This window comes from Mycobacterium colombiense (genome assembly GCF_003284975.1).
In the GTDB taxonomy this organism is placed as follows: domain Bacteria; phylum Actinomycetota; class Actinomycetes; order Mycobacteriales; family Mycobacteriaceae; genus Mycobacterium; species Mycobacterium europaeum_A.
Window position 1 is genome coordinate 1 of the sequence record NZ_QMEU01000001.1, and the last position, 55283, is coordinate 55283.

Here is a 55283-nt window from a genome sequence, read left to right on the forward strand (position 1 = left end):
CCGTCGAGCATCCCGTGATCGTGCTGGCCACCGGGGCGGTCGAGGTGCCGCCCGCGACGGATGCGCCCGCCGCCTTCTCGCCGGAGACCCGGCTGGCCACCGAGGTCGGCATCGCCGCCGCCGATTGCCTGGCCCAAGCGGTGCTGGGTGGCGTGCTGGCCGCCGAATCGATCGCCGGCATACCGAGCTATCGCGACGTGCTGCCGGGCGCTTTCGGTCGATGAGAGGCGACCGCCCGCGGCGCCGGTAGCCTTGACGATGCTGGAAACACGCTGGAAGGGCAGCCATGGGTAAGAGGACTCCCACCGGACGCCGCGGCGCGCCTGCAGCCCAGCCGAAGAAGCGGTCCACCGCGACGGCCGGCGCCGCCACCATCCTCACCTTCGTGGTGCTGCTCTACCTCGTCGAGCTGATCGACCAGCTGACCCGCCATTCGCTGGACGCCAACGGCATCCGCCCACTGGAGGCCGACGGCCTGTGGGGCATCGTCTTCGCCCCGGTGTTGCACGCGAGCTGGCAGCACCTGATGGCCAACACCGTGCCGCTGCTGGTCCTGGGATTCCTGATGACGCTGGCCGGCCTGGCCCGATTCGTCTGGGCGACCGCCATCGTGTGGATCCTGGGTGGCTTCGGCACCTGGCTCATTGGCAACGTCGGCAGCGGCTGCGGCCCCACCGACCACATCGGCGCCTCCGGCTTGATCTTCGGCTGGCTGGCCTTCTTATTGGTGTTCGGGATCTTCGTGCGCCGGATGCGCGACATCATCGTCGGGCTGGTCGTCATGTTCGCCTACGGCGGCGTTCTGCTCGGGGCCATGCCGGTGCTCGGCAGATGCGGGGGCGTGTCGTGGCAAGGCCACCTGTGCGGAGCGATCGCCGGTGTCCTGGCCGCCTATTGGTTGTCCGCCCCGGAACGTAAGGGCCGGACGGCCGGGAAAGCCGGCACCACCGTGCCGCGGCCCAAGACATGAGCTCGGCACTGGCACCCATCGGCGTCTTCGACTCCGGTGTCGGGGGACTCACCGTCGCGCGGGCGATCATCGACCAGCTGCCGGACGAAGACATCGTCTACGTCGGCGACACCGGCCACGGTCCGTACGGGTCGCTGACCATCCCCGAGGTCCGCGCGCACGCGTTGGCCATCGGGGACGACCTCGTCGGCCGCGGCGTCAAGGCGTTGGTCATCGCCTGCAACACGGCGTCGGCCGCGTGCCTGCGCGACGCCCGCGAACGCTACGACGTTCCCGTCGTCGAGGTGATCCTGCCCGCGGTGCGCCGCGCGGTCGCCACCACCCGCAACGGGCGCATCGGGGTCATCGGCACCCAGGCCACCATCAGCTCGCACGCCTATCAGGACGCGTTCGCCGCCGCCCGTGACACCGAGATCACCGCCGTCGCGTGCCCGCGCTTCGTCGACTTCGTGGAGCGCGGCGTGACCAGCGGCCGTCAGGTGCTCGGCTTGGCCGAGGGCTATCTGGAGCCGCTACAGCGCGCGCAGGTCGACACGCTGGTGCTCGGCTGCACGCACTATCCACTGCTGTCCGGGCTCATCCAATTGGCGATGGGTGACAACGTGACGCTGGTCTCCAGCGCCGAGGAGACGGCCAAGCAAGTGCTGCGCGTGCTGACCGAACGGGACCTGCTTCGCCCGCACGACGCAGCGCCCGCGACGCGGGTCTTCGAAGCCACCGGCGACCCCGAGGCATTCACCGCTTTGGCGGCGCGCTTCCTCGGTCCGGCCGTCACCGGCGTCCAGCCCGTTGCGCAGGTGCACATTGATTGACCTGCGGACGAGATTCTCGTCACACCAATGCGGCCATGTTTTCGTCACGGTCCTATCGGGCATGGCACAGTAGTGTCCGTGCGAATAACCGTGCTCGGCTGCTCGGGCAGCGTGGTGGGTCCGGACTCGCCCGCGTCGGGTTATCTGCTCCGGGCGCCGGACACTCCGCCGTTGGTCATCGACTTCGGCGGGGGCGTTCTCGGCGCGCTGCAGCGCTATGCCGATCCCGGTTCAGTGCACGTGTTGTTGTCCCATTTGCACGCCGACCATTGTCTGGATTTGCCCGGCCTTTTCGTGTGGCGGCGCTATCACCCGACGCGTCCGCTCGGCAAGGCGTTGCTCTACGGCCCGGGCGACACGTGGTCGCGGCTGGGCGCGGCGTCGTCACCCTATGGCGGTGAGATCGACGACTGCTCCGACATTTTCGACGTTCGCCATTGGGTCGACGGCGAGCCGGTGACCATCGGGGCGCTGACGGTGACGCCGCGGGTGGTGGCGCATCCGACGGAGTCCTACGGACTGAAGATCACCGACCCCTCCGGCGCCTCCTTTGTGTACAGCGGTGACACCGGCAGCTGCGATCAGCTTGTCGAGCTGGCTCGCGGCGCCGACGTTTTTCTGTGCGAGGCGTCGTGGACGCACGCGCCGGACCGGCCGCCCGCGCTGCACCTGTCGGGCACCGAGGCCGGCCGGGCCGCGGCCGAGGCCGGCGTTCACGAACTGCTGCTGACGCACATCCCACCGTGGACCTCGCGCGAGGATGTGATCAGTGAGGCCAAGGCCGAGTTCGACGGTCCCGTGCACGCGGTGGTCTGCGGCGAGACGTTCGATATCCGCCGTTCCGAGAGGGTCTGAGTCGGCGCGTTCGGGCTGGCTTAGGCTTGCCGGGTGACGAGACGAGAAGACGGCCGCCTTGACGACGAGCTTCGGTCCGTGGTCATCACCCGCGGTTTCACCGACCACCCCGCCGGTTCGGTATTGATCGAATTCGGCCACACCAAGGTCATGTGCACGGCGAGCGTGACCGAGGGCGTGCCGCGGTGGCGCAAGGGGTCAGGCCTGGGTTGGCTGACCGCCGAATACGCGATGTTGCCGTCGGCCACCCACACCCGCTCAGACCGCGAGGCGGTGAAGGGCCGCCTGTCCGGACGCACCCAGGAGATCAGCCGGCTGATCGGGCGGTCGCTGCGCGCCTGCATCGACCTGGCGGCGCTCGGCGAGAACACCATCGCCGTCGACTGCGACGTCCTGCAGGCCGACGGCGGCACCCGCACCGCGGCAATCACGGGCGCCTTCGTGGCGTTGTCCGACGCGGTGACCTATCTGGCCGCGGCGGGGAAGCTGTCGGACCCGCGGCCGCTGTCCTGCGCGATCGCGGCGGTCAGCGTCGGCGTCGTCGACGGCCGGATCCGCGTCGACCTGCCCTACGAGGAGGACTCCCGCGCCGAGGTCGACATGAACGTCGTCGCCACCGACACCGGGACCCTGGTGGAAGTTCAGGGGACCGGCGAGGGCGCGACCTTCCCGCGGTCGACGCTGGACAAGTTGCTCGACGTCGCGCTGGCCGCCTGCGACAAGCTGTTCGCCGCGCAGCGCGAGGCGCTGGCGCTGCCGTACCCCGGCGTGCTCCCCGAGGGGGCGCCGACGCCGAAGGCGTTCGGCAGCTGACGCCTGGTGGTCGTCAGCCTGCTCTTCGCCTAACCGCCCGTCGGTTTACCACCGCGGCCACGACGAGGCCCCTTGCGGTACGTCATGACTCGTCCTTGTGCAGCTCGAATATCGGGATGGTGCGGGTGGTTTTCGACTGGTAGTTCGCGAACGCGAACGCGGGTACGGCCGCGTTGATCTTGGGGATGATCGCCTGACGTTCGGACGAGTCGAGCTCGCGCGCGATGACGTCGAACGAGTCGGTGGCGACTTCAACCCGCGCCCGAGGGTCGGCCCGCAGGTTGTGCACCCACCCCGGGTTGACGTCGGCGCCACCATATCCCGCGACGATCAGCAGTCTGCCGTCGATACGGAAAGCCACCAGCGGCGCGACGCGCGGCTCACCGGACTTCGCGCCCGTCGTAGTGAGCAGCAACAGCTCGTTGCCCTCGAATCGCCCGCCGACCTTGCCGGCATTGGCGCGAAATTCGTCGGTGATGTTCCCATTGAGCGCCTTGAGCGTCTCATTGTCGGGTTTTCGGCTCATTACGGACGAAGCTGCTTCGTCGCCCTGTCTATTCCTTGCGGGGCGAGTCGCGTTGTACGCCGTGCCGGCATGGCGTACGTGCATTCCCGTCGCCAACCCATATCTCCGAGTCCGTAAGGTGGCGGGGTGCATCGGCAACGGCCCAGACGCGCGTTTAGGAATAGCTGGTGACCCGCCTGCTGGTCGCCAGCCGCAATCCCAAGAAGCTGGCCGAGTTGCGCCGGGTGCTCGACGCCGCCGGCCTGACCGGGTTGACGCTGGTGTCGCTCGACGACGTGGCGCCGTTCGACGAGGCGCCGGAGACGGGCGCGATGTTCGAGGACAACGCGTTGGCCAAGGCGCGGGATGCCTTCACCGCGAGCGGGTTGGCAAGCGTGGCTGACGATTCCGGGCTGGAGGTCGCCGCCTTGAATGGCATGCCCGGTGTGCTGTCGGCGCGGTGGTCCGGTCGGCACGGCGATGACGCGGGCAACACCGCGTTGCTGTTGGCGCAACTGCGCGACGTGCCCGACGGACGGCGCGGTGCGGCGTTCGTGTCGGCCTGCGCGCTCGTCTCGGCCGCCGGTGAGGTCGTCGTCCGCGGCGAGTGGCCCGGCAGCATCGCTCGCGAACCGCGCGGCGACGGCGGCTTCGGCTATGACCCGGTGTTCATTCCCGACGGACACGACCGCACCGCCGCAGAGCTGAGCCCGGCGGAGAAGGACGCCGTTTCACATCGCGGGCGGGCGCTGCGGTTGCTGTTGCCGGCGCTGGAAACGCTGGCCCGGTCCGGCGGCTAGGGCGCCGCCCTCGGGGCCGCGGGGCCTACAGCCCGAAACGAGCTTTGACGTCCCTGCTTTGAAAGTGCTCGACGATGATGCCGAGCAGCGGGATGGTCCCGGACAGCAGCACGCCCACCGTCTTGCCGAGCGGCCAGCGCACCTTGACCGCCAGATTGAACGCGGTCAGCACGTAGATGAAGTACACCCAGCCATGGACCACTTCGATCCACCGGATCTCGTGGCCGAAGGCGAGGTGCGAGACGATCTCGTAGCACAGCGCGATCAGCCACAATCCGGTCGTCCACGCCATGATCCGGTAGCCGAGCAGCGCGGTGCGGATCTTGTCGACGGGCACTGCGGGCACTGATGTTCCGGGCGTCTCCGGCGTGGTCATGCGGTTGTCCTCTTCTGCTTTTCGGCGTCGTGCGCGGCGAGCTCGGCCAGGTAGATGTTGTACTCCCGCAGCGCGGGATCGTCGGGCGCCTGCGGGACGGGCTTGGGCCGCTCGGGCAGCAGCCCGGCGGGGATCTCGGTCATCGCGTCGGGACCGCGCGGCTGCGGTGGCTCCTCTTCATAGCGAACGAATTTGCGGTACGCGTACACGCAGAATCCCGCGAACAGCGGCCACTGCAACGCATAGCCGAGGTTCTGAAAGGAGCCGGACACGGAATTGAACCTGGTCCACTGCCACCAGCCCAGCGCCAGGCAGCCGCACGCCGCGACGATCACCAGCGCGACGAGCGCGGGCCTGCGACGATGCGTAGTGGACACCCCTTGACCGTACCGCTCACGATTTGGGCCCGACGAATTCGTCGAGCCCGTGCCGACGGCTCGGCGCCGTCGCAAGCGATACGATCGGCAAGCCGCGGGCGTGGCGAAATTGGCAGACGCGATGGTTTTAGGTGCCATTGCTCGAAAGAGCTTGAGGGTTCGAGTCCCTCCGCCCGCACTGGTATCAGTGCAGTTCAGAGGCTGTTTTTAGACCTCTAATCGGTCGTCGTGGACACCATATGGACACACTTCACAAGACGCACCTCGGCGACAGCTAATAGCCGCTCAGCCAGGTTTCGCCTCGCCGCGCTTCTGGTCTCCGTACCGGGTGTGCAACGTCGCGGCCACCGCATCCAGATCGGTATCGAACAAATCGCTGTACACCCGCAGCGTGACGCTGGGGTCTTTGTGCCCGAGCATCCGCGCCAGCGCCAGCACGTTCACACCCGCTGAGACGGCCAGGGACGCGCAGGTGTGCCGTAGGTCGTGCGGTGTCACCGATTGCACGCCGGCGGCCCGCACAGCCCTCGTAAACCAGCCGTTAGAGCTTTTGGGGCGCGGCAGGTACCGACCGTCCGATGTCGAGAACACCAAATCACCGGAAGCTTTACCGGCGCACTGCACCGACAATTCGTTGAGCACGAATTCGGGCACCGGCACCGAGCGATCCTCGCGGCCCTTTGTGGGTCCGACGACATGTTGCACGCCGATCTGCACCGCGTTCTCTGACACTGAGATTCGCCGACGCAAGAATTGAACGTCACGGACTCGCAACCCGATTGCCTCACCCCAACGGAGCCCGCAGTAGGCCAGCGTTAATACCAGCGCCCGGTACTCGTCGGATTCGTCGGCCAACCGCGCTACGTCCTCTCCGCTCAAATACACCCGGCGCTTGCCCGACTTGCGGGGCAGGTTGTCGATGCCCTTCACCGGATTCGCCGCTAAGCGTTTGCCTTTCACCGCATCCGCCAGGATGCCCGAGAGCACGCCCGTTGCCCGAATCACTGTTGTCGCACCAGAACCTTTGCCGGTCATGCTGGTGATCCACGCTTCTACGCCAAGCACGTCGATGTCAGCCACGGCGACCGTTCCCCAACGTGGTTTGACGTGCACCCGGTACGCGGTCTCCAGTGTTCGGTAATAACTGCGCGCGGTCGATTGCCTTTTGCGGGCCAGCCAGTCGGAAGACAGCTCGTCCACGGTGACCTTGCCGAGCGCTGGCGCGATATAGTCACCGGTAAGCTTTTTAACCTCAACGTCATTGGCGAAAATCTGTGCGTCACGTTTGGTGGTGAATCCGCGTTTGCGCGTGGTCCGGTTGCCGGGAGTGCGGTAACGGACGGCGTAAAGTGTTGCTCCACAGCTAGTTTGGTATTTCTCAATCGTTGCCATCGATAAAGCCTTTCTCCCTGGCCGCTGCGATGTAGCGCAGCGCTTGACGCTCTTTGACCTGGAAAGCCCCCCTGACCGCTGCAACCCGTTCACCGGCTGGCGCGGACTGGTGCGTCTCGGCGACCTTGCGCAATAAGTCCGGCGTGAGCCTGCGCCGGGATGTGGCCCGATCAACGGCTTTCCGCGCGTCCGCGCCGGTTAACTCGTAGTCGTCGCCATCGGCGGTGAATCCGCCTACACCGGCAACGGAGTACACCTCGTGTCGAATCTGATCGAGTTTGATTGCCGCTAAGTCTTTTTGGCGGATGAACCCCTCAGCGGTGCGCAGGTTCATGCTTACGGCACCAGGTCGCCCGTCATGGACCTCGAACACAATCTCGCAGGTGCCATCGATGTAGGTCAATCGCTGGTAGGTGAAGCCGTCGCCCATCGAGACCGGGTGATCGTCGGTGATTTCGACGCTTCCGCCGCTGGGTAGGGGGAAGCGCGAACCCTTGATTTTGATTTCTTTCCAAGCCATCTGTTCTGGTCCCTCCGAGGTGCCATCAGAAATTGCCTAAGACATCTGTCCGAAGCTAAGCGCAGGTGTCACTATTTGTCAACAGACGTCGTGAAGTAGCAGACGCTAGAGAACAGACCAGGAGAACCAAATCATGAGACGAGAACGCCTGCGAGGCAGTGTCGATGACGAACTGCTAACGCCGGAAGAAACTGCCGAAAAGCTCCGCACTAATCCGATGGCGCTGGCACAGATGCGATACCGAGGCACCGGCCCCAAATTCATCAAGCGAGGCGGGAAACGCGGTGGCCGCGTGCTCTACCGCCGATCAGACATCGATGCCTACCTCGACGGTCAGACCTGCGAGCGCACCGGGGCATGACCATCATTTACCGCACTAAACCGCACTCCCTGCCTTGCGGCACGTAACCCGTTGGGCTGCACCATCTGCGGTGCGACACCGGTCAAAGCGCGCGGATGGTGCAACGGCCAACTGAGTCGCTATTACCGACACGGTTCACCGTTCGGCAAAATACAGGTCAACCGCCAACCGGAATGCATTGCACCGCAATGCACTAAGAAGCCCAACGCGCACGGCCTGTGCAGATCGCACTACATGCGTTGGGCGCGCAGCGGTGATGCCCAGATCGATAAGCCCCTGCGGCGGTACCGAAAACGCTTGATTAACAACTAGATACAACGAAGCCCCGGCAAATATCTGGTTTCGCTACCCACTTGCCGAGGCCTCGTCCTGAAAGGAGTGATGTTGAGTGTAGCAGACGAATCAGAGTCGGATGACTCAGTGCCGGTTGATGAATGGGAACTATACAAGCCTTCTGACCCAGCCCTCAAAGGCACCGACAAAGCACCACTGCCGTGGATGTTCGAGCCGGTGCCCGGTTGCGACGACTGGGACGAGAAAGGCCAAGACGAAGCTGTCAGCGACGGAATCACACTCTACGACTGGCCAGACATTCCAGCCGTGCGTAACACAACCGCGCTGCACGCGCCCGATGGAACACCGTAAAGGCCGAGCGTCAACGCTGGCGGCGGGTGATCGTCGGCAACGGATATGCGAACACCGCACTGGAAGATGAGAGCGCCATCCTGGCGCGGACCAAACCAGGTGGCCGAAACTACCGACTCAACCTGTCGGCGTTCAACCTAGGGCAGCTCGTCGGTGCTGGGATGCTCGATCAACGCGAGGTCGAAGACGCGCTAATCCAAGCCTGCAAGATCAACCGTCATTACCAGGACGACGGTGAATCGATGGTGCTCGGCAGCATCAAATCAGGGCTCGAAGCTGGTAAAGCCAAGCCCCGCACCATCAAGCGGAGGCTGAAATGACCGAATCCGACGCCGAATTCCCCGAAGACGAACCGACAACCTGGGAGCCGGTAGACCTTGGGCCGTACCTCGACGGCGAAATCGCCAAACCCACCCCATCGCTGGGCATGAGCCGATCCGATGGCGTGCAGCTCCTCTACCCAGGCCGTGAGCATGCTGTGTTGGGTGACACCGAATCCGGTAAAACGTGGTTCGCGCTCAACTGCGCGGTTGCCGAAATCATGCGCGGCGAAAACGTCGTTTACATCCACTACGAAGAACCCGACGCCACATCAACGGTTGAACGGCTCAGACTCATCGGGCTGCATCCCGATCAGATCAAAGCTCAGCTCCACTTCATCGCACCGCAAAGAGCACTGCAGAAACTCTGGCTAGAGCCGCTGATCGCGGCACGGCCAGCCTTGGTGATCCACGACGGCGTCAACCAAGCAATGCTGCTGCAAAGCAGCCAGATCAACGCTGAGGCCACGTTCACCTTCCGCCGGACACTGGTCGTACCGTTCACCGCCGCCGGTGCGGCGACGCTGGCATGTGACCACCTGCCCATGGTCAAAGACGAGTCCAGAGTCAACGCCTACGGCGATGTCCACAAAGGCAACGCACTCGACGGGGTACGAATCGCCCTGGAGAATGAACAGCCATTCGGGCGTGGCATGCGCGGGGTGTCCTGGGTCTACGTCACCAAGGACCGACCCGGCTATCTGCGCTCGCACGGTCGGGCCACCAAAATCGCGCAGAAGACCTTCATGGGGACGCTGGTGGTCGACGACTCCGAGACCGCCATGCCAAGGCCGGACATCGCGTTCTATGCGCCCAAAGACGACGCCAACGGCACGGACTCTGAAAGCCTGTCTGCCGTGATCGCCACCGGATTTGCGCTCGCAGATTTGATCTGGAACCTGATACACGCTCAACCCGACCACACGATCGGATCAGTGCGGAAACTGCAAGCGGCACTGCGTGATTCAGGAGAACAGCACCGCGACGCGAAAGTTGCCGAAGAACTTGATGATCTGGTTTACGCCGGTCGGCTGGTTGAAGTGGCGGGATTGCGCGGGGCGAAAGGCTACAGAACTACTGCGGCCCATGCCAAGGACGAATTTGATGACTGTGCTTAGAGATTCAAGCTGCACCAGCGAAAGTGGTGTTGCAGTGCTTCCGACGAGTGCGTCCGGACGTTTACGACGTCTACGGACGCATTCGATCGTAATAGCCCTGTCAAGCAACTACCAAACGTGTCGTGGCTATGAGTGCCGCCGACTGCAGCGGCAGCAGTGGGCAGCAGTGGGCAGCAGTGGGCAGCAGTCAGATTCAAGTCCTGAGTCACGCCGACTCAACCGGATTGAGAGAGGACACAGCATCAATGGCTAGATGGCTATGGGGCGCGAAATGACTGACGCCCTCAACGTCTCGAATGCCCACGTCGCTTTCGTGCGCGGGATGCCACGACTACGCGCCAACTGCGTAGGCAAAGCCGAACTGTTTGACGCGGCGATCACCGACCAAGAAGCTGCACGCGAAGCGGCTCAGGTTTGTTACCACTGCCTGGACCGGACGGTATGTGCGGACTGGCTGGTCTCGCTGCCCCGTGCGGACCGGCCTCAGGGGATATGCGGCGGCCTGGTGGTCGACAAAGCGCCAGCGCCACCAAAGACCGCTACGAGAATTCGATGGGATGCGCCAGGCAAAGCGCACCGGCTCAAACCAACACCCAGGCAGCCGGACAGCGAACCTGAAGAGACGGTCGAGGTGGACGCACCGTTGACGGTTCCTGCGTTCCTAGCGCCGTCAGAGCCGTCGAAACCGACCAAGGGTGAGCAACCACCCCAGCGGCGAAAATCGCGGGCTCAGAGGGCAGCGCAGGTCGCCAACGCCGAGCGGCGGAGGGCGCGCTACCGAGCTGCAAAGGCCGCCAGGACGGCGGCATCATGACCGACGTCGGGCGGCACGACCAACAATGGTTGACTCTCAAACGGCAATTCAGGTTCGTGTGTCAGACCGTCAACGCACCGTGCCACCTTTGCCTGCTGCGCGGTGACACCGAACATGCAGCCATCGACTACTCGGCCCCGCCGAGCGACCCGCACAGTTTCAGCGTTGACCACGCTCTACCGTGGAAGACGCATCCTCATCTCAGACTGGCGCGTTCAAACCTGCGCGCCAGTCATGCGCGATGTAACAAACAGCGCCGCGACGACCCGCTGCCTGAGCGCCCGCAAGTGTGGGTAAAGCCCGATTGGTGAGACCAATGCAACGTTCTGCGCCACAGACCATTCCAACTGCGATTAAAACGCGTCAAAGGCAACTCTGTCGGCAGCCATGGCGCGGCGTCTATACGTTCGTGACCAGTTCCCTTTCCGCACCAGTTCCCATTTCACAGACTGAAGAGGGGCTGCGGTTTTTTAGACACGGTCACCATCCCGCCTGTTTGGCATGGAAAATTTCCGCTGGATTCGTCAATCATAGGGCGGCGCAGGCGATTCCAGCAGCAAAACATCCCCATAGCCCGCCAGTCTGCTATTGAAGTCGGTTGAAGCACAGGCGAATTCAGACCAGAGGCGTGGATACGCAGGAGACCGCCAAATTTCGCGGTACGATATTCCCCATGCGTACTCACGGCACCGACTCGTGTTATCGAGGTGGATGCCGTTGTGATGCTTGCAAGAACGCTCATGCCGTCGCGGCACGTAAAACGCGAGCGAAGAACCCAGACATCCGTGCACGTCGCCGATCAACGAAGGCCAAAAGCGCTACTCACAATGTAGTGCCGCTCCATGTGGGGAAAGCTGCCACCCAACAGCCCGATCCCGCAACGCAAATCGGCGGGGTCGCGATGGGTGCGGTTGAGTCGGCTGTCCGCGCGCAGTGCCAGTCTGCGCCACGAGCGGAGCAGATGCCGGGGATTGTTGCTGCCGCAATCAGGCTGGCTCAACTGCTCGATCATCCTGACCATGGGGCCGGGGCCGCGAACAACGCTTCGAAGCTGGACGCGCTGCTGACGCGTCTGGAAGCGCCGAAGAAAAAGAGCGCTCATCGACTGGCAGCGGTCAAGGCAATGTCGGGTGGTGGTCACCCGGCGCAACGGAAGGCGGCGCAATGATTGTCACGCGTGCTGATCTGCAGCTCACTGCGGAGCTGTGTCACCGGATCATGGACGACCCGGTAACGGATGAGCCGACCCGCGAGCTGGCACGGCGCGTGAATGACAGGGTGGGTTGGTCACTCTGTTATGACGTCTTCTTGACCGATGGCGAAGTCCCCTGTGAGACGTGGGGCATGGTGTGGCCGCAGTTTTACGAGGTCGAGGTCGAGAACTTCATCGACCAACTGCCAGACCGGGCCAAGCAGCCGACCCTACTTCTGATGGCGCGCAAGGCCGCGAAGTTGGTCGATACACACGGATACTCACCAGCTTACCGGCTGGACACCTTGAAATCGCTAGAGGCGATCACCGACACGCTGCGAAGGCTGGCGTTCGAGCACGAAGAGGTGACAACGTGATTGACCCGACTGCCGCACTGGACTTCGCAACGAAACATCATGTTGTCGCGCAACGGATCTTGCGTGATTGCGACGATGCCGATCTGAGCCAGCTCGCCTTCGACCTTCTCAACTTGTATGCGGTCGTCGCGAAGCGGTTACACAGCGAAATTGGTTGGGTCACTATAGTTTCGGCGCTGCACGACGTCCGCGAATATGCCAACGACCCTAATGACCGGCACGCCGGTGCGCTGATTTTGGCACACAGCATGGCGGCGGACGCGCGAGGCGTTGACGCGGATTTACGCGAAATCGGAATGGAAGAACTTGCCAAGCGTTTTACCGTCATTAATGCAACTGATCGGACGCTTGCGACCATAACCGCGATCCCCATTGTCTGGCAACGACTTCTACCGGTGCTCACCACGCCTGCCGGTATCGATCTGCTGGAACGGTTTTCAATCGAACTGCAACGCGACGAAAGTTGAAATCCCTATGTCCATTACCGAATACGCTGGCCCGAGCCGTGACGAGCTTGCCGCGTACAACGATTTAGCGAACAAATCCGGCCGAAGCCTGCAGGCCATCGTGAGATTATTCGAGGAGAACCGCACTCGCGAGCTGTTCGATGACGACGGCAAGCTGATTCGGCTTAACGGCATACCTGGCGAGCTGGCCCTGCGCCTTATGCAACTTGAAGAGATGAGAAGGTGAGTCAATTGACTCAACACCGTTGGGCTGCTAATGGTTTCGGATGGATCGACGCGCCTGGCTCTACAGGAGATGATGATGAGATGAGAATGAAGCCGGGCCCAGTTGAGGTTCGAATGAAGGTCACAATCGCGGGTCAAGTCTATGGACGCAACGATGTTCATCGCGGCGACGTTATCGAAGTGCCGACGCGCGACGAAGCGGAGCGGTTGTATCAAGCGGGCCTCGCCCAACCTACGAATCTGAAAAAGCTAAGCAATCCATATATCCCGGTATAGAGAGACTCCCCGCCGCGCGGAGTGGTCCAACCGCATCTGCTGCCAGGTGCGGCCAGCTTTGACGGGTCCGTTTCGACCCGCCTTAGCGGGCTGCCGCGCGGCGGGGTCTTCAATTCTAGTGCAGTACACTGTGTTTGCCTGGCGCCCCGTTTTCACTCGGAGGGACGCGGTGCAGACGGGCACCGAGACCGCTCGCGGTCCATTTCCCACCGCGAGCGGTCACGGGCTAGATGACTCGATTGCCAACGTCCATAGGAATCGCAGTCACGGGAACCAGGGGTTTAAGAAATGCATCCTCAGCGGAACAGGCGCGCGTTCAGCACTTAGGCGGCATGACCTCACCACGGGCCTGCATGTCGGCAACGACATCCGCGACGAGCTGCCGGATACCGTCGAGCGCTGCCGGAGCGTCAGCGTCCAGATGCGACAGCGGCGGAAACTCGATCGCGGTGCCGACGTATTCGCGATCTTCGGACGACCATCGAACCTGGTAGGTGAATGCGTCGTGCACGAAAGTCAGCCTAGCTCGTCTTGCGTACCGCCAGCGCTGTCAACGCCAGGACGGTGGGCACCAGGACGATGCGGCCCACCACCATCGCTAGAGCGGCGATCAGTGCCAACTCCCCGAACCAAGCCAACGTCAAGAACACGACGGCCAACCCGACGATCCAAATCGCACCCTTCTGGCTGTTCGTCATCGTGCACCACCTCCATCAGGTACAACGGCAGGGGATGCCGGGTTCATGCCGCGTTGGCTGGCCGATGAGTTGGCAGACCTTCCGCCAGGTGTTGGTTCATGCCCCCATGCGACAGGCGTCGGGCCGGGACGATTTCGTCAGTGCAGCGTGTCAGGGCACAGATCGTGTTGTGCCGCGTCAACGATTTTCACGTTTGCCCATTGACCAGATTGAAATAGAAAAATCCGTCACGTTGGGCCTGCTGTATCGGCATGCCCCCACGCAGGTTGACGCAAGCATGATATCCCGCAGCGAGTTTCGCGTCGGGGACCATCATTACATTTTGTGTATCGTTCAAAAACGCTTGATCATCGGCATGCGCGAGAGGCGCTGCCATTAAAGCGATTACCGGTGCTGCCAGCAGTAGCGTACGTCTCACGATCATGGCTCAGTCAGTCTCCTTTTTGGGTGTCTATCTTCACGCTCCGCATACGGACTTGCGCGCAGCGGCCGCGTCACAGAACGGAAGCTGATCACCCAACACATGCCCTTCGCCCCCCGCCCCGACATGGGGGTCGCCGTTGATCGAGACGGTTAGTACTCGACCTGCTGCGGTGTAACCAGGAGGGCCGCCAAGGTACTTGTAATCGCTCGCATTCACCACATCAACTTCTACAGGCACGGCGACAGGGACCACACGGGTATCCGAGCTGTCCTTGACGTAGCCGAAGAACTTGCCGCTGCCGTCAGGAGTGCCGTCTGCGTTGCCGTCGTAGCCAGTTAAGCCGATGTGGATGGTGGCGGAGGGCATCTGGAAAGCAGCGCACGCTGGGCATGCTGGCTCATCGGGTATCACCAGCTCGACAGCCCCGTCAGCGGAAACGGTCAGCCCCCGCTCGTGTCCTGTCCATTTGCCCACCAGCGAGGCGTAGGGGCTAGCCGAGGCCACGGGTGCCGGTGGTGGCGCGGCAGGCATAGTTGTAGCCACAGGCGGTGACGCAATCGGCTGCGGCCGAGCGCTATTTGTAGTGTGCCTGCCGAAAAACGTTGATATCAATAGGATCAGCGCAGCCGCTATGGCGACAACAAGCACACTGAGACTGGCCCAAACGAGTCGACCATGCCGGTTAGTCGGCGCATCGTCGGTGTCGTCATCGACCGACCAAGCCAGCTCTGGCTCGTCGCGCGGCGAAGGCGGAACCTGCGTCGTCTCAGCATCGGCGCCGTGCTCTGATGCGGCGGTGTCGTCGGTGCTCATATCGGGCTGTTGACTAGCGCGCATTGCACAATCGCGCCCGCAACAGGTTGACTAAACCCGTTACCTTCCAGCCGGTTGACCTGGCTTTGGGGAGAGGCCCCGTTCTGGTGGACATTCTGGTCAATGCTGCGACCAAGCGCGACGTACCCATCAGGGGGTGTCACTGCGCCGAGATGATCAAGATGCATCGTCACACAGGTCACATAGCCTGTCGTGTCAGCGCGTGCGACGTCGGCCCCTATCAACTGCGCAGCGGCGGTCACCGCTGCCGCGATGAGCGTTCCGATACGGACAAACATGTTCCTAGCCCGATCCGCCCGTGGCGCGCCCCTGCGTGTAATAACCGCCGCTTTGCTGCGCTGGCGTGCTCGGCTGGCTTCCGGCCTGTCGGCAGGTGGGGTCGTCGTGGTTAAGGCAGTACTTGATCGCGGCGCACTCATCGTCGCTGAACAGCGAGAAAGTTCCGCACATCGGGAACTGGGGCCAGTTGCCCGGCGCCGGAGCCGCCGCTTGCGCCGCCGGTGCAGCCAGCACTGCCATCGCCCCCCGGCGAGCGCCAATAGCGCACGCGTCAGAAGCTTCTCCATGTCAATGTCCTTGCCTCTCAGAGTGTTTGAAGAGTTCGTCATCTCACCACACGACTACATCTGCATCGTTACCCCCGACGCACTCAACCGCATCCACTTTCAGGCCGTTGGTGAAGTTCGCGTTAGACGGGAAGCATGTCCTTTCGTAGTCCTGATCGGTGACGGGGCTATAAGCGATGACTACGTTCCCCGGCTGGGTGAAATAAGCCCGGCGCACATTGTCCGCAAATGGACATGATGTCACCGGCGACGCTATGCCATCGCGGCCTGACGGACACTCTATAAACATCCCATCTGCATGTGCCAAAGTCGGCATCAGGATCGAGATCGCCAGCGCGGCGATTGGTCCCAGCAACACCGCCAACGCTGGCTTGATCACCATTTCCCGTGACCTTCTACGTCAAGTGCGTTTGAACACCGTCGTGACCGTGGCATGTGCCGCCGGAGTAGGGGTGTTCACTGCACGAATAAGAGCCATCCCGACAGATTGCGGTCGGGTTTGGGCACGGTGATGAACCCTTTCTCGGAGATGGCACGCAGTCGCCGGAAGCGGCGGTGTAATACCCTGGCGGGCAATCGTTTTGCGCGACCGCTGCGGGTGCGGGACCGATCGTGGCCGCCGCAGCGGCCAGCGCCACCAAACTGGCACGGAATAGCATCTGCGCCCACTCCTTTTGAATTTAAATGTTGGGTTGACGAAGCTGCCCGGCAAAACGGCAGCATAAGCGACCGATGCATTGGACCGTACGTGATTGACAAAATTAACCAACTTGAGTGCTCAGACGGGTCGACCCGTGACGTCAGCCAGGCGGTGCCAAAAGATCGAAGACGTTTGCCGGTCAATTCGGTCCACAGTCGGAGTCCGTGTAATACGCTCTGCGACCGTGAATCGAAAAACTGCCCAATTTGCCGCTTCCGTATTCGCGGTCGTGCTGACCGTCGCTGCCTGCGGCAGCAACACGGCGAGTCCGCCTTCCACGGTTACGGTGACGAAGTCAGCTTCCAGCGTGCCGTCATGGACCGCCAGCGCCCCGCCCTCGGCAGGCGCGCCGTCAACCACGACCCCGGTTGCGTCGGGCCCGATCACTATCCCGGACCTGACAGGGCAAAATGCGAAGATTGCCGAGAACAAGCTAAAGGCGCTCGGATTAACCAACGTTGAACTTGCTTCAGCGACGTCGAAGTATCAAAACGTGTTCGTGCCAGCGAATTGGACGGTTGTCAGTATCGAGCCAGCCCCCGGTACGACGGTCGACGCTGGCGACACCGTGGTGCTCAAAGTGACCAAGCCGTAATCTTAGCCACCATCCCGATACCGACATATGAGTACTACCAACATCATTCGCCTGGTTCAGACGGTCTTGGGGACCGCCGTCGCCGCCTTCGCTATATCGGTCGTAGTAGCGGGCCACTGGTGGACGACCCCTCCACCACCGCCACCGTCGGTCAACGTTCCCTTGGTGAAGGGAGAGGTCGTCGGCCTGCTTCGCGATCAATTCAATACCGGCGACGCGTTCAAGCAGTACGGAATCACGGTGGCCGACGACTTGACGCTGATCAACACTGACCTCAATAAGTACGACGGGTTGGTAACCGTGCATACGCGCAAGGGCACCCAAAAGTACTTGGAGCTCACCGTGTGGGCTGACCCCACCGGGGCGATGTTTTACCAGATGAACCCAGGGTCGGCGTCAACCCTGATCGAAACGGCCAGTAAGGAGGAGAGGGGCCAGTAGCGAAGGCTGGTGGCGGGAAGAGTGCAAATCGCTACGAGCGCACGCCCTGCTCCGGCCAGCTCGGCGCGCACCCGGTCCAGCGCGGCCACCACGGCAGGGTCACGGGGTCGCAGCCCTCGTCACGGATCGCGGCGCGTTCAATCTCGTCCATGCCGGGCTTAGACTCGCAAGATGCGGTCTTGGTGCCGGCGTCTCTACGGGTTAAGTGTCGGCGCTACTGGATGATTAGTCGTCGTTGGCGGTGGATCAGTTAAGGAGACCGCGTGCCCGAATACGATTTTCGCACGCTTTCACCTATGGATTTTGAACTCCTAATCAGAGATCTTCTACGGGAAAAGCTCGGGATCGAGCTGAAAGCATTCGCACACGGCCCCGATGGAGGGGTCGATTTGCGATCAATGGACAACGGCGAGCGTACCGTCGTTCAGTGTAAACACTACAGTTCTTCCACTTTCAGCCAGCTAAAAAGTGCTGCAAAAGAAGAAAAAACCAAGATGGACAAGGTCCGTCCGGATAACTACTATTTTGTGACCTCGCAGAATTTAAGTTACACACAGCAACAGACTCTCGTTCAGGAACTGACACCGCATCTGGCCGACGTAGATAACATCTTCGCGATGCTGGATGTGAACAAGCTTTTAGATCAATTTCCGAACGTGGAGCGCGATCATTTTAAATTATGGATGGCTTCAGCTAGCATCATCCGTCAAATCGTACTGAGCGGCATATGGCAGCGTAGCGAAGCGCTTATGGAGGAAATCCAGGATCGCGTCCGCCTATATGTTAAAACCCCGAGCTTCACGAATGCTAATCTTATGCTGTCAAGCAGGAATGTATGTGTGATTACAGGAGCGCCGGGAGTTGGAAAAAGCATGCTTGCCGACATGTTGGCGCTATCGTATTGGCAAGACGGCTGGCAAATAGTCGAACTTGGTTCTCACGAGATCTCTAAAGCCTGGGATGCTTGGGAGTCCGACGCTCGGCAATTTTTCTACTTCGATGATGTTTTCGGTCAAACTGACATCCGGGAGCGGCTTAGTAATGATAATGGAATTACCGTCGCCCGACTGATAAACCGGGTGGGGTTGGATAAAAACAAGAAGCTGGTCATCACTACACGTACCCATGTTCTGAACGAAGCGGAAGTTCGTGATGAGCCAGTAGCGCGCGCGGGGTTACATGCACGAGAATGTGTCGTGGAGGTGACCGAATACGGAGCCGTCCATCGTGCCCGAGTTTTGTACAACCACCTCTATTTCAGTGCTTTGCCGCGCGATACCATCAAGCAGTTCGCTAATAGCAATTTCTATCGGCGCATCATAAATCATCCTAACTTCACACCTCGGCTGATCGAGCTAACGATAAGACAGCAGGGTCATGCAGGCTCCGCGCATGAACTGTTAGGACGCATGCTCCATGCGCTGGACCATCCGATTGACTTGTGGGGACCTAGCTTTACTGAAGCATTGACAGAAGTCGCCAGAACCATCCTGTTGCATCTCGTCAGTTTTCCACCTGTCGGCGCTGACCTCTACTCACTCCAAAGTGCCTCTATTCGCAACGCAACACCAGTGGAATATCAACAAGCACTTGATCAATTGAAAGGCAGTTGGATTAATGTAGTTGCAACGGGGTCAGGAAATGGTTCACTAGTCAGCTTCCATAATCCTAGCTGCAGAGATTTTGTACTGTCTTTCATTGACTCTTATCCGGCGTATGCGCTTCAAATCTTGCAGAATTCGACTGACACTCTACAGCTCGCCCGATTTTTACGTTACGGAACCACGATAGGGCGCGGTTCAGAAATAAAGTATCCCGGTTTAAAATCAGCCATAACGAAAGATGCGGCTACGATAGCCCAGATTGTCATTAATTCCTGGGAGGCTGATTCCGAAAAGATTACTCCTTTTGCGGCTGAGGTGCTTGATACTTTCCGAACCAGTAGCGACGAGTATGGATTCGGCTTACACGATTGGGTGCTCGCGCAAATATTAAAGCTTTCACACCGTATTGGCGATGAACCTGCGAGTGCTCACTCCGCGGCCGAGGGGTTGGCGTGTGCGTTAATGGAGGCTGGTTGGTTGCCTTCGGCACCAGAGGAATTCGCGAGCTGTAAGTATTTATTCTTCGAGTGGTGCGAAACTGTGGGGCCGCCCGAAGACTGGGACGGTGTGTTTGGATTTCTTGAATGGTTATTAGAAGCGGGCGACGTCCCATTCACTCCGGCAGAGGAATCGCGCCTCCATGAAGTATTCAAGGAATGGCTCCGCTCCGAATTTGATAACATCCTGTTCAATGCCGAAAATGGCGAGGACGCTCGATCCTGGGTTGACGATCTAAAGAAAGCCGAAGAAACTCATTTCGGTGGCGGCTCATTTGACGAAATCTTTGCTAAGTTTGAACAGGAAATTGTCGAGAAATATGAGGCTTATGAGCCTACCGCAGAAGAAATAGAGGACATGCGCGCCGCGGCCGCAATAGAGTCATCGACGACGTCGGTCGTATCTCTCGAATTAGGTGATGAGACAGCAGACGACGAAGACGAACAGTTCTTAGGCTTTGAACCGCCCGCATACATGACCGAAGATTCGCAGATACGCTCCCTATTCAACCAGCTGGGCTAAGTCGCCGCAGAGGCTGTCGACCGCGAGTGAACGCCGAGCCGCCCCGCGCGGGGGCCCCGCGATCGCGCTGCCGGAAGTCGGTTAGCGCGCCGTGCGTGGCTAAGGGCGGGCACGCGCGCGGGGGCACGGTACGCCAACAGGGTCAGCAAACAGGCCCGTGGACACCATATGGACACAAATTTCCCACAGTTACAGATAACTGGCGTTAAGTGGCATAGCTCGTTTACGCAGCTAGACGGCTGTTTGAGCGTCTGACCTGCATAGCTGTGGAGGGTTCGAGCGGGCGCAGCACTTTCGGCGTCACCTGCTGGTCCCGGTGACTGCTTGTGCCCAGGACCCGACCTGTGGTCATTCGCCCGGCCACGATGGGCGCTAGGCGAGGCCGCTGACCGGATTTAAAGCTTTAGGACGGTGGGGGCGGCACGACCGGTCGGCACACATTGGCTCCCGGATCCCACCAATTGCCGGGACCGCAATCCTGAGGTGGCGGTGCGCCTAACGGCTGGCAGGCGTTGGCTCCGGGGTTCCACCAGTTGCCCGGACCGCAATCTGGGGGTGGCGGTGGCCCTAAGGGCTGGCAGGCGTTGGCTCCGGGGTTCCACCAGTTACCCGGACCGCAGTCTGGGGGTTGAGCAAAGCTCGTTCCTGGCGACACGCCTGCCACGTACGCCATCGGCGCTATCGCCATCATGACGACGCCTGCCACCCGGCGAATAAGTATGCTCATCGAAGGACCTCCCATCAGCAAACCGGCAGGTCTAGAGATTGACATTCGTCCTGGGTCTTAAACTGCCGACGCAGATCCCTCGGCCCGCACCGGTCGACGCCCCGAGACGAAATCTTTCAGCTTTATAGGCATCAAACCCGTTGTGCGGAGTACCTGGAATTCACGGGACACAAGGGAGGCGCCATGCCCGCCGAAACCGAGCCGCCGTGGCCCGCGAACGCGCCGCCCGCGCGGGGCTGTCCGCGGCGCAGAGCTTCGAGGCATCCGCGGATCAAGCATGAGCGGGTCGCGGAGATCCAACATCAAACCCTCGAGAAACCCTCGAGCAGGGCGCCTCGCACGACGACCTGCATCGCCAGTCCGCAATGAAGCACCGCCAAGCGGCCGAAGAGGACCGCAGGCTCGCCGAGTTGAAGCGCAAGGAATCCGAAGCGGACCTGGCGCAGGACGTCGGCCCGTAACCGGTCACTCCGCCACGAAGCGAGCGCGTACCTCCGGGGCCGGCAGCGGGCAAGTGTCGTATTTGCCGCCGACGCGATAGCGGGTCGCGGCGAACCTGTCGTAGAGCCCGTCGAGCAGCGGAGCCGGGAGGATGCGGGCGATCGTGAACGCCCGCCACGGTCCGCCGAGGTAGTCCGCCACGCGCAGGACGGCCCTGGATCGGACGGCCACCCGTTCCGAGGGCCGGCCGGGGTCGTCGACGAAAACCACCGAATCGATGTTTCCGATCTCGGGATGCCGCTCGATGATCGCTTTGCCGAAAACGCTGTCCAGGGCCGCAAAGCGCAGGGGGCCGGTGGGATCGAAACGCAGGATCGTGCGCACCGACCGGTTGCACACCCCGCACACTCCGTCGTACAGCAGCACCGGCGCCGCTGATTCACAGCTCATGTTTTCCAAGCTACCGACGGCTGCAGACGAAGGTCGGGACCCAGGTTTGACCTATGGTAAGGCAACCCTTACTTTGTACGTACCAAGTCGTGACCGGCTGGCGGTGATCCGCGACAGGGTGCCGGCCACGCGGGTTGTGGCAGGTGTCGAACTCGAAGGGTTGCGGCCGCTAACGGCCGCATCGATCCGTGGCCTCATGGCGGTGTTCCCGCCGGGTCGTCAGATCGGCGAGGCCGTCGCGGCGCGGGGCGCCGCGAGAAAGGACCGCTCATGGCACGCGGATTCTCCGGTGTGATGCTGCGCAGCTTCGGCGCACGCGACCACACCGCCACGGTGATCGAAACCGTCCGGATCGCACCCCACTTCGTGCGGGTGCGCATGGCGTCGCCGACCCTGTTCGAGGACGTGGATGCCGAACCGGCCGCGTGGCTGCGGTTCTGGTTTCCGGACCCGGACGGATCGAAAACGGAATTCCAGCGCGCGTACACGATCTCGGAGGCCGACGTCCCCGCCGGACGCTTCGCGGTCGACATCGTGCTGCACGATCCCGCCGGCCCCGCATCGCAATGGGCGCGCACCGTGCAGCCCGGCGCCACCATCGCGGTCATGGCGCTGATGGGCTCGTCGCGATTCGACAGGCCCGACGAGCAGCCGGCCGGATATCTGCTGATCGGTGACTCGGCATCCATCCCGGGAATGAACGGCATCATCGGGGTCGTCCCCGACGACGTCCCGATCGAGATGTACCTCGAACAGCACGACGACAACGACCCGCTGATCCCGATCGCCCAGCACCCTCGGCTGCGACTGCACTGGGTGGCCCGCCAGGACGAGAAGTCGCTGGCCGCGGCCATCGAGAACCGGGATTGGTCCAACTGGTACGCGTGGGCGACGCCGGAGGCCACGACGCTCAAGCAGGTGCGAACCCGGCTGCGCGACGAGTTCGGCTTTCCCAAGTCCGAGGTGCACGCCCAGGCGTACTGGAGCGCCGGACGCGCGATGGGCACCCGGCGCGGTGACGAACCGGCGGCATCGGACAGCGTCGCACCCGCCGTCTCCGCGGAAGACGTTGCGGCGCAGTTGGAATCGGCTCCGCAGGTGTCCGACGCCCCACCCACCCCGGCGGCCCGGGGGAACTGGCGGGCCCAGGGCGCGGGCCGCCTGCTCGCGCCGTTGCGCTCCGCGCTGATCCTCTCGGGCGTATTGCAGGCGGTGATCACGCTGGTGCAACTGGCGCCGTTCGTATTGCTCGTGGAGCTGGCCCGGCTGCTCGTCTCGGGCGCGCCCGCCGCCCGACTGTGGGATATCGGCATCGCGGCGGTGTCGCTGCTGGGTTTGGGGGCGTTGCTGGGTGCCGCCCTCACGCTGTGGTTGCACGTCGTCGACGCGCGGTTCGCCCGTGATCTGCGAACGCGGCTGTTGCACAAGATGTCTCGGCTGCCCCTGGGGTGGTTCACCGCGCGCGGGTCGGGGTCGATCAAGCAGCTGCTGACCGACGACACGCTGTCCCTGCACTATCTGGTCACCCACGCCATCGGCGATGCGGTGGCCGCGGCCGTCGCGCCGGTCGCGGTGTTGGTCTACCTGTTCGCCGTCGACTGGCGGGTGGCGCTGGTGTTGTTCTTGCCGGTCCTGGTGTACCTGGTGCTGACATCGTCGCTGACGATCCAATCGGGCCCGCGCATCCCGCAGTCGCAGCGCTGGGCGGAGACGATGAGCAGCGAGGCCGGCGCATACCTGGAGGGCCAGCCGGTGATCCGCGTCTTCGGTGGCGCCGCGGCCTCCAGCTTCCGGCGCCGCCTGGACGAATACGTCGGTTTCCTGGTCGCCTGGCAGCGCCCGCTGGCCGGCAAGAAGACGTTCATGGACCTGGTCACCCGTCCCTCGACGTTCCTGTGGCTCATCGCGGTCACCGGCACGTTGCTGGTGGTCGCCGGCCGGATGAATCCGGTGAACCTGTTGCCGTTCTTGTTGCTGGGCACCACATTCGGGGCGCGGCTGCTCGGCATCGCCTACGGCCTGGGCGGCATCCGCGCCGGCATGCTGGCCGCCCGGCGCCTGCAGAACACCCTCGACGAGGCTGACCTCGCCGTGCACGACGACCACGAGACCCACGGGGATCCGGCGTCGACGGTGGTGTTCGACCACGTCGGCTTCGGCTACCGGCCCGACGTCCCGGTCATCCACGACGTCTCGCTGACGTTGCGGCCCGGGACGGTCACCGCGCTGGTCGGGTCCTCCGGGTCCGGCAAGTCGACCCTGGCCGCCCTGCTGGCCCGGTTCCACGACGTCGGGCGGGGTGCGATACGGGTTGGGGGACAAGATATTCGGTCGATGACCGCCGACCAGTTGTACGCCCAGGTCGGATTCGTGCTGCAGGAAACGCAATTGGTGCACGGGACCGTCGCGGAGAACATCGCGCTGGCCGTCCCCGACGCCACCGCGGCGCAAGTCGAACAGGCCGCGCGCGACGCGCAGATCCACGAGCGCATCATGCGGCTGCCGGACGGCTACGACACCATGCTGGGTGCCGCCAGCGGTCTGTCGGGCGGTGAGCGTCAACGGCTCACGATCGCCCGCGCGATCCTGGCCGACACCCCGGTGCTGATCCTCGACGAGGCCACCGCGTTTGCCGACCCGGAATCGGAATACCTTGTGCAGCAAGCGCTCAACCGGCTGACGCGGGATCGCACCGTGCTGGTGATCGCGCATCGATTGCACACCATCACCCGGGCCCACCAGATCGTCGTGCTCGACCACGGCCGCATCGTCGAACGCGGCACGCACGACGAGCTGCTCAACGCCGACGGCCGGTACCGACGGCTCTGGGAGGGCGGTCGCCGCGACCAGGTAACTGCGGGCACGACTGGCGAGGGGGCGCGATGATCCGCACGTGGCTGAGCCTGGTCCCGGCGGACCGCCGCAACCGGGTCACCACCTACACGGTGCTGGCACTGCTCTCCGTGCTGGTGCGCGCGGTGGCCACCGTGCTGCTGGTCCCCCTGGTCGGGGCGTTGTTCGGCGACGCCCCGCAGCGCGCGTTGGTCTGGCTGGCCTGGCTGACCGCGGCCACCGTGGCCGGCTGGGTCATCGACACCGCCACCGCGCGTATCGGTTTCAACCTGGGCTTCGCCGTGCTGGATCACAGCCAGCACGACGTCGCGGATCGGCTGCCCGGCGTGCGGCTGGATTGGTTCACCGCCGAGCACACCGCGACCGCACGGCAGGCGATCGCCGCCACCGGGCCCGAGCTGGTCGGCCTCGTCGTCAACCTGCTCACGCCGCTGATCTCCGCCGTCCTGCTGCCCGCGGCCATCGCGGTGGTCCTGCTGCCGGTCTCCTGGCAACTGGGGGCCGCCGCGCTGGGGGGCCTGCCGCTGCTGTTGGGCGCGCTGTGGGCATCGGCCCGTTTGGCGCGGCGCGCGGACTCTGCGGCGGCCGAGGCCAACACCGCGCTCACCGAGCGGATCATCGAGTTCGCCCGGACCCAACAGGCGTTGCGGGCCGCACGTCGTGTCGAGCCGGCACGCAGCCTGGTCGGCGATGCGCTGGCGGCACAACACGGCGCCACCATGCGGCTGCTCTCGATGCAGGTCCCGGGCCAGCTGCTGTTCAGCCTCGCCAGCCAGCTCGCGCTGATCCTGCTGGCCGGGGCGACCACTGTGCTGACCGTGCATGGAACGCTCACGGTGGCCGAGGCCATCGCGCTGATCGTCGTCATAGTGCGCTACCTCGAGCCGTTCACCACCATCAGCGAGCTGGCGCCGGCACTGGAGAGCACCCGCGCCACGCTCGACAACATCCGTGCCGTGCTGACCGCCCCGCTGATGACTGCCGGCGGTGCCACGCTGGCCGGCGCCGGGGCGCCGCGAATCGAGTTCGACGACGTCGTGTTCCGCTACGACGGCGCGGGCACACCGGTGCTCGACGGCGTGAGCTTCGCGTTGGATCCGGGCAGCACGACGGCGATCGTCGGGCCGTCCGGTTCGGGCAAGAGCACGATCCTGGCGCTGATCGCGGGGCTGCATGAGCCCACCGGCGGCCGGGTGCTGATCGACGGGGTGGACGCGGCGACGCTGGACGGCGAGGCCCGGCGGGCGGCGGCCAGCGTCGTTTTCCAACACCCCTACCTGTTCCACGGGTCGATCCGCGACAACGTGTTCGCTGGAGATCCGGGCGCCGGCGACGAGCGTTTCGCGCGGGCGGTGGCGCTCGCGCGCGTCGACGAGCTGGTCGGACGGCTGCCCGACGGCGCCGACACGGTCGTCGGCGAAGCCGGTTCGGCGCTGTCCGGCGGTGAGCGCCAGCGGGTCAGCATCGCCCGCGCGTTGCTCAAACCGGCGCCGATCCTGCTGGTAGACGAGGCGACCAGCGCGTTGGACACCGAGAACGAAGCCGCGGTGGTCGACGCGCTGACGGCCGACCCGCAGTCACGCACGCAGGTGATCGTCGCCCACCGCCTGGCCAGCATCCGGCACGCCGACCGCGTACTGTTCCTCGACAACGGCCGGGTGGTCGAGGACGGCGCGGTTGACGAATTGCTTGCTGCGGGCGGCCGTTTCGACGAATTCTGGCGCCAGCAGCATGAAGCCGCCGAATGGCGCATTCTGGCCGACTAGCGCACCGCGGTTGACCGCAACTCTTGCGGTATGCCTTACAGTTTGTCAGTCGGACCGTGCTGTCTGCGTTCAGGAGGAGGCGTGCTGCTTATGAGTGCTGTGCTGTCGATACCGCGTTACCCCGCCGACGTGACCCCGCAGTGGTTGTCGGCCGCGCTGTCCGGCGGCGGTGGCACGCCCGTCGAGGTCGCCGACGTGGACGTGGTCGCGATCGGCACCGGACAGACCGGGGCGACCTACCGGGTCACCGCTCGCTACGCGACGGATCCCGGGGACCTGCCGCAGACCTTCGTCATCAAACTGCCCGCCCAGGACGACACGGTGCGCGACCGGGTGGTCATCGGCTACCGCAGTGAATGTGCGTTCTATTCGTCGGTGGTGGATCGGGCGCAGGTGCCTACACCGCGGTGCTTCTATTCCGAGATCACCGACGATGCAATGGATTTCGCCCTACTGCTGGCGGATCAGGCGCCGGCGGTGCAGGGCGATCAGCTCGTCGGCTGCGGGGAAACCGAGGCGCGCCTTGCGGTTACCGCGCTGGCCGGCCTGCACGCGCCCAGCTGGTGTGATCCGGTCTGGCTCGATTTCCCGGGCATCGCGTTCGGCCGGCCGGATGAGGCCGGTGCGGGCGGCATGGGCGAGGTGGCGAAGTTGAGCGCCGACATCACGCTGGAGAAGCTGGGTGAGCGGATGAGCGCCGAGGACCGCGATACCTTCAGCGCCGCAATGGGTTTGATCGCGCCTTGGCTGCTGTCCGAGTATGACCGGTTCGCCCTGCTGCACGGCGACTATCGCCTGGACAACCTGTTGTTCGATCCGGAGCGAACCAGGGTCAGCGTGGTGGACTGGCAGACGCTGGGCGTGGGTCTGCCGGCCCGAGACCTTGCGTACTTCACCGCGACCAGCCTCAAGCCGCAACTGCGTGCGAGCATCGAGGAGGGGCTGGTCAACGACTATCACCGCGCGCTGACGGCCGGCGGGGTCAGCGACTACGACCGCGAAACCTGTTGGCGCGATTACCGGCTCGGGGTGCTGCAGGCCCCGCTGATCTCGGCGCTGGGATTCGCGTTCGCCGCCGCCACCGAGCGCGGTGACGACATGGTGCTGACCATGCTCAGCCGCGGCTGCCAGGCGATCCGCGAACTGGGCACGCTGGACCTAATCGAGCACTGATCGGCGAGCCGCTTCTTGCGCCAACTGCATGCGTGAGGTGAGCCCGAGTTTCGCGTAGACATGGGTGAGATGGGTCTGCACGGTCCGCGGCGAGATGAACAGCCGATCGCCGATGTCCTTATTGCCCAGTCCCTCGCTGACGAGGCGGACGACGTCGCGCTCGGTCGGGGTCAGTGAGTCCCAACCGCTGGGCGGACGCTTGCGTTCGCCTCGCCCGCGGCGGGCGTACGCGATCGCCTCCTCGGTGGACAGCGCTGCCCCTGCGGCCCAGGCGGCGTCGAATTCTCTGTCGCCCAATACTTGACGCATCGCATTCACAGAAGCCCCGTATTCGGCGTCGTACACCCGGAAGCGGACGATGCCGGTTCGGTCGCGGACCGCGTGCGTCGCACCGAAGAGCCGTGCAGCATCAAGGTGGCTTCCGGCGTCTCCTACCAAACGGGCAAGGCACTCAAGCAGGTCTGGGACGACCAGGTGTGCTCGTAGTTCGGCCGCACGATTCAACGCCTCGTGGACGTCACGTTCGGCCTTCCCCGGCTCGTTTTCCGCGAGCGCGACGCGCGCGCGGGTCAACAGCGCTTGCACAGTGAACCAGCCGGCAGCCGCCGCAACGTCTTCTTCGGCGAAGCGACGTGCGGACGTCAGATCGTTTCGGGCCAGCGCGACCTGCGCCCAGGGCTTCGCGGTGGTGGACGCAAGCGGCCAGGCGCCAAACCGCTCACGTGCGGCTTCGCTGGCGGCGGTGGCCGCGCTGATATCGTCGGCGGCCAGCGCCGCGAATGCTAGCGACGAGTGGACCACACCTTCCATGTACCTGCCGATCTCAGCGGCGCCGTCGAGTGCATCAAACGCGAGGGCGCGCCCCTCGTCCGGCTGTCCGGTGTGCGCCAAAACGTGGCACAGGCGCTCGCGGGCGGACACTTGCCAGATCAGGGCGTGCGCCGCGTCGGCTTCGTTCATCAATTCGCGGAGTTGCGCCGCGGCGCCGGTGACTTCCCCAAACACCCATTGCGCACCGATCAGACACCACCGGCATCCGCGCGAGTAGCCCTGGTCGCCGATCGCATCGGCGAGGTCGCGTCCCTCACTCGCTGCCGCCACGGCGGCAGCGGGGTCACCCGTGCCGACCGTCGCCGCCAGGGCCTTGCTGTAGAGGATCTGAGCGAGCCTCCAACGGTCGCCCACCGACCGCGCCAACTTCTCCGCATCCGACAAGTACGGTTCGGCCAGTTCGGCGCTCCACGCCGCGAGGCGTCCGCACGCGGTGAGAGTGCGGGCCAGCAGCACCGGATCGTCCAGCTGGCGAGCAATAGCCAGCGAACGCTGCGCCCGAGCGAGGCTTCCCGGGTCGCGCATGTTGTCGAGAAATGCCTTGTCGGCCAGCGCCCGCGCGATCGTCCGGGGCGTCACCTCGGCCGTCGGAGTCTCTGCGTCGGCCAGACCGGCGTCGAGCCAGTCCGAACCCTCCTTGAGCCCACCCCGCGTCAGCCACAGCGGCTGCAACGACGTGGCGAGGAGTAACGCGTTGTCAATGTCGAGGTTCTCGCGGCTCCAAGCGAAGGCGCCACGCAGGTTATCTATCTCGGTCTGCGCTCGGTCGAGCAGCAGTTCCAGGCTGGCTTCGCCTGGAGCGTCGAGTGCCGCTGCCATCGCGGTGTAGTGGTCCCGGTGTCGGTCGCGGACAGCGACGGCCTCAGCGGATTCGCTGAGCTTTTCCTGCGCATACTGACGGATCGTTTCGAGCACTCGGTATCGCATTGTGCCGCCGACAGATTCGGCGATCACCAGCGACTTGTCAACGAGGAGTGCCAGTACATCCAGCACCTGATGCGGTGCCAGATCCTCGTCGCATACCACCTTCCGGCAGGCGTCGAGGTCAAACCCGCCCATGAAAACGCCGAGCCTGCGGAACAACGTCCGCTCCGGTTCGGTCAACAGGGCGTGGGACCAGTCCACCGAGGCTTGCAATGTCTGCTGGCGGCGCACGGCCGTCCGCGACCCGCCGGTCAACAACCGAAACCGGTCCTGCAGGCCGGCGAGAATCTCGTTGGGAGACAACGCGCGCACCCGCGCCGCCGCCAGCTCTATCGCCAGCGGCATGCCGTCCAGCCGACGACAGATCTCGTTGACCGTGGCCGCATCATCGTCGTTGACGCTGAATCCGGGACGCGCATGGCCGGCGCGGTCGGTGAAGAGTCGCGCGGCGTCGCCATCGAAGGACAGCGACGGCACCCGCCAGATCACCTCGCCGCCCACCCCGATCGGCTCGCGACTCGTCGCCAACGCCGTCAGTCGCGAGCAGGCCGCCAGCAACGCAGTAACGAGCGTCGCGCTGGCGTCCAACAGATGTTCGCAGTTGTCAAGCACCATCAACATGTGCCGGTCCCCGACGAACTGCAGCAGGCTTTTCTGCGGGGAGCGCCCCGGGTGGTCGGGCAGGCCCAACGCCCGCGCCGCGGTGACCGGCACCAGGTCGGGGTCGGTGATCGGAGCCAAGTCGACGTAGCAGATTCCGTCGGCGTAGTCGCCCGCGACTGAGGCCGCTACTTGGACGGCCAAGCGGGTCTTGCCGACGCCACCGGCACCGGTCAGCGTCACCAACCGGTTCCGCGCGAGAATGCTTCGCACTTCGCCCATTTCGGTGTCACGGCCCACGAAGCTGGTCAACTGCGCGGGCGGACGTTGAGCGACGACGGTCTCGCGTTTGCGAAGCGGTGGGAATTCGTTACAGAGATCGGGATGGCATAGCTGCAACACCCGCTCCGGACGGGGCAGGTCCCTCAGTGCATGGGTGCCCAGGTCCGTCAACCACACGTCTTCGGCGAGCGAGTCGGCGATCAGGTCGCCGGTAGTGCCGGACAACACCGTCTGGCCGCCGTGCGCAAGCTCGCGAAGCCGAGCCGTCCGGTTGATGGCCGGCCCGACATAGTTGTTCTCGTCGCGCAACTGCACCTCGCCGGTATGCACGCCGATCCGTAGCTGTAGCGGTGCCAAGGGAGCGCGTTGCAACGCGAGCGCGCACGCTACGGCGTCGGACGCCCGGCTGAAAGCGATGACGAAGCTGTCACCCTCACCTTGCTCTACCGGACGGATTCCGCAATGGGCCCTGACCAACTCCCGAAGTGTCTGATCCAGTTTCGCGATCGCCGCGGTCATCGCCTGCGGCTGCGAGTCCCATAGCTGCGTCGAACCCTGGACGTCGGCCAGCAAGAGGGTCACCGTGCCGGTCGGCAGGGGCTCGTTCATGCCTGGTTCGCTCCAGTCCAACGGCGGCACGCCCGCCCGTGGATCGACTTCGCTCATGTTAGCCAGCATGAGCTGGCCGCACATCGCGAAACATCGGCGGATGCGCGTATATATCCCGGCTCTACAGGTCGCCGGTGAAGTCGGCGCTGAGCCAGCGGTCCGGGCGGATGGTGAACAGCACCTCCTCGACGCCTTCCATGCTGCGCACGAACGCCCGCCCACCTTCCTCGCCGAGATAGCGGATGGCGACCGCCTCGGCCACGTCGAGCGGGGCCGGCTTGGTGGTCTCGACGATCGAGCCCTCGACCACCACGTACTGATAGGGCGGCTCCTCGCGCTGCACCACCAATGTCACCGCCCCCGCCCGCTCGATGAGACGGGCCTTACGGCTCGACGCCCCGGTCATGATTCGGATGTTTCCCCCGGGGGTGTAGTCGTACCAGATCGGGACGCTGGCCGGCGGCCGGCCTTCGGTGGCGGCGACGGACAGCACGGCCACATGCTTGTCGGCGAGGAACTCCTGGCGCTCGGATTCGCTGAAGGCTTTCATGACGAGTGCCAACGCCCGGGCGGTAAAGCTATTCCCGATCCGCCCAAGGGGCGGTCAGTACTGCGTCGAGCCCTGATCCACCGGGATCTGAGCCGCGGTGACCTTGCGCGATTCGTCACTGGCGAGCCAGCACACCGTGTCCGCGATCTCCTCCGGCTCGGCGACCCAATCGGGCAGGAACGGCGTCAGGACGTGCGACAGCTGCGGGTTGGTTTCCATGGTCTTGCCCACCGCCGTGACCATGTCCCCGGAGCCCATGGCGGTGTTCACCGGACCAGGGTGCACGCTGTTGACCCGGATCGAATGCTTGCCCAGTTCGGCGGCGAAGGCCCGCGCCAGCCCGGTGACGGCATGCTTGCTGGCGGTGTAGTGAATCATGAACGGCTGCATCTTCATTCCGGCCGCGGAGCTGATCAGGATGATCGACCCGCCGCGGCCGCCCTCGATGATCTTGTCCGCGCCGGCCATCACGGTGTTCCAGGTGCCGGTCACGTTGATGTCCATGACGTCGGCGAAGTTCTCCGGCGTGATCTCATCCCACGCCTGCGGGGCAGCGACCCCGGCGTTGGCGACGATGACGTCCAGCCGGCCCAGCTCGGCCACGCCGTCGGCGACGGCCTTGCGCAGGCCGTCGAAGTCGCGGGTGTCCACGACCGAGGCGATGATCCGGCGGTTCGCCGCTTCGACCAGGCGCACGGTCTCGCTCAGATCATCGGGCGTGGCCGGGTCGTAGGGCACGCAGGCCGGCAGCTTGCCGGCGATGTCGACGGCGATGATGTCGGCGCCTTCCTGGGCCATGCGCACCGCGTGCGCCCGGCCCTGGCCGCGGGCCGCGCCGGTGATGAATGCCACCCTTCCGGCAAGCTTGCCGCTCATATTTGCTCCTCCATTGGGTTCGGCCACTCTTACCGCTGCGCCGCCTTGACGAGATTCGATCCGATGATCAACCGCTGGATCTCGCTGGTGCCCTCGTACAGGCGCAGCAGGCGCACATCGCGGTAAATGCGTTCGACGGCAACGCCTCTCATGTAGCCGGTGCCACCGTGGATCTGCACCGCGAGATCGGCGACGTTGCCGGCCATCTCGGTGCAGAAGACCTTGGCGGCCGAGGGCGCGATCCGGCGATCCTCGTCGGCGACCCACAGCCGGGCGGCCTCGCGCACCAGGGCACGGCCGGCCATCACGCCGGTCTGCTGATCGGCCAGCATGCCCTGCACCAACTGGAAGTTGCCGATCGGCGTGCCGCCCTGCGTCGCGGTGGCGGCGTACGACACGGATTCGTCGAGCGCGCGTTGCGCGGCGCCAACCGCGAGGGCGGCGATATGCACCCGACCGCGGGCCAACGAGGTCATCGCCGCTCGGTAGCCGTGGTCTTCGCTGCCGCCGACGAGCGCCTCGGGACCGACGCGGACGTCGGTGAAGTTGACGTCGGCGGTCCAGGCTCCTTCCTGGCCCATCTTGGCGTCCTTGGTGCCCACCTCGACCCCCGCGGCGTCCGCTGGCACCAAAAAGACCGCGATCCCCGGCCCCTTCTCGTCGGCCGGCCGGGTCCGCGCGAACACCACGAACAGGTCGGCGACGGGCGCGTTGGTGATGAAGCGCTTCTGCCCGGAGATCACCCAATCGTCACCGTCGCGAACGGCTTTGGTGCGCAAGCCGGCCGGGTTCGATCCGGCGCCCGGTTCGGTCAGCGCAAAGGAGGCGACGACGTCGCCGGACGCGATCGACTCCAGCCAGCGGGATTTCTGTTCGTCGGTGCCGAACCCGACCAGGACCTGTCCGGCGATGCCGTTGTTGGTGCCGAACATCGACCTCAGTGCCAGCGACGTGTAGCCCAGCTCCATCGCCAGCTCGACGTCCTGCCTCAGGTGCAGGCCGAGGCCGCCCCACTCCTGGGGGATCGCGTAGCCGAACAATCCCATCTTCTTGGCTTCGTCGCGCAGGTCGTCGGGCACGCGATCGGTGTCGAGGATCTCCTGCTCGCGCGGGACGACCACGCTGCGGACGAATTGCCTTGTCTGAGCGAGGATCTCGCGGAAGTCCTCGTCGGAGACTTCCGCGACTTCGGCGGTGGCCATGGACTCCACACTCCTCTCCGGATCCGGGGCACCCCGGTTCAGAGCAGAATCCTATATCAAATATGATATTTGCTTCAGACGTGCCCGGTGGAGGCGACGACAGCGAAGGATGGGTGATCGACAGTGGCGATGTTGACGGGGCAGACCGCGGTAATCACCGGCGGAGCGCAGGGGCTGGGGCTGGCCATCGCAGAGCGCTTCGTCGCCGAGGGCGCGCGAGTGGTGCTCGGCGACGTCAATCTCGAGGAAACCCAGGTGGTGGCCAAGCGACTGGGCGGCGACGACGTGGCGGTGGCGGTTCGGTGTGATGTCACCCAGTCGTCCGACGTGGAAACCCTGATCCAGACCGCGGTCGAGCGCTTCGGCGGTCTGGACATCATGGTCAACAACGCCGGCATCACCCGCGACGCGACGATGCGCAAGATGACCGAGGAGCAGTTCGATCAGGTCATCAACGTGCATCTGAAGGGCACCTGGAACGGCACCAGGCTGGCCGCGGCCGTCATGCGGGACAACAAGCGCGGCGCCATCATCAACATGTCGTCGGTGTCCGGCAAGGTCGGCATGATCGGCCAGACCAACTACTCGGCGGCCAAGGCCGGCATCGTCGGCATGACCAAGGCCGCCGCCAAAGAGCTGGCCTACCTCGGCGTGCGGGTGAACGCGATCGCCCCCGGCCTGATCCGCTCCGCGATGACAGAGGCTATGCCACAGCGCATCTGGGACTCCAAGGTCGCCGAGGTGCCGTTGGGCCGGGCCGGAGAGCCCAGTGAGGTCGCCAGCGTCGCGCTGTTCCTCGCTTCCGACCTGTCGTCGTACATGACCGGCACCGTCATGGAAATCACCGGCGGCCGTCACCTATGAGTGCGGTGCGCGAGGCCGTCATCTGCGAACCCGTTCGGACCCCGATCGGCCGCTACGGCGGAATGTTCAAGGCGTGCAGCGCCGTAGACCTCGGTGTCACCGCGCTCAAGGGCCTGCTGCAGCGAACCGGGCTGGCGCCCGACGCCGTGCAGGACGTGATCCTCGGCCACTGCTATCCCAACAGCGATGCGCCCGCGATCGGGCGCGTGGTGGCGCTGGATTCCGGCCTGCCGGTGACGGTTCCGGGCATGCAGGTCGACCGCCGGTGCGGCTCGGGCCTGCAGGCGGTCATCCAGGCGTGCCTGCAGGTGGGCGCGGGCGACAACGACCTCGTGGTCGCCGGGGGCTGCGAAAGCATGAGCAACGTGGCGTTCTACTCCACGGACATGCGGTGGGGCGGGGCCCGCACTGGTGTGCAGGTGCACGACGGGCTGGCCCGGGGACGCACGACCGCAGGCGGCCGCAACTACCCGGTGCCGGGCGGAATGCTGGAGACGGCCGAGAACCTGCGCCGCCAGTACGGCATTTCGCGCCAGGAGCAAGACGAGCTCGCGGTGCGATCCCACCAGCGTGCCGTCGCCGCGCAGAAAGACGGCGTCCTGGCTGAGGAGATCGTGCCGGTCGCGGTCCGCACCCGCAGTGGCGAGGAACTCATCGACACCGACGAGCACCCACGCGCCGACACCTCGGTCGAGTCGTTGGGCAAGCTCAAACCCGTTCTGGTGAAAGAGGATCCAGAGGCGACGGTCACCGCCGGCAACGCCAGCGGGCAGAACGACGCGGCCGCGATGTGCGTGGTCACCACGCCGGAGAAGGCCGAGGCATACGGCCTGAAGCCGTTGGTGCGCCTGGTGTCGTGGGGCGTGGCCGGGGTGGCGCCCCACGTCATGGGCATCGGGCCGGTGCCCGCGACCGAGGTGGCGCTGGCCAAGGCGGGCCTGCGGCTAGCCGACATCGACCTCATCGAGCTCAACGAGGCCTTCGCCGCGCAAGCGCTTGCGGTGATGCGGGAATGGAACTTCGGCACCGCCGATCATGACCGCACCAACGTGCACGGTTCGGGCATCTCGCTGGGACATCCGGTCGGCGCGACGGGCGGGCGGATGCTGGCCACCTTGGCGCGCGAACTCGATCGCCGCCAGGCGCGCTACGGTCTGGAAACCATGTGCATCGGCGGCGGCCAGGGCTTGGCTGCCGTCTTCGAGCGGGTCGCATCGACATGACCGAGCCGGGGTTGCCGCTGGACGGCCTCACCGTCGTGGAGGTGTCGAGCTTCGTCGCCGCGCCACTGTGCGGCATGACACTGAATCAGCTTGGCGCGGAGGTCATCCGAGTCGACCCGATCGGCGGCGCGTCCGACGTCCAGCGGTGGCCGCTGGCGGCGGACGGAACCTCGATCTACTGGACCGGCCTGAACAAGGGGAAGCGTTCGGCCACCATCGACCTGCGGTCCCCCAACGGCCACGAACTGGTCCAGCGGCTCATCGTCGAGGGCGACGGCGTCGTCGTGACCAACGCCGCGGGCCTGTCCTGGCTCAGCCACGACGTGCTGGCGGCCAAGCGCCCCGACGTGATCCACGTGCAATTGCTCGGGCGCGGTGACGGTTCCACCGGGGTGGACTACACGGTCAACGCCGGGCTGGGCTATCCGCTCGTCACCGGTCCGGCCGATCACGGCGGTGCGATCAATCACGTGCTACCGGCCTGGGATGTGTGCTGCGGACTGTACGCCGCGCTGGCCGTTGTCACCGCCGTCCGCCACCGCGAGCGGTCCGGGGCGGGGGCGCAAATCAGCCTGGCTTTGGAGGACGTCGCTTTGGCCACCGCGGCCAACCTGGGCTTGCTGACCGAGCCGCAAGTCACTGGGACACAACGTGAACGGCTGGGCAACGCCATTTACGGTCAGTACGGGCAGGACTTCACCAGCAGCGACGGGGCCAGGTTCATGGTGGTCGCGTTGACCGGTCGGCACTTCCGCGACCTGCTCGCGGTGACCGGCACCGGTGCCGCGGTGTCGGCGCTGGCCGAGGCGCTGGGCGCCGATTTCGGGTCCGAAGGCGATCGCTACCGCTATCGCGACGTGCTGTCGAGTCTGTTCGCCACCTGGTTCGGCGATCACACCGCCGACGAGATCACCGCCGCGCTGGCCGACACCACGGTGCTCTTCGAGCGGTACCGCACCTTCGCCGAGGTCGCCGCGGGCCCGAAAGTTACCGACAATCCGCTGTTTTCCCGATTGCACCAGCCCGGTCTCGGCGATTATTTCGCGCCCGGCCTGCCGGCGGCGTTCGACGGCAGCCATCCGCCCAGCGCGCCGGCGCCGGCGCTGGGACAAGACACCGCCGACGTCCTTGCGCGGCTGGGTTTGAGCGCCGCCGACATCGCGCGCCTGACGGACGCCAAGACCATCGCCTGCTGAGCAGCCGGAAGGGAACGCAGCACATGACCAAACTGGCCCAGACCCTCGGATTGACGGAGTTCCAGACCGAGATCATCGCCACGGTAAGGAAATTCGTCGAGAAGGAGGTCATTCCGCACGCGGCCGAGCTGGAACGCGCCGACACCTACCCGCAGGCGATCGTCGATCAGATGCGGGAGATGGGCCTGTTCGGTCTGATGATTCCGCAGGAGTATGGCGGGCTGGGGGAGTCGCTGCTGACGTACGCGCTGTGCGTCGAGGAGCTGGCGCGGGGCTGGATGAGCGTGTCCGGCGTGCTCAACACCCACTTCATCGTGGCGTATATGCTGCGCCAGCACGGCACCGACGAACAAAAGCAACGGTTCCTGCCGCGGATGGCGGTCGGCGAGACCCGCGGCGCCTTCTCGATGTCGGAGCCGGAGCTGGGTTCCGACGTGGCCGCGATTCGCACCCGCGCGCGGCGCAACGACGACGGCACCTACACCATCGACGGTCAGAAGATGTGGCTGACCAACGGCGCCACCTCCACGCTGGTGGCGGTGCTGGTACGCACCGACGAGGGCTCGGACAAGCCACACCGCAACCTCACCGCGTTCCTCGTCGAGAAGCCGGTCGGATTCGGCGAAGTCGTTGCGGGCCTGCGCATCCCGGGCAAGATCGAAAAGCTGGGCTACAAGGGCATCGAGACCACCGAGATGATCTTCGACGGCTACCGGGCCGAAGCCGACGACGTCCTCGGCGGCACCACGGGCCAAGGCTTCTTCCAGATGATGGACGGCATCGAGGTCGGCCGCGTCAACGTGTCGGCGCGGGCGTGCGGTGTCGGGATTCGCGCCTTCGAGCTCGCGGTGCGCTACGCCCAACAACGCGAGACCTTCGGCAAGCCGATCGCCGAGCATCAGGGCATCGCGTTCCAGTTGGCCGAGATGGCGACCAAGGTCGAAGCGGCCCACCTGATGATGGTCAACGCCGCGCGCCTGAAGGATTCGGGCGAGCGCAACGACGTCGCCGCCGGGATGGCCAAATACCTGTGCAGCGAATATTGCGCCGAGGTCACCCAGCAGAGCTTCCGAATCCACGGCGGCTACGGATATTCCAAGGAATACGAGATCGAGCGGCTGATGCGCGACGCGCCGTTCCTGCTGATCGGCGAGGGCACCAGCGAGATCCAGAAGAACATCATCAGCAAGCGACTGCTCGCCGAGTATCAGGTGTAGGCGGATGAGCGTTCCGGATTTCGCTGCGCGACCTCAACTTTCGGAGGACGTCGCGCGGATCATCCGCGGGCGGATCTTCGACGGCACGTACGCCGCCGGCTCGTACGTCCGGCTGGACCAACTGGCCGCGGAGTTGGGTATCAGCGTCACACCGGTGCGCGAGGCGCTGTTCGCGCTGTGCGCCGAGGGACTGATCAACCAGCAGCCCCGTCGGGGCTTCGCGGTGTTGCCGGTCACCGGGCGCGACGTCACCGACGTGGCGAACGTGCAGGCGCATGTCGGGGGCGAACTGGCCGCGCGGGCGGCGATCAACATCACCGACAGCCAACTGCGCGAGCTCAAGGAAATCCAGGCGCAGCTGGAAGACGCCTACGCCGGTGATGACCACGAGCGCACCGTCCGGCTTAACCACGAATTTCATCGCGCCATCAATGTCGCGGCGGACTCGCCCAAGCTCGCCCAGCTGATGTCACAGATCACCCGTTATGCCCCGGAGTCGGTGTTTCCGGCCATCGAGGGCTGGCCCGAGCAATCGATGCAGGACCATCGGCGGATCCTGTCCGCGCTGAAGAAGCGCGACGACAAGCTCGCCCGCGTGGCGATGTCGGAACATCTTGCGGCAGGTGCGCTTCCGTTGATCGATCACCTCGTTGCCCGCGGGGTGGTCGCCGACGAGAATGGGTTGACCTAGTCGCCGCCATCTCTTGTCGCGCAGCGGGGTTGGGCATACGCTGCCAGCAGGGTGGGCCACGGACGGAGAAACGAAGATGCCCGCAACGCTTCGCGCATCGGCCCTAGTCGTCGCGATCGTGACGGCGATCGCCGTCGCCCCGACGGTCGCAGCCGACCCCGTCGACCCGATCCCCGGCAACGGTGTCTTTGTCGTCGGCCCCGATATTGCACCCGGTCTGTACCGAACGGCCGGTTCGGCGTCGACCTTCGGGGTGTGGATCAACAATGTGCCGACTCAGGACTCGATGTGCGCGTGGTTCACCTACAGCACGCCCGACGCGAACAAGGACCATGTGGTGCAGACGAACATGTCCGTCGGTCCGATGTTTGCGAACATCAACACCACGATCAAGGCGTTCGAGTCGCAGAACTGCCAACCGTGGACGCGGGTGCCCTAGGGCTGGTCCGCGTCGGCCAACATCTTGCGCAGCCGGCGGACGTCGACCTTGCCGGTACCGCCGCGCGGCAGTTCGTCGTCGGAGTCCAGCAGTAACCACACCGTCGGAACCTTGAAGGCGCTCAACACCGTTCGTGCGGAGGCGCACAACTGCTCGGCGGTCAGTGCGCGGGACACGACCGCTGCGCCGACCCGTTCACCCGAGCCGCCCGGCACGTTGGTGACGACGGCGTTGTCGACGCCGTCGATAGTGCGCAGCGCCCGCTCGACCTCGCTGGGGTAGACGGTCGCGCCGCTGACTTTGAACATGTCGTCGGATCGCCCGTGATAGAAGAGGAATCCGTCTTCGTCGAGGTGCCCTAGGTCGCCGGTGGGGTAGAAGCCGTCGGCCGTGAAGAGGTCCTCGCGGGTGCGCCCGCAGATGCCGCGCAGCGTGTGTTGTCCGCGGATGTGGATCATTCCGGTGACGCCGGCCGCCACCGGCGCGCCGCTGTCGGTGTCGACGATGCGAACCTCGATGCCCTCGAACGGCTTTCCGCAGCTGCCCCAAGCGGACGCGGGCATGTCCGTGTCGGCGGGATAGCCGCAGTATGGCCCGAAGGCCTCGGTCATGCCGAACAGCGTCGCGCGCGCCCCGGGCTGGGCGCGTTGCCCGGGCGGTAGCAGGGCCTGCAGGCTTCCCGCTTGTAAGGTCGAGAGGTCGGCACCGGCCTTTGCGGCGTGCCGTGCCAACGTCTCGGCCTGGTCCGGCCAGCCCCGAAACAGGGTGACCCGTTCGTCTTCCAACAATCGCAGGGTGGTCTCCGGCCGCGGTATCTCCTCGGTCACCAGGGTGGCGCCGGCCAACAGCGCGGACAATATTCCGCTGCCGAAACCGCCCACCCAGAAGAAGGGCATCGGCAGATACAGGCGGGTCTCGGCGGTGATGCAGCGCGCCGCAAGGCCGGCCTGCACGGCGCCCAGCGCATTGCCGTGCGAGTGGATGACTCCCTTGGGCGCGCCGCTGCTGCCGGAGGTGAACATGATGACCAGCGGGTCGGCCGGGGTGACCGTCGCCGTCATGGCGTCGACAATGTTGCGGGCACCCGCACTCGCGGACGCGGCATCGACTTGGTCGGCCGACCAAACCTGGTGCAGCGCCGGCAGTTCCGATCGACCCGCGGCCGGAAGGTTATCGAGGTAGCGATGGCCGCGGAACTCCTCGACGCTGATCAAGAATTGCACGGAGGCAGCCCGCAGTTGCGCGGCCAGCTCCGCGGCGGTCAGCAGGGTGCTCAGCGGGACCAGGACCGCGCCGACGCGGGTAAGCGCGACGGCGACCCGTACCCACCGGGTGCTGTTGGGCATGATCAGCCCCACCCGGGTGCCCTTGACCACGCCGGCTTCGACGAACGTCGCGGCCAAATCGCGGGTGGCCACCTCGAGTTCGCGGTAGGTCAGCCGGGAGGTGGGGTCGATGACCATCGGCTTGTCGCCATCGCGGTCGGCCCGAATCCGCACCAGCCGGTCGATGGTGCTAGACATCGAACAACTCCCTGAGACGTCGCATGTCGACCTTGCCGCTGGACAGCAGCGGAACGTCGGCGTTGTGGAGGGCCACGAACCGCTTGGGGATCTTGTAGGCGGACAGTTCCGTTTTGAGCAGCGCCACCAGCGCGGCTTCGTCGAACCCCGCGGCGCCGTCCGGCCGGACAACCACCGCGGCGACGATCTGCCCGCGCCGGGAGTCGGGAAGACCGAACACGTAAGCCGGCGTTCCGTCGGTGACTGTGTTGATGGCCTTCTCCACTTCGGCCGCCGAGACATTGGCGCCCGCCGTTTTGATCATCGCGCCGAGCCGGCCGGCGAAATAGAAGAATCCGTCGGCGTCGACGCGCACCAGGTCGCCGGTGTGGAACCAGCCGTCGGCATCGAAGCATTCTTCGCGGCTTCGCTTGTAGTAGCCCTGCATCAGGTACGGCCCGCGCAGGCACAGCTCGCCGACCTCGCCGGCGACGACCTCGGCCACGGTGTCGGGATTGACGACCTTGATCTCAAAGCCGGGTGCCGGCCTGCCGAATGAGCCGCGCCGGTGCTCGGGTTGGTCGGATTCGTCGTCGCCGATCAGCACGAGGCTGCCGGCCTCGGTCATGCCCAGCATGTTGTGCCGCAGCTGCGGGTCGGCCGGGCGGGCGTCGGCAGCCATGATCGGGTACAGGTTGCCGCGCCGCATCGACGACAGATCGCGTCGTGCGAAGCTCGGGTGGTCCGCGAGGTGGGCGATCCCGGCCGCGAACCCGTTGGTCATGGTTGGCTTTTCGGCTTCCAGCAGGTCGAGCGTCTTGCCGGCATCGGCGGCGTTGGAGCACACCAAGGTGGATCCGGCCACCAGCGTCGCGAGGAGGCCGAAGGCGAGTCCACCGATCCAGAAGAACGGCGAGTTGCAGAACAGTTTGTCGTCGGGCGTCAAACCACGGATCAGGTTGAGATTCCGTTGGTGCGCCAGTAGGGCGCCGTGGGTGTGCACGACCCCCTTCGGGGCGCTGGTGGAGCCCGAGGTGTACACGATCGTCAGCGGATCGCATTCCGCGACGTCGTCCTCCAGCGCCGTCAGGAGCGCGGGGTCGACGGAATCGCCGAGCCCGCACACTTTCTCGTGGGTGACCGCGACGTGACGCAGCTGCGGTGCTGCGGCACAGAACAATCGGGAACCGAGATCGCCGCCCGAGAGGATCTCGTACAGCCGTTGCACGTAGTCATGCGAGCGAAAGCGCGCCGCGGTCAACAATATTTCCACATCGCTGTCGACGAGCTGCTCGCTCAGCTCGCGAGCGGTGACGAAGGTGGAGAACGGGATCACCACCGCACCGATGCGCGCCGCGGCCAGCATCCCGACGACGAACTCGGGTCCGTTCGGATAAAGCAGCCCCACATGCGTGCCCTTGCCGGCGCCCAGCGCGATCAGGCCGCGGGCCAGCCCCGCCGACCGGCGCTCGGCCTCGGCGTAGCCGATGCGGTCACCGTCGCACACCAGCAGGGGGTGATCGCCGCGCCGGCCGGTCTGATGCCGCAGCACCTGGGCGACCGTCAGAGGCTCACCGGGCATGGTCGCGCCGCGCCGCGAGCTCGCCGAACAGGCCCCGGATCGCGCCGAGATCGGCCTTGCCCGACGGTGTTCGGGGGATGCTGTCGACGATCGCGATTTCGGTCGGAATCTCGTAGCGCGCCAGACGTTCTCGCAGATACTCGATCAGGGTGTCGGCGTCGGCCCACGCCCCCTCGCGCAGCTCAACCACGGCGACCGGCGTCTCGCCCAGCCGCTCGTCGGGGCGGGCGATCACGGCCGCGCCGGCCACCGCGGGGTGGCTCTCCAGCGCGGCGCGGACGTCGTCGGGCATCACCTTGAAACCACCGCGGATGATCGCTTGGTCGGCACGGCCGACGATCCACAAGAACCCGTCGGCGTCGATGCGCGCCAGATCGGTGGTCCGCATCCATGGTGCGGTAGGACCCAGCTGGCCCGGTTTGACCTCCAGTAGGCCGACCTCGTCCGGGCCCAGTGGTGTTCCGTCCTCGGCGACCACCCGCAGCCGGGCGCCCGGGTTGGCCCGGCCGACGCTGCCCCGTTTGGTCTTCCAGTACCGCTGATGGTCGGAGAGGGTCCAGCCAGCCACGCCGCCGCCGAATTCGGTTGCCGCATAAGAGGTCAACACCGGGATGCCGTACTTTTCGGTGAAGGCATCGGCATCCTCGGCCGACAACGGGGCCGTGCCGCACGTAACGGCCCGCAGACTCGCCAGGTCTGCGCGTGGAATGTCGGAGTGCAATACCGTGCGCAGCGCCGCCGGCACCAGCGACGCCGCGCGGGGCCGGTGCTTGCGCACCGCCTCGGCCCAGGCGTTCAGCTCGAATCGTTCCAGCAGCACGAACGGCCTCGCCTCGGCGATGCATTGCAACACCCGGAACACCCCGCCGATGTGCACCAACGGCGAGTTCACGATCGCGACGCCGCGGCGCAGCTCGGTAGGCGAGACCGCATGTTCGGGTTCCGGACCGATCACGCTGCGCGCCAGCATGTCATAGCCCAGGTCGATTCGCTTGGGCGGGCCGGTCGTGCCGCTGGTCAGCATGCGCACGGCAACGCCGGACTGCGGGTCGGGGACACCGATGCGCGGCGCGGTGACGTGGGCGTCGTCTAACCCGCCCGAAATCGCGACCGCCGGCGTGCCCGCGGGCACCAGGGTCCTCAGATCGTCTGCCTCGCCGACGATCACGGGAAGCCGCAGGCCCGCGATGTCGGCCCTGGTGCGCTCGTCACCTCGGGAGGGGTTGATGACCACGACCGTTCCGCCGCCCAGCAGCACGCCCAGGAAGGCGGCCACGTGCCCCGGGCGGTTGCGCAACAGCATCCCGACTTCGGCTCCGCCGGTAGTCGCGGCGATACGCCGCGCCAGCGCCCCGACCCGGGTCCAGGAGATCCATTGACCGCCATACTCGATGGCGCGCGACTCCGGCTGCAGGTCGAGCACGTCGGCGATGCGTTGAGCCAGCGGGGGAGGCGACATCAGCGAATCTTCGGGGTGCGGGCCGCGCTCGGCGCCCCGGAATCGTTTCCAGCGGCCAGTTCCGCGGTGCCCAACGGGTTTCCCAGCCGGGTATAGATCAGGTTCTGCTCCATGGCCGCGCGGTACGGCTTGTCCAGCGATTCCCAGATCGCCTTTACCGTGCCGGCTGTCGCGGTCGGCGGCTTGGCGGCGATGGTCGCCGCGATCTGGTGGGCGCGGTCCCAAAGCTGGTCGGCGGCGACGACCTCGGAGACCAACCCGATCCGCAGCGCGGTGTCGGCGCCGACCCGTTCGTCGTTGCCCATCAGTGCTATTCGCAACGTTTCCCCCAGGCCGATACGGCGCATCAGGCCGATCGGCTCCAACGCGCACACCAGGCCCGCCGACACGTGAGAGTCGAAGAACGTGGCGTTCTCGGAGCAGATCACCACGTCGGATTCGTTGATGAAGTAGAACGCGCCCGCGGTGCACATGCCTTGGACCGCACATACCACGGGTTTCCACATCTTCTGCCACTTGGGGCTCAGCGCTTCGCCGGGATCCTCGTGGTTCCAGATGTTTTCGGGCTGACGGTACGGCGTCTTGATGTCCAGCCCCGCGCTGAACGCCCGGTCGCCGGCAGCGCGCAACACGACCGCATGCACCGAATCGTCGAGTTTGACGGTGCGCCAGGCGCGGGCCATCTCCTCGCACATGGTGCGGTTGAACGCGTTGAGCTGTTCGGGGCGATTCAGCGTGATGGTGGCGACGTGGTCGCGCGCGTCGACCTCGAGCAGAATGGTTTCGAACGTCATCGGCACTGCCAATTCGGCTTGCGCTTTTCGACGAAGGCCCGGGGTCCTTCGGCCGCGTCCTCGGTGCGCAGCACCCGTTCGCGGAAGGTCTCGGCGAGTATCTCCGCCTCGTGCAGGGGCACGTTGAGTCCCTTGAGGATCGCGAGCCGGGTGCCCCGGACGGCCAGTGGCGCATTGGAATTGACGATGTCGGCGATCTCGTGGGCGCGCTCCAGCAGGCGGTCGTGCTCCACGATTTCGCTGATCAACCCGAGCTCGTAGGCGCGTTGCGCGCTCATCCGCTCGTGCTTGCCCATCAGGGCCATCCGCAGCGCGATCGAGCGAGGCAACACCCGAGACACCCGCACCAATTCCCGGCCGGCCACCAACCCGATGCTGACGTGCGGATCGAAGAAGGTGGCATGCTCGGACGCGATGACGATGTCGGTCGTGGTGACCCAGTCCATGCCGGCGCCACAGCAGATCCCGTTCACGGCGGTAAGCACCGGCTTGGCCATGGTGCGAAACGGCGGGGTGCCCTCCTGCGGCGCCTCCCACTGGTCGTATGTCGACAGGTAGGGCCGCTCGTAGATCACCTTGCCGTCTTCGGGAATCTCCTTGACGTCGGCGCCGGTGCAGAACGCGCGGCCGGTGCCGGTGACGATGGTCAACCAGACAGCGTCGTCGTTTTCGGCCTCGTCGTAGGCGGCCCGCAGCTCGGTGATCATGTGCGGGCTGAGCGCATTGAGGGCATCCGGGCGGTTCAGGGTGATCGTCGCGGTGTGGCGAGCGACCTCGTACTTGATCGTGTCGAACGAATCAATGGGCATCGGTCATCCCTTCGTGTTGTGGACGTCGAGCGGGGGGCATATGGACGAATTCGAGGCAGTTCCCGTGTGTAGGGCCCACACTCGACGCCCCCGAACTAGCGTCCACGAAAATCCGGATCCCGTCGCTGCCGGAAGGCCTCCAGGCCCTCCTTGAAATCGCTCGTTCGGCAGGATAATTCCAGGTTGAACAGCTCCTGAGTCAGCGACTGGCTCAGCGTCGCCCGCTGGCCGAAGTCGAGGGCCTGTTTGGCCAGTCCGAGCGCCGCCGTCGGTCCGGCGGCCAGTCGGCCCACCAACTGTTCGGCGGCGCGGTCGAGCTCGGGGCCACTGACGGCTTGGTGAATCAATCCCCAGTCGGCCGCATCCGGCGCGCCCACCTTCTCGCCCAGCAGCAGCATTCGCCGGGCCCGCGCCAGGCCGATCAGCCGCGGCAGCAGCCAGGTGGAACCCGAATCCGGGCTGAACCCCCGGTCGATGAAGGGCTCCCAGAACACCGCGTCGTCGGCGGCCACGGTGAAGTCGGCGGCCAGCGCGAGGCTGCAGCCGAATCCCACCGCCCAGCCCCGCACGCTGCACACCACCGGCAGCTGGATAGACGCGACCAGCTCGATCACGCGGTGAGCGGCGTGGGGAATCCGCCGCACCAGATCACCGGCGCGGGGACGTGGGGCGCCGGGGTCGTTGGTGGCCACCCAGTCCGCGCCGGCGCAGAAATCACCGCCGGCTCCCCGGATGTGCACGGCCCGCAGCGAATCGTCGGAAGCGGCATCGGTCAGGGCTTCGACCAAAGTCCCGATCATCAACTGCGTCAACGAGTTACGCCGCGATGGGCGATCGAGCGTCACCAGTAACACCGCACCCTCCCGGTGCACTGTCACCGAACCCTCGGCACCGGCCTTGTCGGCCCCCTGACTCACCGTCGAATTTGGCCTTTCTCCGCCGATACGGTTACCCATACAGTAGGCAATACGATTGATACGCTGTATAAGTTAGCAAGGATACGCTGCCTGCGAAACAACCCGGGGTGAAAGAGGGAACGATGGCTGCGCCGGCGACGATGCAGAGCGCAGCGATGAGGAGGAGTGGCGCGATGACTTCGTCGGACGGGCATGCCGCGCCCGCGTCGACGGGCAACGGCGACGCCAGATTCGGCGAGGCGCCGCTGGCCCAGACCGTGGCCGCGGCCGCGGCCATGCGGCGCCTGAGTTCGTTGCTGGTGTCCCTCGAGCACCCGCACCCCGCGGTGGACGCCATGCTGGACAAATTCGCCGAGTGGGAAGGCGACCTGGCCGCCGCGGCGCCCGCGGACAACGCGCCTCGCATCGGCGAATTGCCCGACGATCCGCGCCGCGTCTACCTCAACCACGCGACCGACATCGGTGCATACAACCCGTGCTTTCCCGAGTACCGGTTCGACCGACTCGACGCCGAGAACGCCACGGGCAGTGTCGAATTCCCGCTGGTGTACGAAGGGCCGCCCGGCCTGGTGCACGGCGGCTTCCTGGGCGTCTTCTTCGACTGCGTCATCCAGCACCACAATTGCGTCACCGGCCTGTCCGGCAAGACACGATCCCTGGTCGTGACCTTCCGCCGGCCGACCCCGGTGTTGACCGAGCTGCGCTTCGACATCGTCCGCACCGCGGGCGAACGCGGCATCACGTCGACCGGGCGACTGTCGCTTCACGACGAAGTCCTCTGTACCGGCGAGGTCAACACGTTGGCGTCACGGCCGGAAAAGCTTGCCGGATCGCGGTTCGGCAGGCGCCGAAAGGAGTCCGATACATGACCGCCTCGAGCACCTCTGACGATCGCGTGCTCTTCGACATCGATCCCGATCGGCGCATCGCGACCGTCACGCTGAACAATCCCCAACAACGCAACTCCTATGACGCCGCGATGCGTGAGGCCGTCGCCCGATGCCTTGATCAGGTGGCCGAGGACGACGACCTGACGGTGGTGTTGCTGCGCGGCGCAGAGGGGGTGTTCTCCACCGGTGCGGACATGAACAACGCCTACGGGTGGTACGGCTCGTCCGCGCCACCGGACCAGGCGGCCGGTGCCGACCGGGCCGCCAAACGTCGCCCCAGCCAGCGGCGACGACTTACGGTGGATCGCAAGTCTTTTGGCTTCTACCACAACTTCATGGGCTTCCCGAAGGTGACGGTGGGGGAGATCGCCGGTTACGCGCTCGGCGGCGGTTTCGAGATGGCGTTGATGACCGACATCTCGGTCATCGCACGTGACACCAAGATCGGCATGCCCGCGACACGGTTCCTGGGCCCCGCCCTCGGCAGCCTGCACATGTTCTTTCACCGGCTCGGGCCGGTGCTGGCTCGGCGCCTGCTGTTGACCGGCGACATCATCGAGGCGGGCCAGATCGAGCACCTGGGAATCTTCACCGACACCTGCGCACCCGGCGCGGTGACGGCCCGCGCGCGCTACTGGGCCGAGAAGGCGGCGAAGATGCCCGCCGACGGGGTCGTCATCGCCAAGGAGGCATTCCGGCTGGTCGAGCAGAGCCAGGCGTATCAGGGCGAAGAGGTCGCCAGCTACCTGTTTCACGCGTTCGGCACCAACCTGCAGTTCGGACCCGGCGAATTCAACTTCGTCAAGACACGCGCGCAGCACGGCGCCAGGGAGGCGTTCCGGTTGCGCGACGAGCACTTCCACGTCCCGGAACCCGAGGGCTGACAAGCCCTTTCGGGCGCGCTAGCGAGCCGCTGCCGCCTTGGTCCGGCCCCGGGCCGGTGCGGACTTGGCCGGCTTGCGCTGCCGCGACGGCGCCGCCTTGCTGCCCGTGGATCCGTTGCTCTCGTCGATCAGCCGGCTGGCGTGATCGAGGATGCAGGTGAGTCCGTATTCGAAATTCGTTTCGTCTGGGGCGCCGATGCGGTGGCCTATCCCGGTCACCTGAGCGAGCAGCGGCGTCTTCTCCGGGTCGATCGCAACCGCGTCCTCGATGGCCCGGGGACCGACGTCCGACGACTGGTTCTTTTCGTAGAGCCGTTGCAGCACCACTGAACCGCGCACGTGCACCGAAATCGCCGAATAGGTGTCGAAGGCATCCTCCGGTGACAGCCCGGCCTGCACCAGATTGGCGACCGCCTTTTCCATCTCCTGAGCGCCCATCCGCGCCGCCTTCGGCGAAAGCGCGGCGCGAATCAGAATCAGGTCGCACAGAATTGGGTTGCCCATGAACGTCTTCCGCATCAAGCGCGCGTGGTTGGCCAGCGTCTCACGCCAGTCGCTGGCCTCGACATAGGGCGTGGCGAACACGTACTTGCTCAGCGCGCGGTCGGTCATCGCGTTGAGCAGGTCGTCCTTCTTACGGAAGTACCAGTAGATGCTCGTCACACCCACGCCGAGATGTTTGCCGAGCAGCGGCATGCTCAGGTTGTCGATCGACACCTGCTCCGCGAGTTCGAATGCGCCGCTGATGATGTCGTCGGGATTGATGGACCCGCGTTCGCGTCGTTGACGCTTATCGGCGGTTGCCTGTTTTGCCACTACGGGCACCTCCATCGAAATCCGATCCGGGTATGCGGTCTGGCAGCCGTGCTGCCGGTACGATTGAATTTACCGGCACTTCTCTTTTGACCTGCGTATACGCCTTCGTGTCACATTATCCCTCTGCTACTGTAATACCTATCGTAGGCTTTTTGGTAAAGCGGCTGGACAGGCGAAAATGACCAGACTAGGGCTACGGATTACGCAATGGATCTAGGTCTGGCGAATGCCACGGCGGTGGTGGTCGGCGGTAGCCGCGGCATGGGATTGGCGACGGCGCGCTGCTTCGCCGACGAGGGCGCCCGGGTCGCGGTGATAGGCCGCAGCCGCGACGCCCTGGACGCCGCGGTGACCGATCTCACGCAGCGCGGTAGCCCGGATGCGATCGGATTGACGGCCGACATCGGGGACGAAGGTGCGGTGAGCGAGGTGTTCGGCGAGCTGGCCCGGCGATGGGACGGCGAACTCAACGCGCTGGTCATCACGGTGGGGCCGGGCGCAGCCGGGACGTTCGAGCAGCTGACCGACGACCAGTGGCGGCAATCCGTCGAAGACGGCGTGCTGGGAATGGTGCGCTGCGTCCGCGCGGCGCTTCCGCTGTTGCGCAAGGCGCAATGGGCCCGGATCGTGAACTTCTCCGCACACTCGACGCAGCGGCAAAGCGTCATGCTGCCCGCCTACACGGCGGCGAAGTCGATGCTGACCAGCGTGTCGAAAAACCTGTCCCTGCTGCTGGCCAAGGACGAGATCTTGGTCAACGTGGTGTCGCCGGGCAGCATCGCATCGGAATCGCTGATCGGCTGGGCGAATTCGGTGGGCGTCGACGGCAATGACCCTTACGCCCTGATGAAGGCCATCGGCAAGCACTTCGGTCATCCGGCGCACATGCCGCGTGCGGGCTTGCCGGAGGAAATCGGCCCGGTCGCCGCGTTCCTCGCCTCGCGGCGCAACTCCTACATGACCGGCGCCAACATCAACGTCGACGGCGGTTCGGACTTCACCTGACGGCGGGTCGAAGAAATCGATTGGCAGACAAAAGGAGTCGATTGTGGCTACGGCAGCGGAGGCGCGGGCGTGGGCGCCGGGCGCATTGCGGGGCATCGGTGACTCCCTCTACACGCCGTTCTGTGGCACCGACGGCGATGACATCGACTGGGAGGCCTATCGGACGCTAGTGCGCTATTGCGTCGGCGATCTCGGGCATCCGATGTTGTGGTGTACCAGCGGGATCGCGGAGTTCTGGTCGCTGACCCTCGATGAACGCAAACGCCTGCTGGAGGTGGCCGTCGAGGAAGCGCGCCGCATCGATCCCGCCGTGGTGGTGCAGGCGTGCACGGCGGCGATGTCGGCAAAAGACTGCCTGGACCTGACGCTGCACGCGCAGCAGGCGGGGGCCGACATCGCCTACATTCAAACGCCGATGATGGAGGCGCACGGCGGTGACGGCGTGCTGCGCTTTTTCAAATACGTGGCGGCGCGGACGGATATCGCTCTGGGCATGTTCAACTCGCCGTCCTCGGGTTACGTCTTGACGCCCGCCGAGAGCGCCCGGATCTACAACGAGGTTCCCGCGGTGTGCGCGACCAAGGAAGGCGCCTTCCGGCCGGCGAGCAGCCGGATACTGCATGAGCTGGCGCCCGGCCTCGCGGTGTGGGAGTGCGATAAGACCGTCTACCGGGCGGGGTGGCTGCGCGACGGGATCGTCTGCCCTGCGCAATTGGGCACCGCGGGCTACCTTTTCGAGACGCCCACCCGGCGACTGTTCTCCGAATACTGGGATCTCATCCAGAGCGACAAACTCGTCGAGGCCATGGACTACGGCCGCGAGTCGGGCCTAGACCAGTTCGACCTCGACGTCGGATCCTGGTGGACCTGCTACCCCGGCCGCGCGGATTACTTCACCCACTGGGGCGGCGCATTCAAGTACGCCGCGTCGCTGCTGGGCCTGCCCATCGGCGCGTATCCGCACTCCCGCCCCCCGCAGGCCGAACTGCCCGCCGAGGCGAAAGCCCAGATCGAAAACGCTTACCAGCGGTTGGGACTGCTGGAGAACGCACTGCGGTAGAAAGGTTTACGCAGCCAAGCGGGCCCGGTCAGTGACCGGGCCCGCTCGACTAGCTGACCGTTACTGCTGCTCGGCCCGCTCGCGCTCCTCGTAGGCCTTGGCCTTACCGCGGGCTTTCTCGGCGGCGGCTTCCTTCTTGCCGGCGTTGCGCTGCGCTTCCGCCTTGTCCTGCTGAGCCTTGCCCTCTTCGATGAGGCTGTTGTTGCCGATGATGATCCCGATGACCTGCTTGGTCTTACCGAGGGCATCCTCGACGATGCCACGGACGAGTTCGACCGGACCACTCTTGACGTCAACCATTGCGTCTACCTCCCTTGTCGACTGGCTTGTTGTGGGTTTCCCGATCGCGCCGCCGACGCAAACGTGGCATCAGCGTGTCCCACACCACAACAATTAAGTCTTGCCACGTCGCCGACCATTTGCCGCCCAAAATTCATTTCGCGGCACCGGATTCGGCGGTTACCACCGCGTCAAAATCGTTGCCCGAGGGTCCGTCGATCCGGGGGCGCCCGAGTCGGCGTCGCGGTGCGTGAAACCGCAGATTAGTCGGGGTTTCGCCGCCTTTTCGCGGCGGTTGTGGAATGCAGTACCGATAGGTATACAGTATGGGTACAAACTTGCCAGTCGATCAGCTATGAGGGGACGGTCTGATGAGCGCCGCCGACCGCGTGGTCACCGATGCGGCGGTGCTGTATGAGACCACTGAAACCGGTGTGGCGGTTCTGACGTTCAATCGCCCGGATCGGCTCAACGCCTGGGGCCCCGACATCGCCGCCGGGTTCTATGCGGCGATCGATCGCGCCGAACAGGATCCGGCCGTCCGGGCCATCGTGTTGACCGGCCGGGGCAGGGGGTTTTGCGCGGGCGCGTATTTGGGCGCGCCGAGTTCGGCACCCGGCTACGGCGAGACCATGGAGAAGGCGGGTCAGACCAACCTGGCCGAGCTGGTCGGGGAGCGCGCGCCGCATTTTGTGACGACGTTGCGCAAGCCCGTCATCGCGGCCGTCAACGGGGCGTGTGTCGGCATCGGGTTGACCCAGGCGCTGATGTGCGATGTCCGGTTCGCCGCCGCCGGCGCCAAGTTCGGCGCGGTGTTCGCGCGTCGCGGTCTGATCGCGGAGTTCGGCATTTCCTGGATACTGCCGCGGCTGACCAGCTGGGGCGTCGCCCTCGATCTGTTGCTGAGCGGGCGGACCTTCCTCGCCGAGGAGGCGGCCGAGCTGGGTCTGGTCAAAGAGGTTGTCGCGCCGGACGATCTGATGAAGCGCGCGCTGGAATACGCCGAGGACATCGCCGCGAATTGCTCCCCGGCGTCGATGGCGGTGATCAAGAGGCAGGTATACGGCGATGCGACCCGCGACGTCGAGCAGGCCAATTCGCTCGCCGAAGTTTTGTTGCACGAGGCGATGCCGCGCCCCGATGTCATCGAGGGCATCACGAGTTTTCTCGAGAAGCGGCCGCCGCAATTCCCGTCGCTCGATTCGACCGACGCTTAGTGTTCGCCGGTGACGGCGGAAAGGATGATCATGGCTGAGTTGGGTTATCAGGCGATCGACGTCGACAACCACTACTACGAGCCGCTCGACTCGTTCACCCGCCACCTGGACAAGAAGTTCAGGGGACGCGGCGTCCAGATGGTCAACGAGGGCAAGCGGACCTGGGCCGTGATCGGCGGCCGCATCAACCACTTCATCCCCAACCCCACCTTCGACCCGATCATCGTGCCGGGCTGCCTCGACCTGCTCTTCCGCGGCGAGATCCCCGAAGGGGTCGATCCGGCCTCGCTGATGAAGGTCGAGCGGCTAGCGGAGCACCCCGAGTATCAGAACCGCGACGCCCGGATCGCGGTGATGGACAGCCAGGACATCGAGACGGTGTTCATGCTGCCGACGTTCGGATGCGGAGTCGAGGAGGCGCTCAAACACGACATCGAGGCGACGATGGCGTCGGTGCACGCATTCAATCTGTGGCTCGACGAGGACTGGGGCTTCGACCGGCCCGATCACCGAATCATTGCCGCACCGATCATCTCGCTCGCCGACCCGGATAAGGCCATCGAAGAGGTGGAGTTCGTGCTGGCACGCGGCGCCAAGCTGGTGCTGGTGCGCCCCGCGCCGGTGCCCGGCTTGGTCAAGCCGCGGTCGCTGGGCGATCGCAGCCACGACCCGGTCTGGGCGCGGCTGGCCGAGGCCGGGGTGCCGGTCGGATTCCACCTGTCCGACAGCGGCTATCTGCACATCGCGGCGGCCTGGGGCGGCAAAGCGACGTTCGAGGGCTTCGGTGCCAAGGATCCGCTGGACCAGGTGCTGCTCGACGACCGCGCCATTCACGACACGATGGCCTCGATGATCGTGCACGGCGTGTTCACCCGTCACCCGAACCTCAAGGCGGTCAGCATCGAGAACGGCTCGTACTTCGTGCACCGGCTGATCAAGCGATTGAAGAAGGCGGCCAACACCCAACCCCAGTACTTCCCCGAGGACCCGGTGGATCAGTTGCGCAACAACGTCTGGATCGCGCCCTACTACGAGGACGATCTGGCCGACCTCGCCGGCGCCATCGGCGTCGACAAGATCCTGTTCGGGTCCGACTGGCCGCACGGGGAAGGTCTCGAATCGCCGGTGTCGTTCGCCGAGGAGCTGAAGGGTTTCAGCGAGTCCGACGTTCGAAAGATCATGCGGGACAATGCGCTAGACCTGCTCGGCGTCCAAGTCGGCTCGGCCGCTTGACCTCCCTTGATCACCCGAGGCCGGCTACGCCAGTGAGCGAATGGACCATAGGGGCGGTTCTCGATGAAATCGCCCACGTCGTCGGGGACCGGACGATGACGGTGTGCGGCGGCCGCCGCAGCACCTTTCGCGAGTCGGCCGAGCGCACCCGCCGGCTGGCAAACTTCTTGGCGGGCAACGGGTTAGGGGCACACCGGGAGCGCGCGACGCTGCAGAACTGGGAATGCGGGCAGGACCGGGTGGCGCTGGTCATGCACAACGACCTGTACCCGGACATGGTCATCGGCTGCCTCAAGGCCCGCACCGTCCCGGTGAACATCAACTACTACTACACGCCGAACGAGGTTCGCGAGCTGCTCGACTACGTCAAGCCCCGAGCGGTCATCTACCACCGCGGCCTGGGTGCGAAATTCGCCGACGTGTTCACGGATGCCGGCGTCGACCTGTTGGTGTCGGTGGATGACGGAAGCGGCGCTGCGGAACTGTCGGGCGCGGTGACGTTGGATGACGCACTGGCGCAAGGGGATACCGACCGGAAGGTGACGGCGTCCCCGGACGATCTGCTGATGATCTGCACCGGCGGCACCACCGGTCGGCCCAAGGGCGTGCTGTGGCGACAATCCGACATCTATGTGTCCTCCATGGTGGGGGCCGATCACGCCTGCGCGAAAGAGATCCACGACAAGGTGCGCGGTAACGCCGGTGCGCCATGGTTCGCCGTCTCGCCGTTGATGCACGCGGCCGGCATGTGGACGGCATTCTCGGCGATCATGGCTGGCACCACCGTGGTGATGTATGACACCGGCCGCAAGCTCGAACCGCGATCGGTGTGGGAGACCGCGCAGCGCGAAAAGGTCGGCCTGATGACCATGGTCGGCGACGCCTACGCCGCACCATTGGTGGCCGAGCTGCAGGTCGGCTCCTATGACTTGTCCTCGCTGTACGCCATCGGGACCGGCGGCGCCGCAACGAATCCCAAGTATCAACAAGCCCTGCTGGAGCTGTTACCCCACATCACCCTCATCAACGGTTATGGCTCATCGGAGACCGGGAACATGGGCTTCGGCCACAGCCGGCGCGGCTCCCAGGCCGACACCTTCACGCTGCGCGAAGGTGGCTTGGTGCTTTCCGAGGATTACAGCCACTTCCTTTCCCCCGGTGAGCCGGAGGTCGGCTGGGTCGCCCGGGAAGGGCGAATACCGTTGGGCTACTTCGACGATCCCGTCGCCACCCGCAAGACCTTCCCCGAGATCGACGGCAAGCGAGTGGTGATCTCGGGTGACCGCGCCGCACTGGAAGCCGACGGAGCGTTGCGGTTGTACGGCCGTGACTCGTTGGTGGTCAACACCGGCGGCGAGAAGGTCTTCGTCGAGGAGGTCGAAGAGGTGCTGCGCGCCCACCCGGCGGTCGCCGACGCGCTGGTGGTTGGCCGGCCCAGCGAGCGCTGGGGCGAAGAGCTGGTCGCGCTCGTCGAACTGCGCGACGGCGCCACGGGAACCGCCGAGGAGCTCCAAACGCTCTGCACGTCGCGACTGGCGCGGTTCAAGACGCCCAAGGAGTTCCTCGTCGTCGAGCGGGTTCAGCGCTTGGGCAACGGGAAGGCCGATTACCGTTGGGCGAAACGTCACGCAACAGCAAAGGCGCCGATGTCGACATGAAAGCTATCGATTGCCTGGTTAACGTGCACTTTGGCGAGACCGAGCAGCAGCCGACCTGGATGCTCAAGGTGCGTGACGACTACTTCAAGGGGCCGGAGTCCATGTTCGCGCCGGTCGAGCTGTCGAAGCTGCTCGAGGAGATGGACGCCCAGGGTGTGCGCAAGGCG

60 protein-coding genes, 1 tRNA gene and 2 pseudogenes (1 of these 63 running past the window's edge) are annotated in these 55283 nt (G+C 65.1%); 38 read left to right on the top strand and 25 right to left on the bottom strand.

The window, feature by feature from the left end; genetic code table 11:
• The 5 genes and pseudogenes from DQP58_RS00005 to rph all read left to right on the top strand — a co-directional run.
• A pseudogene (locus DQP58_RS00005) lies at window positions 1-224 on the top strand (P1 family peptidase); the annotation flags it as partial.
• A gap of 62 nt (window positions 225-286) precedes the next feature.
• Window positions 287-970 (top strand): rhomboid family intramembrane serine protease, encoded by a 684-nt coding sequence (locus DQP58_RS00010; RefSeq protein WP_205869296.1) that lies wholly within the window; start codon window positions 287-289, stop codon window positions 968-970.
• Window positions 967-1782 carry a glutamate racemase gene (gene murI, locus DQP58_RS00015; protein WP_112706492.1) on the top strand — a complete coding sequence of 272 codons (816 nt, stop codon included), beginning with the start codon at window positions 967-969 and terminating at the stop codon, window positions 1780-1782. Before DQP58_RS00010 ends, murI begins: the two co-directional genes overlap by 4 nt.
• 72 nt (window positions 1783-1854) lie before the next feature.
• Window positions 1855-2637, top strand: coding sequence for a cyclic nucleotide-degrading phosphodiesterase (locus tag DQP58_RS00020; protein WP_066867342.1), 783 nt, complete (start codon window positions 1855-1857; stop codon window positions 2635-2637).
• A 33-nt stretch (window positions 2638-2670) separates the two neighbouring features.
• Window positions 2671-3450: a ribonuclease PH gene (rph, locus tag DQP58_RS00025; RefSeq protein ID WP_112706494.1), complete on the top strand. Its 780-nt coding sequence runs from the start codon at window positions 2671-2673 to the stop codon at window positions 3448-3450.
• Between the two features lie 82 nt (window positions 3451-3532).
• On the opposite strand, the gene DQP58_RS00030 is transcribed toward rph, so the two are convergent.
• Window positions 3533-3976 (bottom strand): nitroreductase family deazaflavin-dependent oxidoreductase, encoded by a 444-nt coding sequence (locus DQP58_RS00030; RefSeq protein ID WP_112706495.1) that lies wholly within the window; start codon window positions 3974-3976, stop codon window positions 3533-3535.
• A 164-nt stretch (window positions 3977-4140) separates the two neighbouring features.
• Between DQP58_RS00030 and rdgB the strand changes: the two genes are divergently transcribed.
• Window positions 4141-4755, top strand: coding sequence for an RdgB/HAM1 family non-canonical purine NTP pyrophosphatase (gene rdgB / locus DQP58_RS00035; protein WP_112706496.1), 615 nt, complete (start codon window positions 4141-4143; stop codon window positions 4753-4755).
• 25 nt (window positions 4756-4780) lie between these two features.
• On the opposite strand, the gene DQP58_RS00040 is transcribed toward rdgB, so the two are convergent.
• Both DQP58_RS00040 and DQP58_RS00045 read right to left on the bottom strand, forming a co-directional pair.
• Entirely contained in the window at window positions 4781-5131 is a 351-nt protein-coding gene (locus tag DQP58_RS00040) for a DUF3817 domain-containing protein (RefSeq protein WP_007773933.1), read from the bottom strand.
• Window positions 5128-5508: a hypothetical protein gene (locus tag DQP58_RS00045; RefSeq protein WP_112706497.1), complete on the bottom strand. Its 381-nt coding sequence runs from the start codon at window positions 5506-5508 to the stop codon at window positions 5128-5130. Before DQP58_RS00045 ends, DQP58_RS00040 begins: the two co-directional genes overlap by 4 nt.
• A 94-nt stretch (window positions 5509-5602) precedes the next feature.
• Between DQP58_RS00045 and DQP58_RS00050 the strand changes: the two genes are divergently transcribed.
• Window positions 5603-5686 (top strand) — tRNA-Leu (locus DQP58_RS00050).
• A gap of 107 nt (window positions 5687-5793) precedes the next feature.
• On the opposite strand, the gene DQP58_RS00055 is transcribed toward DQP58_RS00050, so the two are convergent.
• Complete coding sequence (locus tag DQP58_RS00055) at window positions 5794-6900, bottom strand: tyrosine-type recombinase/integrase (protein WP_112706498.1); 1107 nt, start codon at window positions 6898-6900, stop codon at window positions 5794-5796.
• Entirely contained in the window at window positions 6887-7420 is a 534-nt protein-coding gene (locus DQP58_RS00060) for a hypothetical protein (RefSeq protein WP_112706499.1), read from the bottom strand. The genes DQP58_RS00055 and DQP58_RS00060 overlap by 14 nt, the downstream gene beginning before the upstream one ends.
• Window positions 7421-7553: 133 nt before the next feature.
• On the opposite strand from DQP58_RS00060, the gene DQP58_RS00065 reads away from it, so the two are divergent.
• The 10 genes from DQP58_RS00065 (at window position 7554) to DQP58_RS26550 (ending at window position 13215) form a co-directional block, all read left to right on the top strand.
• Entirely contained in the window at window positions 7554-7781 is a 228-nt protein-coding gene (locus DQP58_RS00065) for a helix-turn-helix transcriptional regulator (protein ID WP_112706500.1), read from the top strand.
• 384 nt (window positions 7782-8165) lie between these two features.
• Window positions 8166-8426 (top strand): hypothetical protein, encoded by a 261-nt coding sequence (locus DQP58_RS26535; RefSeq protein ID WP_133259324.1) that lies wholly within the window; start codon window positions 8166-8168, stop codon window positions 8424-8426.
• Between the two features lie 26 nt (window positions 8427-8452).
• Window positions 8453-8746 carry a hypothetical protein gene (locus DQP58_RS00070; RefSeq protein WP_112706501.1) on the top strand — a complete coding sequence of 98 codons (294 nt, stop codon included), beginning with the start codon at window positions 8453-8455 and terminating at the stop codon, window positions 8744-8746.
• Entirely contained in the window at window positions 8743-9864 is a 1122-nt protein-coding gene (locus DQP58_RS00075) for a hypothetical protein (RefSeq protein WP_240629490.1), read from the top strand. Before DQP58_RS00070 ends, DQP58_RS00075 begins: the two co-directional genes overlap by 4 nt.
• An 810-nt stretch (window positions 9865-10674) precedes the next feature.
• Window positions 10675-10989 (top strand): HNH endonuclease, encoded by a 315-nt coding sequence (locus DQP58_RS26540; protein WP_133259325.1) that lies wholly within the window; start codon window positions 10675-10677, stop codon window positions 10987-10989.
• 650 nt (window positions 10990-11639) lie between these two features.
• On the top strand, window positions 11640-11846 hold the full coding sequence (locus DQP58_RS26545; protein WP_133259326.1) for a hypothetical protein: 207 nt from the start codon (window positions 11640-11642) through the stop codon (window positions 11844-11846).
• Window positions 11843-12247, top strand: a complete 405-nt coding sequence (locus DQP58_RS00090) for a hypothetical protein (protein ID WP_112706503.1) — start codon at window positions 11843-11845, stop codon at window positions 12245-12247. Before DQP58_RS26545 ends, DQP58_RS00090 begins: the two co-directional genes overlap by 4 nt.
• Complete coding sequence (locus tag DQP58_RS00095) at window positions 12244-12714, top strand: hypothetical protein (RefSeq protein ID WP_112706504.1); 471 nt, start codon at window positions 12244-12246, stop codon at window positions 12712-12714. The genes DQP58_RS00090 and DQP58_RS00095 overlap by 4 nt, the downstream gene beginning before the upstream one ends.
• 7 nt (window positions 12715-12721) lie before the next feature.
• Window positions 12722-12940: a hypothetical protein gene (locus DQP58_RS00100; protein WP_112706505.1), complete on the top strand. Its 219-nt coding sequence runs from the start codon at window positions 12722-12724 to the stop codon at window positions 12938-12940.
• Window positions 12937-13215, top strand: a complete 279-nt coding sequence (locus DQP58_RS26550) for a hypothetical protein (protein WP_133259327.1) — start codon at window positions 12937-12939, stop codon at window positions 13213-13215. Before DQP58_RS00100 ends, DQP58_RS26550 begins: the two co-directional genes overlap by 4 nt.
• A 316-nt stretch (window positions 13216-13531) precedes the next feature.
• Here the strand turns inward: DQP58_RS26550 and DQP58_RS00105 are convergent, their stop codons facing one another.
• The 7 genes from DQP58_RS00105 to DQP58_RS27535 form a co-directional block, all read right to left on the bottom strand.
• Window positions 13532-13726, bottom strand: a complete 195-nt coding sequence (locus DQP58_RS00105) for an antitoxin HicB (protein WP_112706506.1) — start codon at window positions 13724-13726, stop codon at window positions 13532-13534.
• Between the two features lie 10 nt (window positions 13727-13736).
• Window positions 13737-13913 carry a hypothetical protein gene (locus DQP58_RS26675; protein WP_165827760.1) on the bottom strand — a complete coding sequence of 59 codons (177 nt, stop codon included), beginning with the start codon at window positions 13911-13913 and terminating at the stop codon, window positions 13737-13739.
• Window positions 13914-14100: 187 nt separating this feature from the next.
• Window positions 14101-14337, bottom strand: a complete 237-nt coding sequence (locus DQP58_RS00110; RefSeq protein ID WP_112706507.1) for a DUF732 domain-containing protein — start codon at window positions 14335-14337, stop codon at window positions 14101-14103.
• A gap of 33 nt (window positions 14338-14370) precedes the next feature.
• The gene (locus DQP58_RS26555) at window positions 14371-15150 is read right to left on the bottom strand and encodes a hypothetical protein (protein ID WP_133259328.1); all 780 of its coding nucleotides are present in this window, start codon (window positions 15148-15150) and stop codon (window positions 14371-14373) included.
• Window positions 15147-15449: a hypothetical protein gene (locus DQP58_RS26560; protein ID WP_133259329.1), complete on the bottom strand. Its 303-nt coding sequence runs from the start codon at window positions 15447-15449 to the stop codon at window positions 15147-15149. The genes DQP58_RS26555 and DQP58_RS26560 overlap by 4 nt, the downstream gene beginning before the upstream one ends.
• A 331-nt stretch (window positions 15450-15780) precedes the next feature.
• Window positions 15781-16119, bottom strand: coding sequence for a hypothetical protein (locus DQP58_RS26565; RefSeq protein WP_133259330.1), 339 nt, complete (start codon window positions 16117-16119; stop codon window positions 15781-15783).
• 13 nt (window positions 16120-16132) lie between these two features.
• Window positions 16133-16396, bottom strand: coding sequence for a DUF3761 domain-containing protein (locus tag DQP58_RS27535; RefSeq protein ID WP_083213475.1), 264 nt, complete (start codon window positions 16394-16396; stop codon window positions 16133-16135).
• Between the two features lie 225 nt (window positions 16397-16621).
• On the opposite strand from DQP58_RS27535, the gene DQP58_RS00125 reads away from it, so the two are divergent.
• From DQP58_RS00125 to DQP58_RS27445, 4 genes and pseudogenes are all read left to right on the top strand, one after another.
• Entirely contained in the window at window positions 16622-17032 is a 411-nt protein-coding gene (locus tag DQP58_RS00125; RefSeq protein ID WP_165827761.1) for a PASTA domain-containing protein, read from the top strand.
• A gap of 165 nt (window positions 17033-17197) precedes the next feature.
• Window positions 17198-17473 (top strand): hypothetical protein, encoded by a 276-nt coding sequence (locus DQP58_RS00130; RefSeq protein ID WP_065484272.1) that lies wholly within the window; start codon window positions 17198-17200, stop codon window positions 17471-17473.
• 263 nt (window positions 17474-17736) lie between these two features.
• A complete protein-coding gene (locus tag DQP58_RS00135; protein WP_133259331.1) occupies window positions 17737-20097 on the top strand; it encodes a restriction endonuclease in 2361 nt (786 codons plus the stop codon).
• Window positions 20098-21021: 924 nt separating this feature from the next.
• Window positions 21022-21285 (top strand): annotated as a pseudogene (locus DQP58_RS27445) (hypothetical protein); the annotation flags it as partial.
• A gap of 4 nt (window positions 21286-21289) precedes the next feature.
• On the opposite strand, the gene DQP58_RS00145 reads toward DQP58_RS27445, so the two are convergent.
• Window positions 21290-21715, bottom strand: a complete 426-nt coding sequence (locus DQP58_RS00145) for a thiol-disulfide oxidoreductase DCC family protein (RefSeq protein WP_112706513.1) — start codon at window positions 21713-21715, stop codon at window positions 21290-21292.
• A 270-nt stretch (window positions 21716-21985) separates the two neighbouring features.
• On the opposite strand from DQP58_RS00145, the gene DQP58_RS00150 reads away from it, so the two are divergent.
• The 3 genes from DQP58_RS00150 to DQP58_RS00160 all read left to right on the top strand — a co-directional run bounded on the left by DQP58_RS00150 (window position 21986) and on the right by DQP58_RS00160 (window position 27507).
• Complete coding sequence (locus tag DQP58_RS00150) at window positions 21986-24601, top strand: ABC transporter ATP-binding protein/permease (RefSeq protein WP_112706514.1); 2616 nt, start codon at window positions 21986-21988, stop codon at window positions 24599-24601.
• Window positions 24598-26334, top strand: a complete 1737-nt coding sequence (locus tag DQP58_RS00155) for an ABC transporter ATP-binding protein (RefSeq protein WP_112706515.1) — start codon at window positions 24598-24600, stop codon at window positions 26332-26334. Before DQP58_RS00150 ends, DQP58_RS00155 begins: the two co-directional genes overlap by 4 nt.
• 90 nt (window positions 26335-26424) lie before the next feature.
• Window positions 26425-27507, top strand: coding sequence for a phosphotransferase family protein (locus DQP58_RS00160; protein ID WP_112706516.1), 1083 nt, complete (start codon window positions 26425-26427; stop codon window positions 27505-27507).
• Here the strand turns inward: DQP58_RS00160 and DQP58_RS00165 are convergent.
• The 4 genes from DQP58_RS00165 to DQP58_RS00180 all read right to left on the bottom strand — a co-directional run bounded on the left by DQP58_RS00165 (window position 27493) and on the right by DQP58_RS00180 (window position 33381).
• Entirely contained in the window at window positions 27493-30810 is a 3318-nt protein-coding gene (locus tag DQP58_RS00165; protein ID WP_240629492.1) for a helix-turn-helix transcriptional regulator, read from the bottom strand. The genes DQP58_RS00160 and DQP58_RS00165 overlap by 15 nt on opposite strands.
• Window positions 30811-30874: 64 nt before the next feature.
• Window positions 30875-31303, bottom strand: a complete 429-nt coding sequence (locus tag DQP58_RS00170; protein ID WP_112706517.1) for a pyridoxamine 5'-phosphate oxidase family protein — start codon at window positions 31301-31303, stop codon at window positions 30875-30877.
• A gap of 54 nt (window positions 31304-31357) precedes the next feature.
• Complete coding sequence (locus tag DQP58_RS00175) at window positions 31358-32179, bottom strand: mycofactocin-coupled SDR family oxidoreductase (protein ID WP_112706518.1); 822 nt, start codon at window positions 32177-32179, stop codon at window positions 31358-31360.
• Between the two features lie 29 nt (window positions 32180-32208).
• The gene (locus DQP58_RS00180; RefSeq protein WP_112706646.1) at window positions 32209-33381 is read right to left on the bottom strand and encodes an acyl-CoA dehydrogenase family protein; all 1173 of its coding nucleotides are present in this window, start codon (window positions 33379-33381) and stop codon (window positions 32209-32211) included.
• Between the two features lie 129 nt (window positions 33382-33510).
• Between DQP58_RS00180 and fabG the strand changes: the two genes are divergently transcribed.
• The 6 genes from fabG to DQP58_RS00210 all read left to right on the top strand — a co-directional run bounded on the left by fabG (window position 33511) and on the right by DQP58_RS00210 (window position 39011).
• On the top strand, window positions 33511-34245 hold the full coding sequence (gene fabG, locus DQP58_RS00185) for a 3-oxoacyl-ACP reductase FabG (protein ID WP_112706519.1): 735 nt from the start codon (window positions 33511-33513) through the stop codon (window positions 34243-34245).
• Complete coding sequence (locus tag DQP58_RS00190; protein ID WP_112706520.1) at window positions 34242-35468, top strand: acetyl-CoA C-acetyltransferase; 1227 nt, start codon at window positions 34242-34244, stop codon at window positions 35466-35468. Before fabG ends, DQP58_RS00190 begins: the two co-directional genes overlap by 4 nt.
• Entirely contained in the window at window positions 35465-36664 is a 1200-nt protein-coding gene (locus tag DQP58_RS00195) for a CoA transferase (RefSeq protein WP_112706521.1), read from the top strand. Before DQP58_RS00190 ends, DQP58_RS00195 begins: the two co-directional genes overlap by 4 nt.
• 23 nt (window positions 36665-36687) lie before the next feature.
• Window positions 36688-37881 (top strand): acyl-CoA dehydrogenase family protein, encoded by a 1194-nt coding sequence (locus DQP58_RS00200; protein WP_112706522.1) that lies wholly within the window; start codon window positions 36688-36690, stop codon window positions 37879-37881.
• Between the two features lie 4 nt (window positions 37882-37885).
• A complete protein-coding gene (locus DQP58_RS00205; RefSeq protein WP_112706523.1) occupies window positions 37886-38572 on the top strand; it encodes a GntR family transcriptional regulator in 687 nt (228 codons plus the stop codon).
• A 76-nt stretch (window positions 38573-38648) separates the two neighbouring features.
• The gene (locus DQP58_RS00210; protein WP_112706524.1) at window positions 38649-39011 is read left to right on the top strand and encodes a hypothetical protein; all 363 of its coding nucleotides are present in this window, start codon (window positions 38649-38651) and stop codon (window positions 39009-39011) included.
• On the opposite strand, the gene DQP58_RS00215 is transcribed toward DQP58_RS00210, so the two are convergent.
• The 6 genes from DQP58_RS00215 to DQP58_RS00240 all read right to left on the bottom strand — a co-directional run bounded on the left by DQP58_RS00215 (window position 39008) and on the right by DQP58_RS00240 (window position 46074).
• Complete coding sequence (locus DQP58_RS00215) at window positions 39008-40534, bottom strand: class I adenylate-forming enzyme family protein (protein ID WP_112706525.1); 1527 nt, start codon at window positions 40532-40534, stop codon at window positions 39008-39010. The genes DQP58_RS00210 and DQP58_RS00215 overlap by 4 nt on opposite strands.
• Window positions 40527-42095: a class I adenylate-forming enzyme family protein gene (locus DQP58_RS00220; protein WP_112706526.1), complete on the bottom strand. Its 1569-nt coding sequence runs from the start codon at window positions 42093-42095 to the stop codon at window positions 40527-40529. The genes DQP58_RS00215 and DQP58_RS00220 overlap by 8 nt, the downstream gene beginning before the upstream one ends.
• The gene (locus tag DQP58_RS00225; RefSeq protein ID WP_112706527.1) at window positions 42085-43554 is read right to left on the bottom strand and encodes a class I adenylate-forming enzyme family protein; all 1470 of its coding nucleotides are present in this window, start codon (window positions 43552-43554) and stop codon (window positions 42085-42087) included. Before DQP58_RS00225 ends, DQP58_RS00220 begins: the two co-directional genes overlap by 11 nt.
• Window positions 43554-44348 (bottom strand): enoyl-CoA hydratase/isomerase family protein, encoded by a 795-nt coding sequence (locus DQP58_RS00230; protein ID WP_112706647.1) that lies wholly within the window; start codon window positions 44346-44348, stop codon window positions 43554-43556. The genes DQP58_RS00225 and DQP58_RS00230 overlap by 1 nt, the downstream gene beginning before the upstream one ends.
• Window positions 44345-45157, bottom strand: a complete 813-nt coding sequence (locus DQP58_RS00235) for an enoyl-CoA hydratase/isomerase family protein (RefSeq protein WP_112706528.1) — start codon at window positions 45155-45157, stop codon at window positions 44345-44347. The genes DQP58_RS00230 and DQP58_RS00235 overlap by 4 nt, the downstream gene beginning before the upstream one ends.
• 95 nt (window positions 45158-45252) lie before the next feature.
• Window positions 45253-46074: an enoyl-CoA hydratase/isomerase family protein gene (locus DQP58_RS00240; protein ID WP_112706529.1), complete on the bottom strand. Its 822-nt coding sequence runs from the start codon at window positions 46072-46074 to the stop codon at window positions 45253-45255.
• Between the two features lie 173 nt (window positions 46075-46247).
• Here DQP58_RS00240 and DQP58_RS00245 point away from each other — a divergent pair, with 173 nt between their 5' ends.
• Complete coding sequence (locus DQP58_RS00245) at window positions 46248-46943, top strand: hypothetical protein (protein ID WP_165827762.1); 696 nt, start codon at window positions 46248-46250, stop codon at window positions 46941-46943.
• Entirely contained in the window at window positions 46940-47848 is a 909-nt protein-coding gene (locus DQP58_RS00250; RefSeq protein ID WP_112706531.1) for an enoyl-CoA hydratase/isomerase family protein, read from the top strand. The genes DQP58_RS00245 and DQP58_RS00250 overlap by 4 nt, the downstream gene beginning before the upstream one ends.
• 18 nt (window positions 47849-47866) lie before the next feature.
• Here DQP58_RS00250 and DQP58_RS00255 read toward each other — a convergent pair whose 3' ends face one another.
• Window positions 47867-48679, bottom strand: coding sequence for a TetR/AcrR family transcriptional regulator (locus tag DQP58_RS00255; RefSeq protein WP_112706532.1), 813 nt, complete (start codon window positions 48677-48679; stop codon window positions 47867-47869).
• Between the two features lie 192 nt (window positions 48680-48871).
• On the opposite strand from DQP58_RS00255, the gene DQP58_RS00260 reads away from it, so the two are divergent.
• Both DQP58_RS00260 and DQP58_RS00265 read left to right on the top strand, forming a co-directional pair.
• Window positions 48872-49669 carry an SDR family NAD(P)-dependent oxidoreductase gene (locus tag DQP58_RS00260; RefSeq protein ID WP_112706533.1) on the top strand — a complete coding sequence of 266 codons (798 nt, stop codon included), beginning with the start codon at window positions 48872-48874 and terminating at the stop codon, window positions 49667-49669.
• Window positions 49670-49712: 43 nt separating this feature from the next.
• Window positions 49713-50729, top strand: a complete 1017-nt coding sequence (locus DQP58_RS00265) for a dihydrodipicolinate synthase family protein (RefSeq protein WP_112706534.1) — start codon at window positions 49713-49715, stop codon at window positions 50727-50729.
• A 60-nt stretch (window positions 50730-50789) separates the two neighbouring features.
• Here the strand turns inward: DQP58_RS00265 and mbp1 are convergent, their stop codons facing one another.
• Window positions 50790-51029: a microaggregate-binding protein 1 gene (gene mbp1, locus DQP58_RS00270; protein WP_112706535.1), complete on the bottom strand. Its 240-nt coding sequence runs from the start codon at window positions 51027-51029 to the stop codon at window positions 50790-50792.
• A 350-nt stretch (window positions 51030-51379) separates the two neighbouring features.
• On the opposite strand from mbp1, the gene DQP58_RS00275 reads away from it, so the two are divergent.
• The 4 genes in view from DQP58_RS00275 to DQP58_RS00290 are tightly spaced (at most 32 nt apart) and all read left to right on the top strand, a layout consistent with a single transcriptional unit that may run on beyond the window.
• A complete protein-coding gene (locus DQP58_RS00275; protein WP_112706536.1) occupies window positions 51380-52225 on the top strand; it encodes an enoyl-CoA hydratase in 846 nt (281 codons plus the stop codon).
• Window positions 52226-52255: 30 nt separating this feature from the next.
• Window positions 52256-53458, top strand: coding sequence for an amidohydrolase family protein (locus tag DQP58_RS00280; protein ID WP_112706648.1), 1203 nt, complete (start codon window positions 52256-52258; stop codon window positions 53456-53458).
• A gap of 32 nt (window positions 53459-53490) precedes the next feature.
• Window positions 53491-55116 (top strand): acyl-CoA synthetase, encoded by a 1626-nt coding sequence (locus DQP58_RS00285; protein ID WP_112706537.1) that lies wholly within the window; start codon window positions 53491-53493, stop codon window positions 55114-55116.
• On the top strand, window positions 55113-55283 hold the start of the coding sequence (locus DQP58_RS00290) for an amidohydrolase family protein (protein ID WP_112706538.1). Its footprint extends 660 nt past the window's final position; only the first 171 of its 831 coding nucleotides appear in the window; the start codon lies at window positions 55113-55115; the stop codon falls past the right edge of the window. Before DQP58_RS00285 ends, DQP58_RS00290 begins: the two co-directional genes overlap by 4 nt.

What these genes read in the sequence shown, in the direction of transcription:
- DQP58_RS00010 (WP_205869296.1), top strand. Translation starts at nt 287, where the DNA reads ATGGGTAAGAGGACTCCCACCGGACGCCGCGGCGCGCCTGCAGCCCAG.
- murI (WP_112706492.1), top strand. Translation starts at nt 967, where the DNA reads ATGAGCTCGGCACTGGCACCCATCGGCGTCTTCGACTCCGGTGTCGGG.
- DQP58_RS00030 (WP_112706495.1), bottom strand. Translation starts at nt 3,976, where the DNA reads ATGAGCCGAAAACCCGACAATGAGACGCTCAAGGCGCTCAATGGGAAC.
- DQP58_RS00040 (WP_007773933.1), bottom strand. Translation starts at nt 5,131, where the DNA reads ATGACCACGCCGGAGACGCCCGGAACATCAGTGCCCGCAGTGCCCGTC.
- DQP58_RS00055 (WP_112706498.1), bottom strand. Translation starts at nt 6,900, where the DNA reads ATGGCAACGATTGAGAAATACCAAACTAGCTGTGGAGCAACACTTTAC.
- DQP58_RS00060 (WP_112706499.1), bottom strand. Translation starts at nt 7,420, where the DNA reads ATGGCTTGGAAAGAAATCAAAATCAAGGGTTCGCGCTTCCCCCTACCC.
- DQP58_RS00065 (WP_112706500.1), top strand. Translation starts at nt 7,554, where the DNA reads ATGAGACGAGAACGCCTGCGAGGCAGTGTCGATGACGAACTGCTAACG.
- DQP58_RS00075 (WP_240629490.1), top strand. Translation starts at nt 8,743, where the DNA reads ATGACCGAATCCGACGCCGAATTCCCCGAAGACGAACCGACAACCTGG.
- DQP58_RS26540 (WP_133259325.1), top strand. Translation starts at nt 10,675, where the DNA reads ATGACCGACGTCGGGCGGCACGACCAACAATGGTTGACTCTCAAACGG.
- DQP58_RS26545 (WP_133259326.1), top strand. Translation starts at nt 11,640, where the DNA reads ATGCCGGGGATTGTTGCTGCCGCAATCAGGCTGGCTCAACTGCTCGAT.
- DQP58_RS00090 (WP_112706503.1), top strand. Translation starts at nt 11,843, where the DNA reads ATGATTGTCACGCGTGCTGATCTGCAGCTCACTGCGGAGCTGTGTCAC.
- DQP58_RS00100 (WP_112706505.1), top strand. Translation starts at nt 12,722, where the DNA reads ATGTCCATTACCGAATACGCTGGCCCGAGCCGTGACGAGCTTGCCGCG.
- DQP58_RS26675 (WP_165827760.1), bottom strand. Translation starts at nt 13,913, where the DNA reads ATGACGAACAGCCAGAAGGGTGCGATTTGGATCGTCGGGTTGGCCGTC.
- DQP58_RS00110 (WP_112706507.1), bottom strand. Translation starts at nt 14,337, where the DNA reads ATGATCGTGAGACGTACGCTACTGCTGGCAGCACCGGTAATCGCTTTA.
- DQP58_RS26555 (WP_133259328.1), bottom strand. Translation starts at nt 15,150, where the DNA reads ATGAGCACCGACGACACCGCCGCATCAGAGCACGGCGCCGATGCTGAG.
- DQP58_RS26560 (WP_133259329.1), bottom strand. Translation starts at nt 15,449, where the DNA reads ATGTTTGTCCGTATCGGAACGCTCATCGCGGCAGCGGTGACCGCCGCT.
- DQP58_RS26565 (WP_133259330.1), bottom strand. Translation starts at nt 16,119, where the DNA reads ATGGTGATCAAGCCAGCGTTGGCGGTGTTGCTGGGACCAATCGCCGCG.
- DQP58_RS27535 (WP_083213475.1), bottom strand. Translation starts at nt 16,396, where the DNA reads ATGCTATTCCGTGCCAGTTTGGTGGCGCTGGCCGCTGCGGCGGCCACG.
- DQP58_RS00145 (WP_112706513.1), bottom strand. Translation starts at nt 21,715, where the DNA reads ATGAGCTGTGAATCAGCGGCGCCGGTGCTGCTGTACGACGGAGTGTGC.
- DQP58_RS00150 (WP_112706514.1), top strand. Translation starts at nt 21,986, where the DNA reads ATGGCACGCGGATTCTCCGGTGTGATGCTGCGCAGCTTCGGCGCACGC.
- DQP58_RS00155 (WP_112706515.1), top strand. Translation starts at nt 24,598, where the DNA reads ATGATCCGCACGTGGCTGAGCCTGGTCCCGGCGGACCGCCGCAACCGG.
- DQP58_RS00160 (WP_112706516.1), top strand. Translation starts at nt 26,425, where the DNA reads ATGAGTGCTGTGCTGTCGATACCGCGTTACCCCGCCGACGTGACCCCG.
- DQP58_RS00165 (WP_240629492.1), bottom strand. Translation starts at nt 30,810, where the DNA reads ATGAGCGAAGTCGATCCACGGGCGGGCGTGCCGCCGTTGGACTGGAGC.
- DQP58_RS00170 (WP_112706517.1), bottom strand. Translation starts at nt 31,303, where the DNA reads ATGAAAGCCTTCAGCGAATCCGAGCGCCAGGAGTTCCTCGCCGACAAG.
- DQP58_RS00175 (WP_112706518.1), bottom strand. Translation starts at nt 32,179, where the DNA reads ATGAGCGGCAAGCTTGCCGGAAGGGTGGCATTCATCACCGGCGCGGCC.
- DQP58_RS00180 (WP_112706646.1), bottom strand. Translation starts at nt 33,381, where the DNA reads ATGGCCACCGCCGAAGTCGCGGAAGTCTCCGACGAGGACTTCCGCGAG.
- fabG (WP_112706519.1), top strand. Translation starts at nt 33,511, where the DNA reads ATGTTGACGGGGCAGACCGCGGTAATCACCGGCGGAGCGCAGGGGCTG.
- DQP58_RS00190 (WP_112706520.1), top strand. Translation starts at nt 34,242, where the DNA reads ATGAGTGCGGTGCGCGAGGCCGTCATCTGCGAACCCGTTCGGACCCCG.
- DQP58_RS00195 (WP_112706521.1), top strand. Translation starts at nt 35,465, where the DNA reads ATGACCGAGCCGGGGTTGCCGCTGGACGGCCTCACCGTCGTGGAGGTG.
- DQP58_RS00200 (WP_112706522.1), top strand. Translation starts at nt 36,688, where the DNA reads ATGACCAAACTGGCCCAGACCCTCGGATTGACGGAGTTCCAGACCGAG.
- DQP58_RS00205 (WP_112706523.1), top strand. Translation starts at nt 37,886, where the DNA reads ATGAGCGTTCCGGATTTCGCTGCGCGACCTCAACTTTCGGAGGACGTC.
- DQP58_RS00210 (WP_112706524.1), top strand. Translation starts at nt 38,649, where the DNA reads ATGCCCGCAACGCTTCGCGCATCGGCCCTAGTCGTCGCGATCGTGACG.
- DQP58_RS00215 (WP_112706525.1), bottom strand. Translation starts at nt 40,534, where the DNA reads ATGTCTAGCACCATCGACCGGCTGGTGCGGATTCGGGCCGACCGCGAT.
- DQP58_RS00220 (WP_112706526.1), bottom strand. Translation starts at nt 42,095, where the DNA reads ATGCCCGGTGAGCCTCTGACGGTCGCCCAGGTGCTGCGGCATCAGACC.
- DQP58_RS00225 (WP_112706527.1), bottom strand. Translation starts at nt 43,554, where the DNA reads ATGTCGCCTCCCCCGCTGGCTCAACGCATCGCCGACGTGCTCGACCTG.
- DQP58_RS00230 (WP_112706647.1), bottom strand. Translation starts at nt 44,348, where the DNA reads ATGACGTTCGAAACCATTCTGCTCGAGGTCGACGCGCGCGACCACGTC.
- DQP58_RS00235 (WP_112706528.1), bottom strand. Translation starts at nt 45,157, where the DNA reads ATGCCCATTGATTCGTTCGACACGATCAAGTACGAGGTCGCTCGCCAC.
- DQP58_RS00245 (WP_165827762.1), top strand. Translation starts at nt 46,248, where the DNA reads ATGACTTCGTCGGACGGGCATGCCGCGCCCGCGTCGACGGGCAACGGC.
- DQP58_RS00250 (WP_112706531.1), top strand. Translation starts at nt 46,940, where the DNA reads ATGACCGCCTCGAGCACCTCTGACGATCGCGTGCTCTTCGACATCGAT.
- DQP58_RS00255 (WP_112706532.1), bottom strand. Translation starts at nt 48,679, where the DNA reads ATGGAGGTGCCCGTAGTGGCAAAACAGGCAACCGCCGATAAGCGTCAA.
- DQP58_RS00260 (WP_112706533.1), top strand. Translation starts at nt 48,872, where the DNA reads ATGGATCTAGGTCTGGCGAATGCCACGGCGGTGGTGGTCGGCGGTAGC.
- mbp1 (WP_112706535.1), bottom strand. Translation starts at nt 51,029, where the DNA reads ATGGTTGACGTCAAGAGTGGTCCGGTCGAACTCGTCCGTGGCATCGTC.
- DQP58_RS00275 (WP_112706536.1), top strand. Translation starts at nt 51,380, where the DNA reads ATGAGCGCCGCCGACCGCGTGGTCACCGATGCGGCGGTGCTGTATGAG.
- DQP58_RS00280 (WP_112706648.1), top strand. Translation starts at nt 52,256, where the DNA reads ATGGCTGAGTTGGGTTATCAGGCGATCGACGTCGACAACCACTACTAC.